This window comes from Arthrobacter sp. 10L424 (genome assembly GCF_056395325.1).
Genome location: NZ_JBFTJH010000002.1, coordinates 113,230 through 168,689, shown reverse-complemented (window position 1 = coordinate 168,689; position 55,460 = coordinate 113,230). Strand labels below are relative to the sequence as shown.

The window sequence follows — 55,460 nt, the reverse complement described above, 5'->3', positions numbered from 1 at the left end:
CGGCCGTCGCCGTGCTGGTCTTCTCCTCCTGCGAAGCGGCCGTTCCCCCAGGAGGCGCGCCGCTGTACGTGGCGTGCGGCATCGCGGACGTCGACCCCGTCAAAACCTTCGCCCGCCTCCTCACCCACTATGCCCTGCCGCTGCTGGGAATCGGCGTCCTGATCATCCTCGGCGTCCTCCCGATCTAAAGGAAACACCACATGCACAAGATCCGAAAGGCCGTCGAAATCGTCTTCGTCCTGACCCTCGCAGCCCTCCTCTTGGGAGGCGTGCTGTTCGTGGCCGGCCAGGCCATCGCCCTGATCGCCGGCCAAGGAGCATGGCTGGAATTTTTCAACGAATCCATCAAAACGCCGATGTGCATGGCGGCCTCCGTTTGCGCGATCGCCGGCTTTATCCTCAACTACAACCGCTACCAAAAGCAGGGACAGACCCCCCAGAAAGCCACAGCGCGATGACCGAAGCCACGGGCGGCAGTCCCTACCCGACCTTCGCCGAACTGCTGGAGCGGGAAGGCGGACTGGCTGGCACGTCGTGGGGCCTGTTCTCCGAAGCCGACCGAGGAACGCCGTCCTTCATCAGCCACGACACCATCCTGAAAGCCAAGAACTGCATCAGGACCGGCACAGTTTTCGGGTTGGACTACGCGGCCGACTCCTTCGCGCCCGGAATGTCCCTCAAACGCCGTGCACCCCGGCACACCATCTACTCCTCGCACCCGGCACACCGGGATGACTACCTCGACGGCTACTACCTCCAGGGATCCACCCAGATCGACGGGCTCAGGCACCGCCGCGCAGACGACGTCGGGTTCTACAACGGCACGCCCGATGACCGAATTACGGAAGGCACGCCGGATCTCGGCATTCAGGAGTGGGCAGAGAACCCCATTGCCGGCAGGGGAGTGCTCGTCGACCTCGACGGCTACCGCACCGGCCAGGGCGCCCCCATCGACCACGCAGCAGGAGAACCCCTCGGCCTCGACCTGATCCAGGCCTCCATCCAGGCCCAAGCCCTCACTATCCGGCCGGGAGACATTCTTATGCTCCACACCGGCTGGTGCGAATGGTTCCTGGACCTGAGCCCGGAGGGGAAACAACAAACCCGGGACAGCCGCAGGGCCACAGGAGTCGCCCAATCACAGGAGTTTGTCGCCTGGGCATGGGACCACCGGCTGGCGCTGATCGCGGCCGACAACTTCGCCCTCGAATGCCTGCCGGCGGTGCCCGGAAGCCCTTACCTGCAGTCGGCGCCGAACGACAACGGGATGATGCACCAGCAGCTCCTCGCCAAACTCGGCATGCCGCTGGGCGAACTGTGGCGGCTCGGACCCCTCAGCAGGCACATGAAACGCACAGGCAACTGGGACGCCTTCATCAGCATCAAGCCGCTCAACATCACCGGAGGCACCGGGTCACCCGCGAACGCTACCGCATTGACGTGAAAGATTGACATGAAAGCGGTGGCGCCGGCCGGCCGAATCACCGGAGTCGCCCGGAGACAGCCCCCCGCCGCCCGGAGCCTAGGCCGGTGGTCGACTTCGTACCCCAAGGGGTGATACGCAGGGGGGTATATTATGGATCGAACCCTGATGACCCCCGGAGGAACAAATGCAACTCGATCCCGCCGACATGAAGCCTGTTATCAACCGGCTTCGCCGCGCCCAGGGCCAGCTCGCCGCCGTCACCCGCATGATTGAAGAGGGCCGCGACTGCAAGAGTGTCGTCACCCAGCTGGCTGCTGTTTCAAGCGCCCTGGACCGGGCCGGATTCTCGATCATCGCCACGGGCCTGCAGCAGTGCATGCAGCAGGAGGACCCAAGCCTGGACCGGGCCGAGCTCGAGAAGCTCTTCCTCTCGCTCGCCTGAGCACCGGCTGAGCCCTGGCCCGGCGCGCCAGCGGCGCAGCCGGCCGGTGCTGCCCGGCGCCGGCCGGTCAGCCGGCCCAGTCGGTCCGCCAGTCAGGCCTGCCGGCCCAGCCGGACCGCCAGTCAGGCCTGCCGGTCCGCCAGGACGAAGGTCTTGAGGTCGTCCAGTGTCTGTTGCATGTGGGCGTCCATCGCATCCCGCGCCTGGTGCGGATCACGGGTCGCCAGCGCATCCACGATTTTCTGGTGATGGCCGATCGCGTGCGCCTGGATTTCGCGCACCTCTGACGTCTGGGTCCGCCGCTTCTCCAGCACACGGTGCAGCGGGGCGAACAGGACGGCCACAAAAACATTCTCCGCAGCGCGCAGGATGAGGTCGTGGAAAGCCAAGTCGGCGGCCACAAACGCTGCCACATCGTGCTTTTCATGCGCCGCGCGCATCGATTCCAGCTGCCCGGAAAGGGTCTTGAGGTCGGCATCGCTGATCCGGCCGGCGGCCAGCTCGCAGGCGCCCGACTCCAGCATCCGGCGCAGCTCGATCAGTTGAACGGCGGCCGCGGCGTCGTTCTTTCCCTCAGAGGCCGCCCGGAGTACCGCCTCCAGGGAGGCCCAGCGGCTCAGCGGGTTGACGAACGTTCCCCGGCCGCGCTCCACACTGAGGATCTGCTGTGCTTCGAGGGTCTTCATCGCCTCACGGACCGTCATGCGGCTCACCTCGTGGCGGGCGCTCAGCTCCAGCTCGCCGGGGACTGACGCGCCGGGCGGGAATTCGCCGGCAATAATGCGGTCCAGCAGTTCGTCAGCGACGACGCCGACCAGCGACTTCCTAGCCAATTTTCCCCATCCGCCGTCACCGAGTTGCCTGATGGACAAGTCTACTTGCGCGTCTTTGTGCCGTATGCCACACTAGCATTCAAATGTTAGATGTCAGACATCTTACAAATAATCCAAACGCAGCAGACTTTCCCACAATGGAGTGCAAGTGCCCTTTGAATCAGAGCTTTTCGAATCAGATGTGCTGGCCGCCTTCCCGGCAGAGGTGCAAATCCCTGCACGGACCGTGGCCGGTGCCCTCGAGGCCTCGTCCGAGTCGTCCCCCCGCATCCTGGTGGTGCTCGACGACGACCCGACCGGCACGCAGTCCGTCGCCGACCTGCCGGTCCTCACCCGCTGGGAGGTCGCGGACTTCACGTGGGCCTTCAACCACCGCATCGACGGCCGCCGCCAGGACGCCGTCTACGTCCTGACCAACACCCGGAGCCTGGACCCCGCCGAAGCGGCCGCCCGCAACGAGGAAGTGGTCCGGAACGCCCTCGCGGCGGCCGCCCTCGAATCCGACGGCGCCGGTTCCGAGAGTGCCGGTCTCCGCCTCGCGTTCGTCAGCCGCAGCGACTCCACCCTCCGCGGCCACTACCCGCTGGAACCGGACACCATCGCGGCGACCGTCGCCGCCGTCAGCGGCGAGGCGACGGACGGCGTCGTGATCGTCCCCGCCTTCCCCGACGCCGGACGCGTGACGATCGGCGGCGTGCACTACATGCGCGGCACCGGCGAGAATGCAGGAAAACTCACACCCGTGGCCGAAACCGAATTCGCCCGGGATGCCAGCTTCGGCTTCGCCAACTCCGAACTGGCGAAGTACGTGGAAGAGAAGTCCGGCGGCCGGTTCCCGGCGGATTCGGTGATCGTGCTGGACCTGAACATCATCCGCGCCGCCGGCTCGGACGGCGATCCCCAGATCTCGGCCAAGGCGATCGCCGACGCCATCGACTCCGCCGCCGACTCCACCCCGATCGTGGCAGACATCGTGACCGAAAACGATTTCCGCGCCCTCGCCCTGGGCCTCGAGGAAGCCGAACGCCGCGGCAAGAAGCTGCTCTACCGGGTGGGCCCGCCGTTCGTCCGGGGCCGCATCGGCCAGGAAATCCGACCCGCGCTCAGCGGCGAGGAGGCCTACGCGGGCAACACGCCCTCCGGCGCCGGCGGCCTGATCGTCGTCGGCTCGCACGTCGGTGTCACCACCCGCCAGCTCAAGGCCCTCGTGGAACAGCACAGCGCCGCGCGCATCGTGGAGATCGACGTCGAACAGCTACTCGGCGGCGACTCCGAGGGCTACCTGGCCGGGATCGTCGGGGAGGTGGTGGAGTCCCTCCACAGCGCCGACGTCATCCTCCACACCAGCCGGCTGCTCATCAAAACGGACGACGCCGCCGAAAGCCTGCGGATTGCCCGCACGGTGTCCGCCGCCGTCGTCGCCGTGGTGAACCGGACCTTGAAGACGTTCCCGCCGCGCTTTGTCATCGCCAAGGGAGGCATCACGTCCTCGGACGTGGCCGCCCACGGCCTGGAAATCCGCCACGCGATCGTTCGCGGCCCCATGCTGCCGGGCATCGTCAGCCTGTGGGAGCCGGTGGACGGACCCGCCAAGGGCATCCCGTACATCGTTTTCGCCGGCAACGTGGGCGACGACGAATCCCTGGCCCAGGTCACCCGCAAACTCAGCAACACTTTCTAGCCTGCCCCCGAAATCCAGATTTCAACGGAGAAAACCATGAATTACAAAGTCACCGTCCTCGGCCTGGGCGCCATGGGTCTGCCCATGGCTGCCCGGCTGGCAACCCAGCTGACCGTCCACGGCTTCGACATCGCCGAGCCGCGCCTGAAACTCGCCGAAGAAGCCGGCATTAAGACCTTCTCCTCCGCCCGTGAGGCGGCCGAGGGCGCCGACGCGCTGCTGCTGGCAGTGCGCAACGGGGAACAGCTGGACGACGTCCTCTTCGGCGAAAACGGCGTCGCCTCCGTGCTCAAGCCGGGCGCCGTCGTGATCCTCGGCAGCACGGTGGGCACCGACGCCATTCCGGCTACCGTCGCCCGTCTCGCGGAGTTCGGCGTCTCCCTGGTTGACGCCCCTCTCTCCGGCGGGCCGAAGCGTGCCGGCGAAGGGGACCTGCTGATCGTTGTCGGCGCCGAACCCCAGGCGCTGGAAACGGCCCGCCCGGTCCTGGAACTGCTTGCCTCCACCCTGACCGTCGTGGGCGACAAGCCCGGCGACGGCCAGGCCCTCAAAACCGTGAACCAGCTGCTCTGCGGCATCCACATCGCCGCCGCGGCCGAGGCGATGGCCCTCGCGGACGCCCTGGGCCTGGACCAGGCCAAGACCCTCGCGGCCCTGGAAGCCGGTGCCGCCGGTTCCTTTATGCTCTCCAACCGCGGCCCCCGCATCCTCGAGGCGTACACCGAAGACGGCGCCGAGGTCCTCAGCCGCCTGGACATCTTCGTCAAGGACATGGGCATCGTCGGCAAGGCCACCCGTGCCGCGGGCCTCGCCGCCCCGGTGGCCGCCGCCGCCGAGCAGCTCTACCTCCTGGGCCAGGCCCAGGGGCTCGCCGCGGCCGACGACTCAGCCGTCATCAAGGTCGTTGCCCCCACCAAGCGCACCGCCTGAGCCCGCACCACCCCAGATTCCCCAAACTCGACGACGGCGGATCCCCCTTTCCGCCGTCGTCGGCGAAACACCCGGTCACTGGCTACAGTGACGTCAAAGGAGACACCCCCTGATGAACCCCCTGATCAACTCCTTGATGGTGCGGGCGGCCGACGTCGCGCCCATCAAACCTGCCGTGCAGCTCGGCACTCCGCTGCTGCTGACCATCGCCGCCATCGGCATTGCGATCCTGCTGGTCATGATCATCCGCTTTAAGATCCAGGCGTTCGTGGCGCTGCTGACGGTCAGCATCCTGGTCGCCGTGGCATCGACGATCCCGCTGAAAGACGTCTTCACGGTGGTCGCCACCGGTGTCGGCGGCACCATGGGCAAGGTCGCCCTGCTGATCGCCCTCGGCGCGATCCTCGGCCGCATGATCGAGGTTTCCGGCGGCGTGCAATCGCTCGCTGACCACTTCACCGCAAAGCTCGGCGCCAAGCGCGTCGCCGTCGCCCTCACCGGCGTCGGGTTCCTCGTCGCCATCCCCGTGTTCTTCGAGGTCGGCGTCATCGTGCTGGTGCCGATCGTCTATGCCTTCGCGAAGATCGCCAACGTGCACCCCGTCAAGTTCGGCCTCCCGATGGCCGGCATCATGCTGGCCATCCACGTGGCCGTCCCGCCGCACCCGGGCATCGTGGCCGGAGCCGGCGTCTTCGGCGCGGACATCGGCCTCATCACGCTCATTTCGCTGATCATCTGCATCCCGCTGGGTTTCCTGTCCTACTGGGTGGCGTCCATCATGAACCGCAAGGACTACGAACTCCTGCCCGGAGTCAAGGCCCAGCTCGACGAATTCGGCTCCAAGGACATCATCCACGAGGGCCATGAGGGCAAGGACCACCACGTCGTCGCACCTCCCCGGCCCGGGCTGATCATCTTCCTTATTGCCGCCCCGATCATCCAGATCCTTCTCGGGACCGTCGGCACCCTGACGATCGACAAAGAGAGCTACTGGTACGGCGTGGCGGCGTTCGTCGGCAACCCCTTCTTCGCGCTGCTGGTCGCCGTCGGCCTCTCCTTCTTCCTGCTGGCCGTCCGCCGCCAGTGGTCGCTGCGCGAGACCGGCGAGATCTTCGAAGGCGCACTCCCGCCCATCGCCTCCATCCTCATGGTGGTCGCAGCCGGCGGCGTGTTCGGCGAAGTGCTGCGCACCTCCGGCATCGGAGCCGCGCTGTCGGAGACCCTGGACCAGCTGGGCCTGCCCTTGATCGTCCTCGGGTTCATCATCTCGCTGGCCCTCCGTGCCGCGCAGGGTTCCGCGACCGTGGCCATCGTGACGACGGCGGGGCTGCTCACGTCCGCTGTCACTGCCGGCGGCTACACGCCGGCGCAAACCGCCGTGATCGTCATCGCGATCGGGTTCGGCGCCCTCGGGCTCTCCCATGTGACCGACGCCGGTTTCTGGACCGTGGTTCGGTACTACGGCCTGACCGTCTCGGACGGTCTCAGGACCTGGACCGTGCTCACCACCATCCTTGGCCTTGCCGGCTTCGCCCTGACCTTTGTGGCCTGGATCCTGGTGGGAGGCCTGAGCGCCTGATGCGTGTACGTCTCGATCACCTGGTCGCTTCAGCCCTCCAGCAGGGATCAGCCGTTCCGGCCTTCACCTGCTACGACTTCACCACAGCGCTTGCCGTAGTGGCGGCTGCTGAAGAATCCGGCCGCGGCGCCATCCTGCTGGTCTCGCCCAGCACGGCGGCCACGCCGAACGGACTCCGGCTGATCGCGGCGCTGCGCGGGCTCGCGGACTCGGCATCTGTCCCGGTCGCCGTACAGCTTGACCACGCCTCCGATCTCGGGGTGATCGTCGGCGCCGTCGCCGCCGGGGCCGACTCCGTCCTGGTGGACGGATCGTCGCTGGAGTACGAGGACAACATCGCCCTGGTCCAGGCAGCGCGGGCTGCGCTTGACGGTGCCGGCGGTGCCCGCTCGGAGGACGTAGTGATCGAGGCGGAACTCGGCGGCCTGGCCGGCGACGAGGACAAGGCCTTCGGGGCCGACGCCGAGGGCAGCGCCCCGGCGGCCGGACTCACCGACTCCGCGCAGGTGGAGGACTTTGTGGCCCGCACCGGGGCCCAGTTGCTGGCCGTGGCCGTGGGCAACGTCCACGGCCGGTACCAGGGCGAACCGGAGCTGCGATGGGACGTGCTGCAGGACATCGCGGTGCGGACCCGCGTTCCCCTGGTGCTGCATGGCGCCTCGGGCATCCCCGCCGCCGAGCTGGTCAAGGCCGCCGCCATGAACGTCGGCAAGGTCAACTTCAACACCGAGCTGCGCACCGGCGTCCTGGAAACCCTTGAGGCACGCACCGGGGCGCACCGGAAGGACGGCGAAAACCTGCAGGGACTGCTGGCCGAATGGGACGCCGCGGCCGGGACATTCGCGGCCACGGCGCTGGCCACGCTTTCCCGCTAACTCAACACAACCGCTCCGGCACCGGGGGAGGCTAGGATCAGGAACATGATCCTGGCCTCCCTCGTTTTTGCGCTGCTTGCGGCCGTGCTGCACGTCTATATCTTCACGATGGAGTCCATCACCTGGACGCGGCCGGCCACGTGGAAGCGCTTCGGCGTGGCCTCGCAGGCGGACGCCGACACCACGCGGCCGCTGGCCTACAACCAGGGCTTCTACAACCTGTTCCTCGCCGCCGGCGCGCTGGCCGGCACCGGTGCGATCGCCCTCGGACACCCCGCAGTCGGGTGGACCCTGGTCTTCAGCAGTTGCGGATCCATGCTCCTGGCCGCGATCGTTCTCGCCCTGAGCGGACGCAAGTACCTCCGTGCGGCCGCCACGCAGGGTGCCACGCCGCTGCTCGCCGTCGTACTCGGCGTGCTGGGGCTGCTGACCGCCTGAACCCGCCGCAAAAGCAGGCCCGACGGCACTGGCCGCACGCCCGGACAAGGCCGACAATATAGGCAAATCAGAAGCGTTGACGCCCAACAGCCCATGCGGTGAGTTGGCAGGTTCCTTGGGGGCTCAATGGTTCCACGGCAGCCGGCGGGGATCGGGCAGGCACTGCGGCCCGACCGCGACCTGGTGATCGACCTCGCTCGGTTCTTCTGCCTTGCACTCGTGGTGGTGTCGCACACCATGATGGTGAGCCCCGTGCTGCACCCGGACGGCACCGTGACCTCCGACAACACCCTCGGCAACCAGCACTGGTTCGAACCCGTGGTCTGGGTCCTGCAGGTCATGCCGCTCTTCTTCGTTGCCGGCGGCATCACCGGCCTGCAGTCCTGGCGCCGCCTCCGCGCCCGGGGCGGCAACACCTTCGACTACATGCAGGCGCGGATGCTGCGGCTGATCCGGCCCGCCGCCGTCCTGCTCGCCATCATGTTCACCGCGCTCTGGGCGGCGCTGCTGGCCGGGGTGGACCCGCAGGTCATCCAGCTGCTGGTGTCCGGGGCAGGCATGCCGCTGTGGTTCCTCGCCGCCTACCTCGCGGCCCAGCTGAACCTTCCGCTACTGGCCCGACTGCACGCCCGCGCGCCCTGGCTGACCCTGGCGGGACTCACATCGCTGGTGATCGCCGTCGACTGCCTGCGGGGCGTGATGCCAATGCTGGCGTACCTCAACATGGTCTTCGTTTGGTGCGCCGTGCAGCAGCTTGGGTTCTTCCTCGCCGACGGGACGCTGGCCCGCGGGCGCATTGCGTTGGCGGGCATCGTCCTGGCCAGCAACCTGGTCCTGGGGCTGCTCGTGTGGCTGGGCCTGTACTCCGGGAACATGCTGGTGAACCTGAACCCGCCCAACCTGACCCTTTTGCTCCTCGGGATCTCGCAGGCCGCCACCCTGCAGCTCCTACGGCCAGCGCTCACAAGAGTCGCATCCCTGGCGCGGATGCGGCGGTTCATCGGGCTGGCCGGGCGGCGGTCCATGACGGTCTACCTCTGGCACCTGCCCCTGCTCGCGGCGTTGTCCGGACTGCTGGTGCTCACGGACTTTCCCCAGCCGGCGGGCGGAACCGCCGCCTGGTGGTGGGGGCGGCCGCTGGTGCTCCTGTCCCTGACCGGCCTGCTGCTGCCCGTAGTGGCGCTCTTCGGCCGGCTCGAGGAACGCCCGACGTCGCCCGGTACTGCCCGGTCCCGCCCGGCGGCCGCCGTGGTGACCGCCGCCGTCGTCGTCTTTGTCCCGGTGGCCGACGCGGCGCTCAACGGACTGACGCTGGGACTGCTCGGCGGGGGAGCGGCGTGCTTCGCGCTGGCCGTGCTGCTGCTGGGGCGGATCCCCGTCCGGCTCGTGGCCGGCCCTGGTCCCGCCGGATCGGGACCGCCATTGCCACGCCCGCCATTAAGTGCCAATGTCGAACCATGACGGAGAACTCGGCAGCCACTGAAGACACGTTCAGCCCGAACGTATCCACTACCCGGAATGATGAGCTGCACCGCTACGAGCTCCACGTCGGCGGGAAGCTGGCCGTCCAGATCCGCTTCATCGATGAACCGGGCCATGTGGACTTCATCCACACAGATACGGCCGAACAATTCCAGGGCCAGGGACTGGGCAAGGTCCTGGCGCACTTCGCGCTGGACGACGTAGTGGCGTCCGGCAAACGGATCATCCCCAACTGCCCCTTTATGTACCGGTACCTGCGCAAACACGACGCCTACAACCAGTACATCGACTGGCCGGAGCGGCCCCCGGCCGGAGCCTGACGCCGCACGGCCGTTCCGGCTGGCCGCCAGAACGGCCATGTATGGCTTGTGACCCGGGTGACAACCCCGTAAGGTTCGAGAAGAGTTATGCAGTTGGCTCTTGGATGTGTCCCTTTGGAGAACCCCATGAACCATAAACTGCGTGTGCTTGTCCGTGTGGATGTCGATCCCGGACACGTGACCCTCGAAGTCACAGGCTGCCTGACCCAATCTGACTTCCCCGCACTGCTGCACATCATGCGGCGCGCGGGCCGCCTCGGTGCAGGGACCGATGTCGTCATCGACGTTCACGGCGCGTCCCACCTGGACCCGGAGATCCTGCTGCAGCTGAGGTCCATTGCCGATGTCAGCGGGGCTGCCCAGGAGCCGGGCGCCGGGTCCCCGGACGGGGCCGCCGCCGGAAAACAGCCGTTCCGCGTCACCCTGGCGGAGCCTGCGGAGCTGCCGATCTGCCTGTTGCACGTCGGCTCCGACGGCGAAGTCCTCGCCGGACTCGAGGGGGAACTCGCGGCGGTCCCGCTGCTTGCCCCCGCCGAGTCCGTCGCCGAGTCCTTCGACGGCGGCCCCTGGGACGCCTCCGTCCCGGGGAAACTGAATCCTGGACTGGACGGGGCCTGCAGCCCGATCCCTGACGAGCTCAGCACCGTCAACGGGCTGGAGCTCGCCGATTACTTCGAGGGGACCCTTGACCCGGCCTCCACGGTCCGGGCGTTGTCCGACGTCGCCCTGGGCCAGCTGGCCGACGCCCTCTACCGGCACCTCGACACGGCCAGCCCGTCCTTCGGCGCGCACACCTGGTACGAGCTGGCCACCGAGGAGCTGCAGAACCGGCACCTGGGCGCTGCGGAGGACCCGGCGGAGGACGAGCTGGCCGCCGGGCAGGCTCTGGCGTAGCCCCGGGGGTTAGGCTTTCGCCATGACTTCACGTGCCGCGACACCTGCTGACACCACTGCCCTGATCACCGGAGCAACCGCCGGGATCGGGGCCGAATTCGCCCGCCAGCTCGCCGAAAAGGGGCACCACGTGGTGCTGGTGGCCCGCGACGCCACCCGGCTGCAGGCCACGGCGGAGGAGTTGGAGAAGCGGTACGGCATCCGCGCCGAAGTTCTCGCCGCGGATCTGACGGACGACGGCGGCGTGGCAGCCGTCGTGGCCCGGCTCGCTGACCCGGCGCGTCCGGTGGAAATCCTGGTCAACAACGCCGGGATGGGCCTGCTGCGTCCCTTCGCGGAGAACGACATCGCGGACGAGACCAAGCACCTCAAACTGCACGTCGAGACCGCCATGCAGCTGACGCATGCCGCGCTGCAGGGCATGCTCAGCCGGCACTCCGGAAGGATCATCAACGTCGCCAGTGTGGCGGCGTTCCTTCCCCGGGGAAGCTACTCGGCGGCCAAAGCGTGGCTTGTCAGCTTCAGCCGCGGTGCCAACCTGGCCTACTCCAAACAAGGTGTCACCGTGACAGCCGTCTGCCCGGGCTTCACCCACACCGAGTTCCACGACCGGATGGGCATGGACAAAACGGTAACGCCGCGCTGGATGTGGCTGCAGGCCGAACGGGTGGTCCGGGAAGGCCTCGCCGACAACGCGAAGGGCAAGGCCGTTTCCGTCCCGACCAAGCGTTACAAGGTGCTGACCGCGGCCACCAGGATCCTGCCCGACCGGCTAGTGGCCGGTCCGCCCCGGCGCGCCAAGTAGGCAGCAGCGCCGGGGGTGTGCGGCTTTGCCGGTCCGGGCCACGCAGCCGCGGCTGCCGGACACGCCAAAGGCCTGCCTCGTGTGATTCCCGCAATGGGTAATCACGCAAGGCAGGCCTCAAAGGGCGGGACTTGACTACAGGTCCTGGGTTAGCCGTCCGGGCTCAGGATGAACCCGGACGTGCTGCCAGAGGGGCAAGCTCAGGCTTTGGCCGGAACCTTGTCGGTGTCACGCGCCGACGTCGGACCGGCAGCTGAATCAGCTGCCGGGGTGGTGAACGGCATATCCATCTCCACGAGGTCGATCAGCGGGTTCTCGTCCTGGTTCGCGACGATTTCCTTGGCCTCGGCCTGGGTGTCCACGCTGGGCATGGAGCCCGGCAGGGGGCGCTGGGCCGATTCCTTGAGGAAGTAGATCGCAATTGCACCGATCGCGGAGGTAGCCATCAGGTAGTAGGCCGGCATCATGTCATCGCCGGTGGCGCCGATGAGGGCGGCGACGATGAACGGGGTGGTGCCGCCGAAGATGGCCACAGAGAAGTTGTACGCGATGCCCATGGCGCCGTAACGGCTCGCCGTCGGGAACTGCGCCGGAAGGGCCGAGGCCAGGTTGGCCACGTAGAACGTCACCGGGAAAGCGATCATGCCCAGACCCATAAGGGTGGACCAGATTTCTCCGATGCCGATCAGCATGAACGCCGGGGCGGCCAGGACCACGGTGCTGAGCGCACCGATCCACAGCACGGGGCGGCGGCCGATCCGGTCAGACAGCTTTCCGGTCAGCGGGATGCAGAAGCTCATGATGACCAGCACGGGGATGGTCAGCAGGGTGCCGTGCACGGGATCGTAGCCCTTGGACTCGGTGAGGTACGTCGGCATGTAGGACGTCAGGGCGTAGCCTGCGGTGTTCGCGGCTGCCACCACGATCATGGCAACGATGAGTGAACGCCAGTAGGCCTTCACAATGCCCACCGGGCCCTTGGAAGCCGCGGCGTCGGAGGCGGCGGCGTCCTTGGCGACGTTTTCCTGGGCGTCGAGGGTGGCCTGGAACTGCGGGGATTCCTCGATCTTGTTACGGAAGTAGATCGCGATCAGGCCCAGCGGGCCGGCAATGAGGAACGGGATCCGCCAGCCCCACTCCTCCATGGCGGCCTGGCCAAGGGTCAGCTGCAGGCCGGAGACGAGGGCGGCGCCAAGGGCGAAACCGAGGTAGCTGCCCATGTCCAGGAAGCTGGCGAAGAAGCCGCGGCGCTTGTCCGGGGAGTACTCGCTCACGAAGGTGGTGGCACCGGCGTACTCGCCGCCGGTGGAGAAACCCTGGACGAGCTTGAGCAGGACCAGCAGGGCAGCTGCCCACATGCCGATCTGCGCGTAGCCGGGCAGCAGGCCGACGGCGAAGGTGCTCGCAGCCATCAGCATCAGGGTCCAGGCGAGGACCTTCTGGCGGCCCACCTTGTCACCGAGCCAGCCGAAGATGACTCCGCCGAGGGGGCGGGCAATGAAGGTGGCGGCGAAGGTGCCCAGCAGGAACAGCGTCTGAACGCTCTTGTCCGCCTCGGGCAGGAACACCGGTCCCATGGTGGTGATCAGGTAGCCGAACACGCCGACGTCGTACCACTCCATGGTGTTACCCACGATGGTGCCGCCGAGTGCTTTCTTGAGCATCGGCTTGTTGACGACGTTGACGTCGGACTCTTTGAGTCGACGCCGCGTCCGCAGCCTTGGTTTCTTTACACCCGTGGGTGCAGCTTGGTAGGTTCCGCTGGCGTTCATCACGCCTGCTGAAGAGTCGGTCGTGCTTCGGTCTTTGGGCATTTGGGCCGCTCCTAAGGAGGTCATTTGCTTGCGACTTGTAGCTGCCCCGCTCTGGGCAGGCTTTCAATTTTACGTGATTTCTATGGTGTTTCCGAGTTTGGTGCCGTATGATCCGGTGTTTCGGCCCCGGGAAGGGGCTCATTGGCGGATTTCTTTTCCGCTGTTTCGCCGCGCCAATGCTGGGAAACCCCGGCCTGCACCGGGGCGGGCGCAAAGTTTTTCCCCAGAGGGCGGCCTGGAGCCGGTTTTTCGGCCCGAAACAGGCCTCGGGGATGCCCGCTGCACCGCGAAAAAGGGGTACCCGCGGGAGCCGGAATGCGCTTAGGGTTGGAGTCAGCGCAGCACTGATCAAGAAGCCGCACAAGGAGAACAGTCCATGACTGGCAAAGACACGAAGAACAGCAGCAACAGCGGAGCCGAAGGGGACGGCAAGCCCCAGGCCAAGGAGGGTCAGGGGAAGGGCATCAAGTCGCGCCTCACCGACGCCCAGAAGGAGATGCTCGCCAGCAAGTCCCGGGGCGGCGCCGGCTCACAAAGCGTCGGCCACAGCCACAAGCCCACGCACGTCAGCGGCAAGCAGGGTCCGACCGAAAAGAAAGTCCGCTGGTAGCCCTACAGACATCGCACGCGGGGCGACCTAGGATAGTTGGACACTTCATTTCACAGCTTAATTCGACGGCGTAATTCGACAGCCTGATTCGATAGCGGAAGGAAGAGCAATGGCGGAACACCAGTTCGGAGACGACATCAATCCCGAGGTAGCCAGTCATCTGGCGGAGTCCATGGATGAGGCGCCCGGCCCGGAAACGAAACGCCCCGCCCCGCCTTCCGCAGCCGAAGGGAAACAGTGGCCGGACGGCAACGGCAAGCACCGCCACCCCAAGGAGCACGACGTCAGGCATGGCCGCCTGGCGCAGGGGGCCGCGGTGAACGCGGTTCACCGGATCACCCCGCCGGACACCCCGCACTCCTCCTGACCACAGCCGCGGCTAAGGGCCGGCGGCGACAGCCCCGCACCAGCAGCCCGGGACGGTCCGCAAGGATCGTCCCGGGCTCTTCGCTGCCCTCAGCCGTCCTCCACCACCACGTCCGCCGGTGTCTTATCCAAGCGCCAGCCGCGCCAGACCGGGTGCCGGAGCTTTCCGCTCCCGGTCCATTCCCCGTAGGTGACCTCTCCAACGAGCCGGGGGCTCACCCAATGCGCGTCCGAGGCGTCGGCGGCCGGCACCTCCTCGAACGGCGAGGTCTTCCGCGGCAGGGAATCGAGCTGCTGGCGGAGTTCAGCCAGCTCGCGGGTGCTGAAGCCGCTGCCGACGCGGCCGACGTAGCGCAGCCTGGAGCCGTCCGGGATCCCCAGCAGCAGTGAGCCCACAGACTGTCCGCGCTCGCCCTTGCCCGGCCGCCAGCCGCCGACCACCACTTCCTGGGTGCGTTCGAACTTGAGCTTGAGCCAGGACCTGCTGCGCTGCCCGACGTAGCGGCCGTCCGTGCGCTTGGCCATCACGCCCTCGAGCCCCAGCTCCTCCGCGCTTTCAAGGATGTGCCGGACATCGCCGTCGATCACCCCGGAGAGCTCCACCGGACAGGCGGACGGAGTGAAGAACGCTTCCAGCCTGGCCCGGCGATCGCCGAGCGGAAGGCGGCGGAGGTCCTTGCCGTGCTCCGACAGGAGGTCGAACAGCATCAGCCGCACCGGCGTCGACGGCCGCGCCTTCGCGACGTCGGAGGCCCTGGTGAGCTTCATCCGCCCCTGCAGCAGCCCGAAGTCCGGCCGCCCCGAGGGGCCGACGGCGATGATCTCGCCGTCGGCGATGAACTCCTGCTCCGGCCAGCAGGAGCGGTCCGTCAGCTCCGGATACGAGGCCGTCATGTCGTTTCCGTTGCGGCTGATCAGGCGGATCTTCTGCGCGTCCCCGAGGACCAGGGCCCGCACGCCGTCCCACTTGAGTTCAAACTGCCAGTCCTTGTCCGGCAGGTCGGCGGTGGTTCCGGAGCTGGCCAGCATGGGACTGAACTCCTCCGGAGCCGGAGCCGGAGCCGGGGCCGGAGCCGAAGCGGCGGGCTGGCCGGGCGCCGTCGCCGTCGCTGTCGTCGGCTCCTCCGGCGGCGGGGCGGTGTGCCCCTTCGTCGCGCCGAGCGGGTCCATCAGGTGGATGAGCCACTGGTCATCGCCCCGGCCGGTGTGGATCAGCGCGTACCTGCGGGCGCCGCCCAGGCCGCCGTCGTCCTGTCCGGTGAGGGTGGCAATGACCTCCTTGCCCGCGATCCACTTCTCGACCTCGTAGTACCCGCTGTCCCAGATGCCCATGGTCCCGGCGCCGTACTGGCCCTTGGGGATGGTGCCTTCGAAGTCGAGGTAGTCCAGCGGATGGTCCTCGGTCTGGACCGCGAGGTGGTTCTTGGCCTTGTCGGTGGGGACGCCTTTGGGCAGCGCCCAGGACACCAGGACGCCGTCGCGCTCCAGCCGGAGGTCGAAGTGCAGCCGGCTGGCGTGGTGTTCCTGGATAACGAACTTCTCCCGGACGGTGCCGCCGTCGGCGCCGGTTTTGGACCGTTCCGCCGTAAACGGCTCAGGGGTCGAAGCCGCGTCCCGCTTGGCACGGTACGTCTCCAGCCGCGGGTCGGTGTCGCCGCCGTCGCCGGCCGCTTCCCCGGAGAGGTCGCCCGGATGGCCGGCCGGCGCGGCCGCCGGCCGGCCCCGGCCGGAGATGGCAGCGAACGGATCCTTGCCGGACTTCACCCGCTTCACCACCTCCTGGTAGTCGAGCTGGTGCAGGGTCGGCGAGCTGAGTTCTCGCCAGGTCCGGGGCGCCGCGACTGTCGGCCGGAGCCGCCCGCGCAGGGAATAGGGGACGATGGTGGTCTTCGCCGCGCTGTTCTGGCTCCAGTCCACCAGCACCTTACCGGCGCGAAGGGTCTTCTTCATGTCGCTGACGGCCAGCTCCGGGTGGTCCGCTTCCAGGGCGCGGGCCAGTTCGTGGGCGAACCCGGAGATCTGCTCGGAGTCCTGCGTGCCGTCCAGGGCGGCGTACAGGTGGATGCCCTTGCTGCCGCTGGTCACGGGCACGGGATCCAGGCCCACATCCTGCAGGATGGCGCGGGCGAGCTTCGCGACCTCGACACATTCGGCCAGCCCGGCACCTTCGCCCGGGTCCAGGTCCAGCACCAGCCGGTCCGGCGGCATCTGGTTACCGTGGGAATCCACGCGCCATTGCGGCACATGGATCTCGAGGGCAGCGATTTGGGCGAGCCAGGCCAGCGTGGCGGGGTCGTTGACCAGCGGGTACTGGATGGTCCGTTCCTTGTGGGAGATGGAGGCCCGCGGCACCCACCCCGGCGTCGAATGGTCCAGGTTCTTCTGGAAAAACATCTCGCCCGGTGCATCGGCCGTCCCCACGCCGTGTACCCAGCGTTTCCGGGTGGCCGGGCGGTTCGCGGCGGCCGGGATCAGCACGTGCGCCACCGCGGCGTAGTAGGCCAGCACGTCGGCCTTGGTGGTTCCGGTCTCCGGATAGAGGACCTTGTCCAGGTTGGTGATCACCAGTTCGCGGCCGCCGACCCGGACCCGCTCCCTGGTGCTGGCCGGCGTGGTTTCAGCCAAAGGGCTTCACCTCCCCGCAACTGTGATGTTCACTTGATCCATGAGAGCCATCTGGAAAGGCGCCATAGCGTTCGGGCTGGTCAACGTGCCCGTCAAGGTCTACAGCGCGACCGAGGACCACGACATCAGCCTCCACCAGGTCCACAACGCCGACGGCGGACGGATCCGCTACCAGCGCCGCTGCGAGGTCTGCAGCAAGATCGTGGACTACGAGGACATCGACAAGGCCTACGAGGACGACGGCCGCACGGTGGTCCTCAGCCGCGAGGAGCTCAAGTCCATTCCGGCCGAGAACAGCCACGAGATCGACGTCGTGCAGTTTGTGCCGGCCGACCAGCTCGACCCGATGTCGTTCGAGAAGAGCTACTACCTTGAGCCGGACTCCAAGTCGCCCAAGGCCTACGTCCTGCTGCGCCGGGCGCTGGAAGACACCGACCGGGTGGCGATCGTCCAGTTCGCCCTGCGGGACAAAACCCGGCTGGGGGCCCTGAGGATCCGCGGCGACGTGCTGGTGCTGCAGGCGCTGCTCTGGGCCGACGAGGTGCGGGAGGCCAGCTTTCCCTCCCTTGAGACGACCATCCGCATCTCCGCGCAGGAACGTGAAATGTCCGCCGCGCTGGTCGACTCGATGGCAGCGGACTTCGAACCGGACCAGTTCACTGACGACTACCAGCTCCAGCTGCGCCAGCTCATCGAGGCGAAGTTGGAGAAGGGGGAATCGCTGGACACCGAGGAGACCTTCGGCGTTCCGGCTGCCGAGGCCGGCAGCGGCGAGGTAATCGACCTGATGGAGGCACTCAAGCGCAGCCTGGAGAAGAAACGAGGGGGAGGGGCAGCGCCCGGGGACGGCTCCGCCAAGCCCGCCGCCAAGTCCTCCGCCCGGTCTTCCACAACCGCCGCGAAGCAGACGGCGGCCAAGGCTGCCCCGAAGACTGGCTCCCGGGCTGCGCCCAAGACCGCAGCCAAGGCCGAGGCGGCCACTGCCGCGAAGACCGCCGGCACGAAAGCCGCGGCCCCGAAGGCAGCCGCGAGGAGCGCGCGGAAAGAGGCCTGAGCCGTTGGGGGTCAGGCCGGCGGCCACCGGAATCAGGAGTCCCTGAGCGCGGAAATGAGCTCGCTTTTCTTCTTCGCCGAGTAGCCTTTGAGGCCGATCTCCTTGGCGCGTTCCTTCAGTTGCGCGACGGTCCAGTCGTCGTAGTCCCCGGCCTTCCCGCCCTTGCGGCCCACGGCTGACCGGCCCTTCGCGGACGCGGCGTTGGAGATGCGGGCGGCCTTCTGCTTCGACGCGCCGTCCTCCAGCAGCGCTTCGTAGACCTCCGGGTCCTTGATGCTGGGATTCTCGCTGCCCCGCGGGGCGTTCTTCTTCGCGGGCATGGCTACCTCGGCAGCCGGGTGTCGGGCCCGGCTGCGGACTCGTCCACTTCGCCCCGGGCAACCGAGGACCGCCATTCGCCGGTTTCGATGCCGCGGGATTCTATGAACTCCTTGAAACGGCCCAAGTCCGCCGTGACCTGGCGGCTGTCCGCGCCGACGGCCGAGCCGGCCTTTTCCACGAGCCCCTCGGGCTCCCATTCGAGTTCGACATTGACGCGGGCGCGCTCGGCCCCGAGGGATTCGAAGGTCACGGTTCCGGCGTTGCGGGGCTTGTCGGTGCTGACCCACGCGATTTTCCGGTCGGGGGTCTGCTCGGTGATCTGGGCCAGGTACTCGCGCCGGACACCGGCAATGTCGGTGCGGAACTGGAGGGAGGTCTCGTCGATCTGTTCGACGGCCTCCACGCCCTTCATGAACGCGGGGAAGGTCTCGAACTGCGTCCACTGGTTGTACGCGGTGGATACCGGAACGTCGACTTCAATGCTGTGCTGCACGGTTGCCACGGGTGTCTCCTTCGGCCGGGAACAGGTCCTGCGGCGGGCCACGGTAGTGGTGCCGCGGTTTCCAAACTATCGGCGCCGCAGGGCTGTGACAAGCATGTACTAAGTCTGCTTAGCACTGCGTGCGTGGGAGCCGGCTGCCGGCTCCCCTGTCCGTGTGCCGGCACCCGGAGTAGTCTCGGTGCCGGGCGGGCTGCCCGCTCGACCAACGAGGAAGGCAAGCCATGGCAGGCAACTATGTGGCGACGTCGACCGTCACCATCGATGCTCCACCCGCGCGGGTCTGGCAGGTGATCACCGATCCGGCGGCTGCGAAGGAATTCATGTTCGGTACGGAGCTTGTCACGGACTGGACGGTGGGCGGACCGATCGTGTGGCGCGGCGAGTGGGAGGGCAAAAACTACGAGGACAAAGGCGAAATCCTCGAGCTGGCACCCGGGCGGCGCCTGGTTCACACCCATTTCAGCCCCCTTGGCGGCAGCGAGGACGTTGCCGAGAACTACCACACTATGACTTGGACCCTCGAGGACCTGGGCGTGACGACGCGGCTCACGCTCTCGCAGGGCAACAACGCCACCGCCGGGGCCGCGCAGCACTCCCAGGGGATGTGGGACCGGCTCGTGGCTGACGTCAAGAAGATCGCGGAACGGGCGTAAGGGAGTCCTTAAACAGGTACGGCCGCCGTCCGGCCCGTCCCCGGCAGGGGCGGAACCGGCCGGCGGCCGCTGGCGGTGACGCTATTCGGCGTCGTGGTCCGTTTCGAGGATCTGGACCAGGCGCTCCAGGGCGGCGTCGGCGCCGTCGCCCTCGGCGCGCAGCACCACAACCTCGCCGTGGGACGCGCCCAGGCTCATGAGGGACAGGATGCTGGCGGCGTCCATGGCCTCGTCGATGGGTTCACCCAGCCGGGCGATGGTGATTTCGAGATCGAACTCGCCTGCAGCCTCGGCAAAGATGGCGGCCGGTCGGGCGTGCAGCCCTACGCGGCTAGCAATGGTGGCGTTACGTTCGGTCATTTCTGCTCCTTGATGTCAGCTTGGGGAATGTCAGCTAGGGAAGGTTTTTCTGGACGGCTCAGGCGGCTACGGGTACCTGCTCCACCGTATCAACCGGCTTCTTAACCGCGTAGCGCTTGAGCCCGATCACTGCGAAGGCACTCACGACGGTTCCGGCCGCGATGGCGACGACGAACATCAGGAAGTTGTCGATCGCGAAGAAGACGAAGATTCCGCCGTGCGGGGCCTTCGACCCCACGCCCGCCGCCATCGAGATGGCGCCGGTCACCGCGCCGCCGAGCATGCTGGCGGGGATGACCCGCAGCGGGTCGGCCGCGGCGAAGGGAATGGCGCCTTCGGAGATGAAGGAGGCTCCCAGCAGCCAGGCGGCTTTGCCGTTTTCCTGTTCCGCGAGGCTGAAGAGCTTCTTGTTCAGCACGGTAGCAGCCAGTGCCATGGCCAGCGGCGGAACCATGCCGGAAGCCATGACGGCTGCCATGATCTGCCACGGGGCCTGGTTTTCGATGGATGCTGCGCCGAGGCCGGCGACGGCGAAGGCGTAGGCAACCTTGTTGACCGGGCCGCCGAGGTCGAAGCACATCATCAGGCCGAGGATGATGCCAAGGGCGATGGCGCTGGCACCGGTGAGGCTGGACAGGAACTCGTTGAGCCCGACAGTGACCGCCGCGACGTACCTGCCCAGGAACACGAAGAGCAGGCCTGAGGCAGCGATGGACGCCACGAGCGGGATAATGACCACCGGCATCAGGCCGCGCAGCCAGCGGGGAACGGTGAGCTTGCCGATCGAATGTGCCACGTAGCCGGCGATCAGGCCACCCACGATGCCGCCGAGGAACCCTGCTCCCATAAAGACGGCCACGGCGCCGGAGACGAAGCCCGGGGCGATGCCCGGCCGGTCGGCGATGGCGTAGGCGATGTAGCCGGCCAGCGCGGGCACGAGGAAGCCGAGGGACAAGGCGCCGATCTTGAAGAACACGGCACCGAGGAAGGCGCCCAGCGGGCCCCAGGCGAGTTCCGGGTATTCGGTGGGCAGGTTGAAGAGGCTGTTGTCCGCAAGGATCTTGTCCGCGAAAGCCGTGATGTCGTAGCCGCCCAGCAGGAAGCCGAGGGCGATCAGCAGACCGCCGCCCGCGACGAACGGGATCATGTAGCTGACACCCGTCAGGAGCGCCTTCTTCAGCTTCGTGCCGATGTGCTCGCCCTTTTCCTCGGCGTTGTGTTCGGCCTGGTCCTCCGCGAAGTGCGGGACGCGGCGGGCGTGCGGGTTGTCCGCGGCGGCGAGAGCTTCCGCGACCATCTTGTCCGGCTCGTCGATGCCGCGCTTGACGGGAGCGTTGATGACCGGCTTGCCGGCGAAGCGCTCCTTGCCGCGCACGTCCACGTCCACGGCGAAGATCACTGCGTCGGCGGCGGCGATCACGGCGGGGTCCAGTGCCTTGGCACCGGAGGACCCCTGGGTTTCCACCTGCAAATCCACGCCGACTTCCTTGGCCGCGGCGACGAGCGAGTCGGCGGCCATGTACGTGTGGGCGATGCCGGTGGGGCAAGCGGTGACCGCAACGAGGCGCTTGGGGCGCGGCGCCCCGGCCGTTTCGGGCTCGGCGGATGCGGCTGCTGCGGTTGCGCCGGCCGCGGTTGCTGCGGCCGCTGCCGGGGCCTCCGCGGCGGGCTTGTCGGCGAGGGCGCCTTCGACGAGCTCAACGACCTCGGCCTCTGAGCCGGCGGCGCGGAGGGCTGCGGTGAAGTCCTTTTTGATCAGCGAGCGTGCGAGCTTGGAGAGCAGCTTGAGGTGCTCCTGGTCCGCGCCTTCGGGGGCCGCGATGAAGAAGATCAGGTCCGCGGGGCCGTCCTTGGCGCCGAAGTCCACCGGCTGGGACAGCCGTGCCATCGCCAGCGTGGGCTCGGTGACCGCCGTCGAGCGGCAGTGCGGGATCGCGATCCCGCCCGGGACGCCGGTGGCGGTCTTGGACTCCCGGGCGAAGGCGTCGGTGAAGAGGCCTTCGACTTCGGTGGCGCGTCCGTTGGCTGCAACTCTGCCTGCCAGGTGCCGGATCACGTCCTCGGGCGAGCTGCCCAGGTTCTGGTCGAGCTCGACCAGTTCGGTAGTAATGAGCTGAGTCACTGTCAATCCTTCCGGAGGGCCGTGATGGTTACGGCATCGGGGGTGGTTTGGTGGACTGCCGGGACTGTGGAGCCCGGCAGGGAGGCGGCGGCGGCACCGTGGGCCACCGCCTGACGGAGGCAATCGGCCGGGGCGGCGCCCTGGCTGGAGGCGAGCAGGTAGCCGGCCAGCGAGGAATCGCCGGCGCCTACCGTGCTCACCGCAGTGACCGGCGGGTGCGTGGCCAGCCACGCGCCGTCGGCCGTCACAAGCACCGCACCCTTGGAGCCGAGCGTTGCCAGCACGGCACCCACCCCGGAACGCACGACGGCGGCGGCGGCCACCGCGGCAGCCTCCGGATCCGCTTCGAGTTCCTCGGCGGACTTGTGCGTGGCGAATCCGGCTGCGGCAGCCAGTTCCACCAGTTCCTCGGCGTTGGGTTTGAGGAGATCCGGTTTCCCCAGCGCGTCGCCGGAGATCGCGGCGGCGAGCGGTTCGCCGGAGGAGTCGACGGCGATGAGGGGAGCCTCGTTGCCGTGATCCAGGGAACGCAGCCGCCGGGTGACGGTGGCGTAGAAGTCGGCCGGGACACCGGGTGGGAGCGATCCGGCCAGCACAACCCAGCTGGCGCCGCGGGAGCGGTCCAGCAGCAGCCCGATCAGGGCCTCCTGCTGGTCCGCGCTCAGCACCGGGCCGGGTTCGTTGATCTTGGTGGTGACGCCGCCTGGCTCGGTGAGTGCCACGTTGCTGCGCAGCGGCTCGCCGATCGGGAGGGCGGAGAACGGGACGTCGGTCTCACGCAGGCCGGCGAGGACGGGGTCCGCCTCGGCCCCGGGCAGCACGGCGACCGTTTTGAGTCCCGAGGCGACGAGCGCCCGGGAGACGTTGACTCCTTTGCCGCCGGATTCCTGCCGGACGGAGACGGCCCGCTGGACTTCGCCGCGGAGCAGTGGGCCCGGCAGCGCCACGGTGCGGTCCAGGCTCGGGTTGGCGGTCAGGGTGACAATCATGCGACCACCACCTCCACTCCGGCGTCCGCCAGTGCATCGGCCAGGTCCTGGCTGGGTTTCGTGTCAGTGATCAAGGTGTCCAGATCTTTCAACGAGGCGAACTGGACCAGGGTCTCGGCGTCCAGCTTGGAGGCATCAGCCAGCACCACGATGCGGCGCGCTGATTGGACGAAGGCAGCCTTGACAGCGGCTTCTTCAGGATCGGGAGTGCTCAGCCCGAAGGCTGCGTGGATGCCGTTGGTGCCGATGAAGGCGATGTCCGGGCGGATCCGGCGGGCGGCTTCGACGGTGGACTGGCCAACGGCGGCCTGGGTCAGCCCGCGGACCTTCCCGCCCAGCAGATGCAGGGCGATGCCGGGTTCGGCGGACAGCCTGGCCGCGATGGGCAGGGAGTGGGTGATGACCACGAGTTCCGCGGCCGGGCCTGAAATGGACGTGGCTGCTGCCGTCCGGGCGGCCAGGAGTTCCGCGAGGGACTCGGTGGTGGATCCGGCGTCGATCAGGATGCTGCCGGTGCCGTTCTGCGGGATGAGTGCCAGGGCGGCTTCGGCGATCCGGGTCTTTTCCGGCTGCCGCTGGTCGGTCCGTACGAGGATGCTTTCCTCATTCGTGCTGAAGCGGTCCGGGGACACCGCGCCGCCGTGGACCCGGCGCACACTGCCGGCGGCTTCGAGGGCGGCGAGGTCCCTGCGGACGGTCTCGGTGGTGATGCTGAAACGCTCGGCGAGGTCCGTGACGCTGGCACGGCCGCTGGCAGTAATGAGCCCAACAATCAGCTGTTGGCGTTCCTCGGCGAACACTGGCTCTCCCTTGCGTCAGTACTGCGGGCCTTCCTGCCACTTTCAGTGATAGCCATCACAGCTAGTGGAGTTGATTGACTTTATCTTTGAATCTGTGGCTTTGTCAATGGAAAACAACATGAACGCAGAATGCTCGCCGCTCTCCTGTGGGACATGTCCAGTCTTCGCGCCGGGGAGTGGGCATATGGGTGCCACGTCCATCGGCGGAGCCGCAGGCCGGGCATGCCCTCGGGCAAGGCGGGGAGCCCGGAAATGCCGCACGCCGGGCCGGACGTGAAGTCCGGCCCGGCGTGCGGGTCGTTCGGGCGGCGCGTGGTGTGTGGTGCGCCATTGGGCTAGATGCCGGCGTCGCGGCTCTCGTTGCGGGTGATGGTCTCGCCGGTGTTCGGGTCCACGACGGAGCGGGTTTCGCTGACCCGGCGGGTGCGGCTGCGGCCCGGGGACGCCAAGACCAGGGAGGCGATCAGGCCGATCACGCCCACCACCATCAGGATGTAGCCGACCATGGTCTGGTCCACGTTCGGAATCAGTCCGGGGGCGATGGCCCAGGCAAGGATGGCGCCGAGGGCAATAAGGAAGATGGAGGAACCGATTCTCATGACTTGCTCCTTGTGTCCGGTGGGACGGATAGGTATTGCTAAGCATGCTGTCCAGCGTCACGCTACATCCCGAGGCGGGTTGTTTCAACGATGTGGGCGGCGCCACTCCGGCCAGTTTTCGCACGTCAAAGTGTTGTCCGCGGCGGTTTCGGACAGCCGCGGCGCGGATCCGGCGTGCGCTTGTCTGATTCCGCAGCGGAACTCCGCCGGGCAACGCGGGCGGCTCGGTGCGGGGGATCGCACGTACTCTTAAAGGGTGCATAGGGCGGACGCCTTGCTCGCCGCCTGCACGCACGCCCGACGCCGCTCCTCGACACCGCACGCACCACGGCGCGCACGCACGCCCGACCCCGCCACCGCACACCGCACGCCCGGCCCCGCCATCCCGCGGGTCACCCGAAGTGCCTCACAGAGATACCGGTACCCATGCCTGAAGCCACCAGAGTCGTTGTCACCGGACTAGGCGCGGTGACCCCTGTCGGCGGGACCGCACCCGAGACCTGGGCCTCGCTGCTGGCCGGTCGCTCCGGAATCGTGGCGCTCGAGGAGGACTGGGCGCAGGGCCTCCCCGTCCGCATGGCAGGCCGGGTGGACATCGACGTCGCGTCCCGGCTCACCACCCCCGAATTCAAGAGGATGGACCGGTGCGGACACCTGGCGCTGATTGCAGCCCGGGAAGCGTGGGCGCAGGCCGGCCGTCCGGAAGCTGACCCGGAGCGCCTGGCCGTCGTGATCGGCTCCGGCTACGGCGGTCTGGACACCACCCTTGACCAGGCCCGGACGCTCGATGCCAGCGGCCCCCGCAGGGTATCCCCGCACACCCTCACCCGCATCATGACCAACGCCCCCGCGGCCTGGGTATCCATCGACGTCGGCGCCAAAGGCGGCGCAAGGACCCCGGTTAGCGCCTGCGCCTCCGGGGCCGAAGCCATCTCCCAGGCGGCCGACATGATCCGCGCCGGGGCGGCGGACGTGGTGATCGCCGGCGGCGTGGACTCCTGCATCAACGGCCTGATCCTCAGCGGGTTCGCGCAAATCCGCGCCCTCTCCACCCGCAACGGGGACCCGCAGGCCGCATCGCGGCCCTTCGACAAGGACCGGGACGGCTTTGTTCTCGCCGAGGGCGCCGCGATCCTGGTCCTGGAACGGGAAGACCACGCCCGCGCCCGCGGGGCGGACATCCTCGGCGTCGTGGCCGGAAGCGCGGTGACCTCCGACGCCGTCGACATCGTCGCCGCCGATCCAGCCATGCAGCGCCGGGTTATGGAAAGGGCGGTCACGGCCGCGGGACTGGGTCCGCAGGACATCGGCCTGGTCCACGCCCACGCAACGTCCACTCCCGTTGGCGACCGGCTGGAGGCGGAAGCCATCAAGGACGTGCTCGGAACCCAGGTCCCCGTCACCTCCACGAAATCCCTCACCGGGCACCTCCTCGGCGGCGCCGGTGCGCTCGGCGCCATCGTTATGGTCCAGGCCCTCAAGACGGGGGCGTTCCCCGGCACAAGCAACCTTGACGAGCCCGACGGCGGGATCGACCTCAACCTCATCCGGGGAACGCTCGAGGGCCAGCAGGCCAAGGCGGGCATCGCCAACGCTTTCGGATTCGGCGGGCACAGCACCGCGCTGGTGATCACCGAAAGCTAGGCTGTCCCGATGGAGACAGTCGTCTGGTCCAAGCCGGAACACGAACGCGAGGGCACGCCCCTGCTGGTGATGATGCACGGCTACGGCCGGGATGAATCGCGGATGACGCAGCTGTTCGGCTCTCTGCCGCCCGCTTTCACCTGCGCCGCGCTGCGCGGACCCAAAGTGATCGGGGACGGCTATGGCTGGTTCCTGCTGGACTACTTCCTGACCCATGACTTCGCCGACGTCATCGCCTCCAACAACGCCGTCTTCGGCTGGATCGAATCCGTCAAAGCCCAGCACAGCAGCGTCAGCCTGTTCGGCTACTCGCAGGGAATGGCCATGGCCAGCACCCTGCTGCGGCTGCGGCCGGAACAGTTCCGGGCCGTCGTCGGGCTGTCCGGTTTTGTCCTGGAAAACGAACTCCTGGCGATGAGCGAATCGTTCGAGTCCCGCCCGCCCTTCTTCTGGGGCCGGGACCGCGACGACGTGGTGATCAACGACGCCGCCACGGAACACACCGAAGAGTGGCTCCACGAGCACACACAGCTCACGGCGCGGACCTACCCCGGAATGGGGCACTCCATCTCGGCCCCCGAACTGGTGGACGTCAGCGCGTTCCTCCGCCACTACGTGCTGCGGCCGGACAGCGGACCGGCCTAGCCTCCGCTGGGCCGTCGCGGCAGGGCCAAAAGTCCCCAAACTTTGTTTTTCCACTTGCGCGCTAATTTTGTAAGCGTTTACACTCGACGTGGCCATGTTCACGGCCCATTACTTCAGGGGGAAGAAAGGGCTGAGCCCGTGCTGCAGGCCATAGCGCCACGCGCCACCATCCAGGACGTCGCCGCACTCTCCGGACTCTCCATCTGCACCGTCTCCCGGGCACTCCGGAACCTCCCGAACGTCTCCGCCGGCGCCCAGACCAAAGTCAGCGACGCCGCAGCCAAACTCGGGTACAAAGCCTCCCCGGCCGCTGCCCGGCTGGCCGGCGGCACCACCGGTTCCGTCGCCATCATCGCCCCCACGGCCACCGCATGGTTCTTCGCGCAGGCCGTGGAAGCTGCGGAGGAAGTGTTTGCCGGCGCCGGTTACGACACCGTTCTGATCAGCCTCCGGAACCGGCCCAGCGTGCACAGCAAGCTCTTCGGCGACCTCGCCGGTCTGTCCCAACGCGTGGACGGCATCCTGCTCCTCAATATCGCCCTCAGCGAAGCCGAACTGGCCGCCGTCGCCGCCTCCGGGCTGGCCGTGGCCAGCGTGGGCATGCACGACGTGCCCTGGGACAACGTCGGGATCGACGACGCCGAAGCGGCCCGCGCCGCCACCGAACACCTGCTGGACCTGGGCCACTGGGACGTGGCCATGCTCTCCGGCCGCGAGACCGGCGAGCCCTCCCTGATCACCGCCAGCGAGCGGCTGCGCGGCTTCGAACAGGCGCTGAGTGCGCACCATGTGACGGTCGATCCGGACCTGGTGCTGGAAGCCGGGTCCAGCATCGAAGGCGGCCGGCTGGCCACGATCGAGCTGATCGAAAACCGCCGGATGCCCTCCGCAATCCTCGCCGGCTGCGATGAAACCGCCTTCGGCGCCCTCATGGCCCTGAGGGATCACGGTTTGTCTGCGCCCAAAAACATGTCCATCATAGGAATAGACGATCATCAGATGAGCTGGTTCCTGGGGTTGAGCACCATCTCCCAGCCGGTAGCCGACCAGGGCGCATTCGCTGCCAACCTGCTGATTGACAGACTCCACCGCTCGGGACTTCCCAATCCCCCGTCCAGCCACGTGCTGGAGACCAAGCTGATAGCGCGCAAGAGCACCCGCCGCCGTCGTTGATCAGTGCCGCACGAGCGCGCCCTGCACGGCATGGACCGGTAGTCCCGCTGCCGGCAATCCGGCCGCCCACCGATTTAGAAACCGACTTAGATACCGCCGCCTGAAAGGACAATCCATGACTGAGATTTCCAACAGCACCCCGTCGAGCTGGACCAGCGCCTCCGCCATCCTCTTTGACCTCGACGGCGTCCTGACGCCCACCGCGATCGTGCACGAGCGTGCCTGGCAGGAACTCTTCGACGGTTTCCTCGCGACCGTTCCCGAGGCGCCCGGCTACCGCGAAAGCGACTACTTCGACCATATCGACGGCAAGCCGCGCTTCGACGGCGTCCGCGACTTCCTGGCCTCCCGCAGCATCGTGCTGCCGGAGGGCCCGCTGGATGACGACCCGGCGCACGACACCGTCCACGGCCTGGGCAACCGCAAGAACAAGGTCTTCAACGACATCGTCGACGCCGGCGGCGTCAAGCCCTACGAAGGCTCCGTGCGGTTCATCGACGCCGTGCTGGCCCGCGGACTTAAGGTCGCCGTCGTCTCCTCCTCCCGTAACGCCCCGGCCGTGCTCAAGGCCGCCGGACTCTCGGACTACTTCCCGGTGGTGGTCGACGGCGTCGTCGCCGTCGCCGAAGGACTGCCCGGCAAGCCCAGCCCGGCAACCTACGAGTACGCCGCCCGGCTGCTGGGCCTGCCCAGCGAGGACTGCGTCGTCGTCGAGGACGCCGTCTCCGGGGTCCAGGCCGGAGAAGCGGGAAGCTTCCACTCGGTGGTCGGCGTGGACCGCGGCGCCGGCCGGCAGACCCTGCTGGCCGCGGGAGCCACCCTCGTGGTCAACGACCTCGACGAGCTCCTCTAGCACTCCGCTTCCGCCCGGCAGGGCCCGCAGACACGTTCACGGCAGCAACGTTCACCGCGCAGTACCTTTCACCGCCCTAAGGAAATCCCCACCATGGCACTCATCACCTCGGACCGCGCACGGTTCCCCAACGACCCCTGGCAGCTCGTTGAAACCGTCCACCTGTCCGGCAACGCCGGCACGCTGGAGACTCTCTTCAGCCTGGGCAACGGCCACCTCGGCATCCGCGGCGCCCACTGGGCAGCCGCCGACGCCGACCTGCCGGGCAGCTTCATCAACGGTTTCCACGAAACCTGGGACATCAAGCACGCGGAGAACGCCTACGGCTTCGCGCGCACCGGCCAGCGGATCCTCTACATCCCGGACGCCAACAACTTCACGGTGATCATCGACGGCGAAACCCTGAGCCTGGACGAATCCACCGTGCTGGACTACCGGCGGAGTGTCGACTTCGCCACCGGCGTCTACGAATGCCGGATCACCTGGCAGTGCCGCTCCGGTGCCACCGTGACCACCACCGAACGCCGCGCCGTCGGCTACGAGTCCCGCGGTGCGCTCGGCATCTCGCTGGAACTCGCCGCGGACCGGGACGTCTCCGCCGACGTGACCTCCTCGGTGATCAACCGCCAGGACCAGCCGGTCGAGGACCACTCGGCCCACGACCCGCGCCGCGCCGGCCGCCACGCCGGGCGCGTGCTGCTGCCGGTGCGGCTCGACGGCGGCGACGGCTCGCTTCGCCTGTCCTGGGAGACCGCCGAATCCAAGCAGCGCATCGGCCTGGCCGTGGACCACTGGACGAACGCCGGCGTGCAGCCCTTCGACACCCAGGTGCACGAGGACGACAGCAGCGTCCGCTACGTCCTGGCCGTCGGCGCCGACGAGCCGTTCGTCCTGGAGAAGAGCGTCAGCTACGCCGTCGGGCAGGCCTCCGCGGACCTGGCCGACGACGCCGAAGCCGGCCTCAAGCCGCTCGCGGACATCTTCGCCGAAAGCGCAGCGCACTACCGCGGCTACTGGGCCACGAGCGACATCGTCCTCGCCGGCCAGACAGAACTCCAGCAGGCCGTCCGCTGGAACCTCTTCCAGCTGGCCCAGGCCACGGCCTGCGCCAACGTCGCCGGCATCCCGGCTAAGGGCGTGTCCGGCTCGGGCTACGACGGGCACTACTTCTGGGACCAGGAGGTGTACCTGATGCCGTACCTGACGTACACGAGCCCGGGCAGCGCCCGCCAGGTCCTCGAGTTCCGCCACGAGATGCTGCCCGACGCCAAGATCCGCGCCAAGGAGCTGAGCGTGGACGGCGCCCTGTTCCCTTGGCGCACCATCAACGGGCTGGAGGCCAGCGCCTACTACGCCGCCGGCACCGCCCAGTTCCACATCGCCGCCGCGATCGCCTTCGCAACCAACCGCTACATCTGGGCCAGCGGCGACACGGCGTTCCAGGAAACCCTCGGCTCCGAACTGCTGATCGAGACCGCCCGGATGTGGGCCTCGCTGGGCTTCTTCGGCAAGGACGGGCTCTTCCACATCCACGGCGTCACCGGCCCGGACGAGTACACCGCCGTCGTCAATGACAACCTGTACACCAACGTGATGGCCCGGTTTAACCTGCGCGCCGCCGCCGAGCTGGACCACCCGGAGATCGACGACGCCGAACGCGAGTTCTGGGCGCAGGCCGCCAACCGGATGCAGCTGCCCTACGACGAGGACCTCCAGGTGCACTCGCAGGACAACGACTTTATGACCCTGGAACCCTGGGACTGGAGCACGCCGCGGTCCAAGTACCCGCTGCTGCTGCACTTCCACCCGCTGGTGATCTACCGGCACCAGGTCCTCAAGCAGGCAGACAGTGTGCTGGCCATGTTCCTGCAGTGGCAGGACTTCACCGCCGAGGAGAAGCGCCGCGCCTTTGACTTCTACGACCCCATCACCACCGGCGACTCCACCCTGTCCGCCTGCGTGCAGGGCATCATGGCGGCCGAGGTCGGCTACGGCCGGGCGGCGCTGGACCACTTCACCCACGCCTTGTTCATCGACCTTGACGACACGCACGGCAACACGATCGACGGCGTCCACATCGCCTCCACCGGCGGGGTCTGGAGCTCGCTGGTCAGCGGCTTCGCGGGCCTGCGGGACCAGGGCGCGGTGCCGTACTTCGACCCGCGGCTGCCCGCCGAATGGGACGGGCTGTCCTTCCACCTGAAGATCCAGGGCCGGCTGCTGCAGCTCGAGCTGGAACAGGGTGCCATCATCCTGACCGTCCGCGACGGCGCACCGCTCGAGGTCGATGTGCGCGGCGAACTGCTGACGGTCGACGGCGACCCGGTCCGGGTTCCGCTGGCCCCGGTCGCGGCGCCCGAGCCCACGATCTTCCCGAGCGGACTTCCGACGTCGTCAATCCCAATCGTGCGCGCGGCGGTCTGACTCACCGCCAAAGCAACGCGGGGTCAGCTACGGCCCGTCACCACCGCCGGCATGGGCGCCAGGTGACCCCGCGTTGCTTCGGAGCGGGCAGATCAGGGCGGCCGGGCGGCGTCGGGCCGCCCTCAACCGCCCGCGCGGCGGTCGATCGACTGTTCCGCGGAACCGGTTCCGGCGCCTGTGCTTTCTGATCTCTTGGTGCTTTCGCCCGCATCGGTGCCCTCGCGGCCGTCGTCCAGAGGGTGGGCGTGTTCATCGGCACGCATCCGGGCGGCGATCATCGCGACGACGGCCATGACCGGGCACACGGTCCCGGCGGCCAGGAAGATCAGGCCGACCGGAACGACCTCGGCGGCGGGGCCGGCGAGGGCCATGGAGACCGGCATGAGGGCCAGTGACACGAAGAAATCCAGGCTTGAAACACGGCCCAGCAGGTGCGGGGGCACACGGCGCTGCAGCAGGGTTCCCCAGATGACCATGCCTATTCCGCCGGTGGCGCCGAAGATGAACAGGGCTGCCGCCAGCGCCCAGAAGCTGTCCATGATGCCGACGGCGGCGAGCGGCAGGGTGCCGGCGCCCCAGCTCACCATCATCACGGTGAGGTAGCGGCGCGGAAGCGGGAACGAGGCCGTGGCCAGCGACGCCGCGGCGCCGCCGACGCCCATGACCGCGAGCAGGAAGCCGAACATGCGTGAGTCGCCGCCGAGCTGGTCGCGGACCACGAACGGCAGGAGCACCTCGATGGGGCCGATCAGGAACAGCACCGAGATGCAGGCCCACAGCAGGGTCCACAGCAGCCAGGGCGTGCGGACTGTGTAGCTGACACCCTCGCGGAGGTCGTGGAGCACGGACGTCCTGGCGCGCGGGACCGCGTCCGCGCCGGCCTCCGCAGCCTGCGCCCCATCCGCGTGCGGCAGGGGCTGGCGCCGGAGCAGGTTGAGCACGCAGAACGCCAGCAAGTGGCAGGCCGCCACCCCCGTCACGGCGTGCGCGGGAGACAGGGCGGCAACCAGGATGCCGGCGACGGCCGGTCCGGCGGCCTGTTGCAGGATGGGCCGCATGGTCCCTTCCATGCCGTTGGCGGCGAGCAGGTCCTCCGCCGGCAGGATCCGGGGGAGGATGGCGGAGTAGGCCGGGAAGAAGAACGCGGCCCCGACGCCCAGCACAAACGCGCCGAGCGCCAGGTGCCAGAGCTGCAGCCAGCCCAGCATGGCCAGCCCGCTGATGCCGGCGATGACGGCGAGGTTGACACCCTCCACCGCGATGATCAGGGGCCGCTGGGCGAACCGGTCCGCGGCGATGCCGCCCGCCAGCAGGAATGCGACGAGGCCCACGCTGCCCGCCGCCGCCACGAGGGAGAGCTCCAGCGGGCCCCCGCCCAGATGGATCACCTCGTAGACCATCGCCACGGCCCACATGCCGGAGCCGAAAATGGAGATGGCCAAAGCCGCAATCAGCACACGGTATTCCCGGTGCAGGAACGGCCGGAAGGCCCGCAGTGAACGCATGGATTCAGTCTAAACGCGGCACCCCGCCCGCGGACCGGCGGGGCGCTTCCGCCGGGGCGGCCGCCCCCGGATAGGCTCCTGTCATGAACACATCGGCCGCATCCGTCACCGCGACGTCGCGGCGAAGCCTGGCCTTCATCGGCACCAACGCGGGACTCGCCCTCCACCCCGTGAATTCCCGCGGAATGCTGTTGCCGGGCGAACCGGCGAGCTGCTTCGCGTCCTTCTGGATGGCCGACTGGTCACGCTGGGGCGCCGGCCACGCCCTGCTGGTCGCCACCCTCCAGGGATGGCGGAGCTACGGCTCCAACGAGTCCCTTGCCGCCTCCCTGGCCGCCGAACTGACGCGCCACTTCCCGGAAGCCGCCCGGTTCCCGCTTGGCGGCATCAGCCACACCCACGACGAGTTCGACGTCGAGCTCGACGCCGGGCACGGTCTCCGCGCGACCGGACGGAAGGCCTCGCTGGAGGTCGGCGGTGTCCTGGACCGCCGGCAGTTCGCCGCCCCCAACTTCCAGCTCGGCGACTCCAGCGCCGCGCTCAGCAACGTGTACCTGCCGTGCAGTGCCGGCCGGCTCGTGGAATTCGGGGTCGAATGGCCCGGCGCCGCCACCGTGTACCCGGGGCCGGTAGGCCCGGCGTCGTCCGCCTTCGTGGCGGTGGCTGAATCGTGGGCTCTCTAGCTGGCTAGCCCGACGGCGGCTGAGGCGCTGAGGCGCGGACGGAAGGGCCGGTGGCCTAGTGTTAACACCGGACGAAAACTCAGCACCCTTACGGTTCACGGAGAGGCGATGATGGCCAAGCGCAGCAACCCGGCAGTAAAGATTGCCCAGAAGTCAGCACACAACGCGATGTTCGACGCCGACGGCAAGCCCAAGCCGGGCATCCACAACGTGCTCCTGCGGGCCGTTGAAGTCCAGCGCCCGCTGGTGCTGGCGAACCTCCGCCGGCTCCAGCGCAGGCACCCGCACGCCTCCGCGGCGCAGCTCGCCGCGACGCTGGAACGCGACTACCTCCTGGCCGTCACCGGCGGCGGCGCGCTGGTGGGCGGCGCCGCCGTCATTCCCGGCGTCGGGACCGCCGCAGCACTGGGCCTCTCGGCCGCCGCGACCGTCGGTTTCCTCGAAGCCACCGCGCTTTTCTCCACCTCCCTCGCCGAGCTCCACGGTGTGCGGCTGGTGGACCCCGAGAAGGCCAGCACCCTGGTCATGGCGATCATGCTGGGCGAGGAGGGCACCGCGCTGCTGAGCTCCCTGAGTGGGCAGGCCGCGGGGCAGGGCAAGGGCCCCACCGCGGCCTGGGGCTCCCTCTTCGCCCGCCGGGTTCCGCTGGCCGGCTTCGGCACGGTACGGGAACGCATCCAGACGATGTTCCTCCGCACCCTCCTGAAACAGCAGGGCACGGCCTGGCTGGGCCGCGCGCTGCCGTTCGGGATCGGAGCCGTCGTGGGCGGTGTGGGCAACCGGGTGATGGGCCGCGCCGTCGTCGCGAACGCCAAGGAAGCGTTCGGCCCGATGCCGCTAGTCATTCCCGGCGAGCTGGGCGGCCCGCCGCAGGCCGGCGGCCCGGAATCGAAGCTGGGCAGGGACACGCTGGACCAGGAAAAGAAGGACAATGACACAAAGAACAACCCGGCCCAGGAAGGCGGCACGTTTTGGATCTGAACGCTGATCTGGGGGAGTCCTTCGGGACCTGGAACATGGGCGACGACGCCGCGATGCTCCCGCTGGTCACCAGCGCCAGCGTGGCCTGCGGGCTGCACGCCGGGGACCCCGTGACGATGCTGGACACCTGCCGGGCAGCCTACGAGCTGGACGTCCGGGTGGGCGCACACCTCGGCTACCCGGACCTGGCCGGCTTCGGCCTCCGGGCCATGGACATCACCTTCGATGACCTCTTCGGCGCGGTGCTGTACCAGCTCGGCGCCCTGGACGGGGTGGCGCACGCCGTCGGCGCGTCGGTGGACTACGTCAAGCTGCATGGCGCGCTCTACGACCGGACCATGCGCGACGCCGAGCAGGCCTCCGCCGTCGTCGCCGCCATCCAGGCCTACGATCCGGGACTTCCCATCCTGGGCCTGGAGGGTTCAGCCCTGCTTGGGATCGCCCGGGACGCGGGCAACCCGGTGTTCCATGAAGCCTTCGCCGACCGTGCCTACCTGCCTGACGGCACGCTGGTGCCGCGCCTGGAGCAGGAATCCGTGATTGAAGACCCTGAGGAGATCGTCGAACGGGCGCTTCGCCTGGCCCTCAAGGGCGAAGTCCTGGCGGTCGATGGCACAGTCATCACGCTCACGCCGCATTCCCTGTGCCTGCACGGCGACACCCCGGGCTCGGTGGCAGTGGCCGCCGCAGTCCGCGCCGCGCTGGAGAAGGCAGGCGTCGAACTGGAGTCCTTCGCCTAGAGGCGGCCCAGCGGCTCCCGCCGTCCAGCTCCGCCCAGTGTCGTAAGGCCCTATCCGGGGCAGGACGTGGACCCTAGCTTGAAGGCATGACTGCCGGAGGCGCCGCGGGGCTGGACGGACCCGCCTCGGATGCAATGTTGAAGCTGGGCCGATTCTTCACGAAATGGGACCAGACCGAGGACGGCAGGGCGGTGTTCCGGGAGGGCGGCCGCAAGGGCGACATCTTCTACCGGGACCGCTGGAGCCACGACAAGGTGGTCCGCTCCACGCACGGGGTGAACTGCACCGGCTCCTGCTCCTGGAAGGTGTACGTCAAGGACGGCATCATCACCTGGGAATCCCAGCAGACCGACTACCCCTCGGTGGGACCGGACAGCCCGGAATACGAGCCGAGGGGCTGCCCGCGCGGGGCGGCCTTCTCCTGGTACACCTACTCGCCCACCCGGGTCCGGTTCCCCTACGCCCGCGGCGTCCTCGTGGAGTTGTACCGCGAGGCCAAGGCCCGGCTGGGGGACCCGGTGCTGGCCTTCGCCGACGTCGTGGGGGACCCGGAGCGGCGCCGCCGCTACCAGCAGGCCCGCGGCAAGGGCGGCCTGGTGCGCGTCTCCTGGCAGGAGGCGATCGAAATCGCCGCCGCCGCGCACGTCAATACCATCAAGGACTACGGGCCGGACCGCTGCGCCGGGTTCTCGCCCATCCCGGCGATGTCCATGGTCTCGCACGCCGTCGGGACCCGCTTCATCCAGCTGATCGGCGGGGTGATGACGTCCTTCTACGACTGGTACGCGGACCTGCCCGTGGCCAGCCCTCAGGTCTTCGGCGACCAGACCGACGTCCCGGAGTCCGGGGACTGGTGGGACGCGGGCTACCTCATGATGTGGGGCTCCAACGTCCCCGTCACCCGCACCCCCGACGCGCACTGGATGGCCGAGGTGCGGTACCGCGGCACCAAGGTGGTCACGGTCAGCCCGGACTATGCGGACAACACCAAGTTCGCCGACGAATGGCTCCCCGCCCAGGCCGGAACCGACGCCGCGCTGGCCATGGCGATGGGACACGTCATGCTCAAGGAATTCTTCGTCGACCGCGAGGTCCCGTTCTTCGCCGACTACGTCCGCCAGTACACCGACCTGCCGTTCCTGGTCCGGCTGGAACGGCGCGACGACGGCTCCCTCACCCCGGCCAAGTTCCTCACGGCCAAGGACCTCCCGGCCGAGGCCGAGGCCGAGGACGCGGCGTTCCGCACCGTGCTGTTCGACAAGAAGACCGGGCTGCCCGCCGTTCCCAACGGGTCGATGGGATTCCGCTATTCCGGCAGCGGCGAGGGCAAATGGAACCTCGACCTTGAGGGAATTGATCCCGCCCTGTCGCTGCGCGAGGTCTCCGGGGAAAGTGCCGAGATCCTGCTGCCGTGCTTCGAGGACGCCGGCGGGGACGGCAGCGTGCTCCGGCGCGGGGTGCCGGTCCTGGAAGTGGAAGGCCAGCTGGTCACCACCGTGTTCGACCTCATGCTGGCCCAGTACGGCGTGGGCCGCGACGGGCTCCCGGGGGACTGGGCCGCCGGCTACGACGACGCCGCGACGCCTTACACCCCGGCCTGGCAGGAGGAGATCACCTCCGTCCCGGCGCAGGCCTGCATCCGGGTGGCCCGCGAGTTCGCCCGGAACGCCGAAGAGTCCAAGGGACGCTCCATGATCATCATGGGCGCCGGGATCTGCCAGTGGTTCCACGGCGACACCACCTACCGGGCGGTGCTGGCGCTGGTGATGCTGACCGGCTGCATGGGCCGCAACGGCGGCGGCTGGGCCCACTACGTGGGGCAGGAAAAGACCCGCCCCGCCACCGGCTGGGTGTCCCTCGCGAATGCGCTGGACTGGTCCCGCCCCCCGCGGACCATGATCGGCACCGGCTACTGGTACATGCACACGGACCAGTGGCGGCAGGACGGCTACTCCGCGGACGCGCTGAAGTCCCCGCTCTCCACCGGTGCCCTGGACGGCATGCACACTGCCGACGCGCTGGCCCAGTCCGCGCGGCTCGGCTGGATGCCCTTCTACCCGCAGTTCGACCGCAACCCGCTGGACCTCGCGGACGAGGCGGAGGCCGCCGTCGCCGCCGGCACCGCCAAGGACACCCCCGGCTACATCGCGGACGCGCTCAAGAACCGCACCCTGAACCCGGCGATCGAGGACGTGGACGCCCCGGAGAACTGGCCGCGGACCCTGGTGCTGTGGCGCTCCAACCTCTTCGGCTCCTCGGCCAAAGGCAACGAATACTTCCTCCGGAACCTCCTCGGTACCCACAACAACGTCCTGGGCAAGGACCACGCCGAAGGCCTCAAGCCCAAGGACGTGAAATGGCATGAGCAGGCACCCGAAGGAAAACTGGACCTGCTGGTCTCCGCGGACTTCCGGATGACCTCCACCACGCTGCTGTCCGACGTCGTGTTCCCGGCCGCCACCTGGTACGAGAAGCACGACCTGTCCTCCACCGACATGCACCCCTTTGTGCATGCCTTCACCCCGGCGATCGACCCGCCGTGGGAGACCAAAACGGATTTCGACATGTTCCACCTGCTGGCGCAGGAATTCTCCCGGCAGGCGAAAACGCACCTCGGCGTGCGCCGGGACCTGGTCAGCGTGCCGCTGCAGCACGACACCCCCGGCCAGCTCGCCCAGCCCGGCGGGATCGTCCGGGACTGGCGGGACACGTCCATTCCCGCGGTGCCGGGGCAGAACATGCCCATTTTTTCGGTGGTGGAACGGGACTACACCGCCATCGCGGACAAGCTGGCCGCCGTCGGGACGCTCGCCGACAAACTGGGCTTCACAGTCAAGAACGTCACCTACAAACTCGCCGGGCCGCTGGAGAGGCTCAGCCGCTCCAACGGCGTGATGCTCGGCGGCGCCGCGGACGGCCGGCCCGCGATCGACACCGACGCGAAGATGGCCGAGGCCATCCTGGCGTTCTCCGGCACCACCAACGGCGCACTCTCCGTGCAGGGCTTCAAGGACCTGGAAGTCCGCACCGGCCGGAAACTGGCGGACCTGTCCGAGGGCTCCGAGGAAAAATTCATCACCTTCGCGCAGACGCAGGCCGGCCCGGTCCCCGTGATCACGTCGCCCGAGTGGTCCGGGTCCGAGACCGGCGGCCGGCGCTACGCCCCCTTCACCATCAACGTGGAGCGGCTCAAACCGTGGCACACCCTGACCGGGCGGATGCACTTCTTCCTGGACCACGACTGGATGATCGACATCGGCGAGGCCCTGCCGATCTACCGGCCGCCGCTGGACATGCACCGGCTGTTCGGCGAACCCAAGCTCGGCCAGGACGGGTCCATGGAGGTGGTGGTCCGCTACCTGACCCCGCACTCAAAGTGGTCCATCCACTCCGAATACCAGGACAACCTGCTGATGCTCTCGCTCTCCCGCGGCGGGCCGACGGTCTGGATGAGCCCCGCCGACGCCGAGTCCATTCAGGTGAAGGACAACGACTGGGTGGAGTGCCTGAACATCAACGGCGTCCTCGTGGCCCGGGCAATCGTCAGCCACCGGATGCCCGCCGGTGTGGTCTACGTCCACCACGCGCAGGAACGCACCATCGACGTGCCGAAGTCCGAGGCCACGGGGCGGCGCGGCGGCATCCACAACTCCGTGACCCGGCTGCTGGTCAAACCCTCGCACCTGATCGGCGGCTACGCCCAGCTGGCCTACGCGTTCAACTACCTTGGCCCCACCGGAAACCAGCGCGACATGGTTGCCACCGTCCGGCGCCGTTCCCAGGAGGTGCAGTACTGATGCGTGTTATGGCTCAAATGGGCATGGTCATGAATCTGGACAAATGCATCGGCTGCCACACCTGTTCCGTGACCTGCAAGCAGGCCTGGACCAACCGGGCGGGCACCGAATACGTCTGGTTCAATAACGTCGAGACCCGCCCCGGGCAGGGGTATCCGCGCCGCTACGAGGACCAGGAGAAGTGGCAGGGCGGCTGGGTGCTGAACAAGCGCGGCAAGCTGGTCCTCAAGGCCGGGGGCCGGGTGAAGAAGATGTTCGGGATCTTCGCCAGCCCGGTGCAGCCCGAGCTCAAGGACTACTACGAGCCGTGGACCTACGACTACAAGACCCTCGTGGACGCGCCGCTGGGCGACGACTTCCCGGTGGCCCGGCCCAAGTCCCTGATCACCGGGGAGGACACCAAGGTCACCTGGTCCGCGAACTGGGACGATGACCTGGGCGGCTCCGCGGAGTACGGCCACCTGGACCCGATCGTGGAAAAGGTCCGGCGGGAATCCGAAGACAAGATCAAGTTCGCCTACGAACAGACTTTTATGTTCTACCTGCCGCGGATCTGCGAGCACTGCCTGAACCCCTCCTGCATGGCGTCCTGCCCCTCCGGCGCGATCTACAAGCGGGTGGAGGACGGGATTGTGCTGGTGGACCAGGACAAATGCCGCGGCTGGCGGCAGTGCGTCACCGGCTGCCCGTACAAGAAGATCTACTTCAACCACAAGACCGGCAAGGCCGAGAAGTGCACGTTCTGCTACCCGCGGGTGGAAGTGGGGCTCCCGACGGTCTGCTCCGAGACCTGCGTGGGCCGGCTGCGGTACCTGGGGCTGTTCCTGTACGACGCCGACGCCGTCACCGAAGCCGCCTCCGTCACGGACCCCCGGGAACTCTACGACGCCCAGATGGACGTGCTGCTGGACCCGAACGACCCCGCCGTCCAGGCCGAAGCCCGGGCCCAGGGCATCCCGGAGGACTGGATCGACGCCGCCCGCCGCTCGCCCGTCTACGCCCTGGCCAAGGTCTACAAGGTGGCGCTGCCGCTGCACCCGGAATACCGGACCATGCCGATGGTCTGGTACGTTCCGCCGCTGTCCCCGGTGGTGGACCTGCTGCGGGACCAGGGGCACGACGGCGAGGACGCCGGCAACCTGTTCGGCGCCATCGACGCGCTGCGCATCCCGGTGGAATACCTCGCGGAACTGTTCACCGCCGGCGACGCCGACCGGGTCACCGCGGTGCTGAAGAAACTCGCTGCCATGCGCTCCTTCATTCGCGGCATCAGCATGGGTAATGACCCCGACGACTCCATCCCCGAGGCCGTGGGGATGGACAGCCAGACCATGTACGAGATGTACCGGCTGATGGCGATCGCGAAGTACGAGGAGCGCTACGTCATCCCCAAGGCCCATGTGGAGCAGGCCCACGACCTCGAGGAAATGGGCTGCTCGCTGGACTTCGAGGGAGGGCCCGGCATGCAGGATTCCGCCCCGTTCGGCGAAGCCAGCGGCAGGCCCGTCCCGGTGGCCGTGGAAACCTTCAACGCCCTGCGGGACCGGCAGACCTCCGGCTCAGCGCCCGGCGAAACCACCCTCCGCGGCCGGGTGAACCTGCTCAACTGGGACGGCACGGGGGCACCCTCCGGGTTGTTCCCGGAAAAGGCGCCGATCCCGGACAAACCCAACCCGACGGCGGGGGACCAGCCATGACCCGGCGCCAGCAGGTCGTCTACCTCTCGGCGGCCTGGTGCCTGTCCTACCCGGATGAGGACCTCATCGGCCGGGTGCCGCTCATGCGCGCCGCGCTGGGCGAGTTCCCCGGCGCCGTCGCGGATTTCCAGGAGGTCCTGGATTCGCTGGAGTCCATGCCGCCCATGGAAATCCAGGCCCGGTACGTGCGCGAGTTCGACCTTGGAAAACGCCACGCCCTTCACCTGTCCTACTGGACGGACGGGGACACCCGGCGCCGCGGCGAGGTCCTGGGGAACTTCAAAAAAACGTACCGGCAGAGCGACATCCTGGTGGACACCCACGGCGAACTGCCCGACTACCTCCCGATGGTCCTCGAGTACGCCGCACTGGTGGACCTCGCGGCCGGCCGCGGGCTGCTGACCCGCTTCCGGGCGAGCCTGGAGATGCTCCGCTTCGGGCTGCTCCGGGACGAACTTCCGCACGCCCGGATCCTGCAGGCCATTTGCGCCACGCTGCCGGGGAAATCCCCGGCCGACGAGCAGGCCGTCATGCGGATGGCAGGCTACGGACCGCCCACCGAAGCGGTGGGCCTGGACCCCTACGATCCGCGACTGCTGCCCGTGAAGGGGGCCTGACCATGCCGGCATCCGAAGCCGAACCCGGGGCCACCGCAGGGCTCACCGCACTGGACATCGTGCTCTGGGGCGTCCTGCCCTACGTCATGGTCGTTGTGCTGGTGGGCGGGCTGGTCTGGCGCTACAAATACGACCAGTTCGGCTGGACCACACGGTCCTCCCAGCTCTACGAATCCCGGCTGCTGCGGATCGCCTCACCGCTGTTCCACTTCGGCCTGCTCGCCGTGATCGCCGGCCACTTCTTCGGCCTCGTCATTCCGATGGCGTGGACCCAGGCCGTGGGGATGAGCCAGGAGTTCTACCACTTCAATGCCCTGGCCGTCGGCGGCGTCGCCGGGGTGGGGACCTTGGGCGGGATCCTCCTGCTGATCTACCGCCGCCGCACCACGGGCCCGGTCTTTATGGCCACCACGAAGAACGACAAGACCATGTACGTCGTGCTCACCGCGGCCATTGTGTTCGGCCTGTGGACCACCCTGGCCAGCGTCTTCGAGGGCGAGCACGGGCACAACTACCGTGAAACCGTGGCCCCGTGGTTCCGCTCACTGTTCATCTTCCAGCCGGACCTCGCGGCTATGGCCGCCGCGCCGTTCTCCTTCCACCTGCACACCCTGGTGGGCATGGCGCTCTTCGTGATCTGGCCCTTCACCCGCCTGGTCCATGCCTTCACCGCCCCGTTCCACTATCTGTTCCGCCCCTACATCGTCTACCGCTCGCGTGACCGGGACCGGGATGGCAGCAAAGCCGGCGCCGCAGCTGCGCGGAGTTCAACGGCCGCCGCCCGCCGCGGCTGGTCCGCCGTCGGAACCCGCGACCGCGACACCCGGAACCGCTGAGCCGCGCTGAAGCCGCCCTGTTGACCTGACGTCGAACTGAGAGGAAGACCAGTGGCCGGATCCGTGCCCGTTTCTTCGAACGCCCCCGCCGGGCGGACGCTCAACCTGGTGCTCGCCACCTCGGCGTCGGTCGCCGGCTTCTGGGCCTGGAACTCGGTGGCCACCCTCGGCGCCTTCTACACCGTGAACCTTCAGCTGACCCCGGCCACCACCGGCGTGCTGGTTGCCATGCCGGTGTTCGTCGGCTCGCTGGGCCGGATCGTCGTCGGCGCCCTGACGGACAAGTACGGCGGCCGGGCGATGTTCACCTTCGTGCTGCTGGCCTCCATCCTGCCGATCCTGCTCGTGGCGGTCGGCGGGCTGCTGAGCTCCTTTGCCCTGGTGCTGGGGGCCGCACTGCTGCTGGGCGTCGCCGGAACGGTCTTCGCCGTCGGGATCCCCTTTGTCAGCGCCTGGTACGAGCCTTCCCGGCGCGGCTTCGCCACCGGCGTCTTCGGCGCGGGCATGGGCGGCACGGCGCTGGCGGCGTTCCTGAACCCCCGGCTGGTCGCCGGGATCGGCTACCTCCCCACGCACCTGCTGATCGCGGCGGTCCTCGCGGTCATGGCGGCTCTGGTCTGGTTCCTGATGAAGGAAGCCCCGGGCTGGACCCGCAACAACCTCCCCGTCATGCCCAAGTTGCTGGACGCCGCGAAGACCCCGGTCACGTGGAAGATGTGCTTCCTCTACGCCGTGGTCTTCGGCGGCTTCGTCTCCTTCGCCACCTACCTGCCCACCTACCTCCGGGACGTCTACAGTTTCGACCCGAGCGGTGCCGGGGCGCGCACCGCCGGGTTCGCGCTGGCAGCCGTGCTGGCACGGCCGCTGGGCGGCGTGCTCGCGGACAGGTTCGGGCCCAAGCCGATCGTGATCACCTCGCTGACCGGCGTCGCGGTCCTTGCCTGGGTGGTGAACCTCCAGCCCGACGGCGAAGTCCCCGCCGGCCTCACGTTCGTCGCCATGGCCGCGGCGCTGGGCCTCGGGACGGGCGGAGTGTTCGCCTGGGTGGGGGTGCTCGCCCCGCCGGGCAAAGTCGGTAGCATCAGCGGCGTGGTCAGCGCGGCCGGGGGACTGGGCGGCTACTTCCCGCCGCTGATCATGGGAGCAACCTACGACGCCGCGACCCACAGCTACTCGATCGGGCTGACACTCCTGGTGGTTACGGCGCTGGCCGCGCTGGCATTCACGATCTTTGCCGTGCCCGGCCGGGCGAAGACCGTGAAGGCCAGCGCGGCCGCCTAGCCAGGGCGCCGGATTGTCAGCCGAACGCCAGATGCGCCACCGTGAAGATCGCGAGCCCGGCGAGGGCTCCCACCACGGTGCCGTTGATTCTGATGAACTGCAGGTCCTTGCCGATCTGGAGCTCAATCTTCTGCGAGGTCTCCTCGGCATCCCAGCGGGCCACGGTATCGGTGATCACGCCGGCGATGTCCGAGCGGTACGTCCTCACGAGGTACCCGGCGGCGTCGCCGATCCACTTGTTCACCTTGCCGGCCAGCTCTGAGTCAACCACCAGACGGGAGCCGAAGTCACGCACGGCGGCCTTGAACCGGACAGTGAGTTCGCTGTCCGGGTCGTCGACGGCGGAGAGCAGGGCGGCCTTGATGGTGCCCCAAGTGCGGGAGGCGAGTTCCCGGATCTCGGGATCGCCCAGGACCTGGGCCTTGATGCCCTCGGCCCGGGCGATCATCACCGGATCATGCTGCAGGTCCTGCGCGAGGTCCTTGAGGTACTTGTCGATCGACAGGCGGACCTGGTGCTGCGGGTCGGACTGCACGGCCCGGGTGAACTTCAGGATTTCCACGTAGACCTTGTCGCCCACGAGCCCGTCCACGAACGACGGCACCCAAGTCGGGGAACGGTCGGTGACCAGACGGTTGACCGTCTCCTGGTTGTCCCGCACCCAGTCCACCGTCCGGTCCACGAGGACGTCCACCAGTGCGTGGTGGTGCCCGTCCTCGAAGATCCGCTGGGCCACCCGGCCCACCGGGGGACCCCACGGCGGGGTGAGCAGGTGCTTGCGGACCATGCCCTCGATCACGGCCTGGACGTCGTCGTCGTTGAGGACCGTGAACGCGCCGCGGATGACGGCGGCGCCCTCCTTGGCGACCCGCTCGGCGCCGCCGGGACCGGAGAGCCACGCCCCGGCCTTGCGCGCGATGTCGACGGAGGCCAGCTTTTCGTGGACCACCTGCTCGGAGAGGAAATTCGTTTCCACGAATTCACCCAGCGAGGCGCCGATCTGGTCCTTGCGCTGCGGAATGATGGCGGTGTGCGGGATCTTGAGGCCCATCGGGTACTTGAACAGGGCCGTCACGGCGAACCAGTCGGCGAGGGCGCCCACCATGCCGCCCTCGGCCGCGGCCCGGACGTACTCGAGCCAGGGGTACTGCTTCTGCAAGGCGAAGGCGACCACAAAGATGATGGCCATCAGGATCAGCAGCGAGAGCGCCAGCAGCTTCATTTTCCGCAGCGCGGACGCCTTCTCGGCGTCCATGGCGGCCAGGGTCTGGCGGCGGGCGGTGCCGCCGGCCACGGCATCTCCGGTGCCGGCGGGGCCTTCCGGGCGGGTACTTGGCTCAGTGTTCACCTGCATGTGCCCAGCCTAGCCCCGCTTTGGCCGGGGCCGTCCGCTAACGTGTCAGCATGACGACTGACGAGTCCACCGCAGCCCGTCCGCTGGTCTACGCCCACCGCGGTGCGAGCGAAGCCTTCGCCGAGCACACCCGGGCCGCGTATCTGCAGGCAATCGCCGACGGCGCCGACGGCGTGGAGTGCGACATCCACCTCACCCGCGACCAGCATGCGGTGCTGCTGCACGATGCCAACCTTGACCGCACCTCGGACGGTACCGGCCCCGTGGCGGACCGGACCCTCCACGAGCTCCGGCAGCTGGACTTCTCCTCCTGGAAAGGCGCCAGGATTCCGGACGACTACGGCGCCAGGTCCAACCAGTTCCTGACGCTCCCGGAATTGCTGGAGCTGCTGCGGAACGCGGGCCGGGAGATCGGCCTGGCGATTGAGTTCAAACACCCCAGCCCCTTCCAGCTCAAGCTGGAGGACCGGGTCCTGGACGTCCTCTTGTCCGCGGGCTGGGACCCGGCCACGTCCCGGCTGGACAACATCAACGTGTCCTTCATGAGCTTCAGCCCGGATTCGGTCAAGCACCTGCTGAAGTCGGTCCCGGCGTCCGCCGTATGCCAGCTCGTGGACGACATCAACGTCGAGGAAATCCGGGAGGAGCTCGGCCTGGGGGCGATCACCGGCGGGGCACTGGCGAACGTGATGAAGGCCGCGCAAACCGAGGCCGAGCGGATCCTCGACGACTGCGAAACCGGGCTCGCCGGGCCGGGCATCAACTACGTCCGCGAGCATTCCCGGACCATCCGGCGCTGGCTCGGCTCCGGCCGCCGTTTCCGCGTGTGGACCGTGGACTCGGAAAACGACGTCGCACTGTGCCGGGCGCTCGGGATCCACGAGATCACCACGAACCGGCCCGCGCAGGTCCTCGCCCAGCTGTCGGCCGGGGCCCGGAGCCTCTAAGCGGGCGGCGTCACGGCCGGCCGGAACCGTTCCTTCCAGTTTTTCCAAGGGATGCTCCGGGAGTATGCGACGTACTCGGACGGCGTCCGGAGCGGCGACAAACTTGTGGGGGAGCTATGCATCGAACCGGTATTACCCTGATCTGCGCGCTGTTGGCGGGCCCGCTCCTGGTCTCGTGCAACCAGCCGCTGGATCCTCCCGCGGCCGCGGGTTCGTCTGGATCGCCGGAGACTGCACTGCATCTTGAGGCGCCGGTACCGTCGGCGGCTGACGTCGATCCCGCGGTGCAACAACGCGTGAAGAATATTTGCGTTGAACAACTCCAGGCGCAGGCCTCCGGTGCGGTCTCCGGGCCCAAACAGTTGCGCCCGCAGAAAATCAGGCTGGTCAACGTCGCCTTCCTGGGCGAGATCAAAGAGATCTCACTTCCGGGAAGCGCAACCGGTTATGAGCTGGGCATCGAATTCGCGTTCAAGATGGGCAACGATGATGCACGGTCTCTGCGGAAATACTGCAGGGCCAACTTGAGTGACTCCACCGTGGAGTGGCAGGGGATGACGAGCCCCTAGCTCCGGGCCCAGCCCCCGGCTCCGGGCCCGACTGCACCTAAGCCGCGAGGTCGCGGCGCCGCCAGCCGGCGTAGCCCAGTGCCGCGAGAGCTGCCGCCGCGACGACGAGCGCCGCAAGCGCCGGCACACCCCCGGAGTCCACCGGCAGCAACGGGGAATGCCGGAACGGGGAGAGCTCCATGAGCCATTCGGGGGCTTTCCAGAGCACCCCGAATTCGCCCAGGGCGACCAGCGCCAGCAGCACGCCCCAGACCGCCCCGGCCAGCCGGGGTGCCCAGCCAAACACCGCCAGCGCCACACTGGTCACCACCCACGCGGCAGGGACCTGGGCCAGTGCGGCCACGGTGCTGCGGCCCACCAGCGCGGCATCGTCGACGGCGGCAGCAGCGCCGACGCCGATCGACACCCCCGCCAGCAGGAGCAGCACAGTGACCCCGGCCAGGGCAAAGCCGAAGTGGCTGCTCGCCCAGCGGATGCGGGTGGTGGCCGTGCCCAGCAGGGCTTCGGTGTGGCCCGCGGACTCCTCGCTGCGCAGGTGGTTCGCCGCGGACAAACCGAAGGCGGCCGCCAGCACCCCCATGATGCTGATCTCCGCGGCCAGGAAGGCGTCCGTCAGGGCCTCGCGGCCGCCCAGCAGTTTGATCAGATCCTGGGCGTTCGGTGAATTCAGCAGTTCCCCCACGTTGCTGACGAGGGAACCGATCACGACGCCGAACAGGAGGAACGCCACGGCCCAGGCCAGCAGCACGCGGTACTGCAGCCGCACCGCCAGGTCCCAGACGCCGGAGAGCGACCCGGCGGACGGCCCGGGACGCTCCGCCCGGAGGCCGGCGCCGAGGTCGCGCCTGGCGCGGAACGCAAAAGCCGCCGGGACAAGCACCAGGGACAGGGCAACGGGGAGCGCCAGCACCCACCAGTGGTCCCCGGCGAAGGCCCGGATCTGCTGGTTCCACCCGATGGGAGACAGCCAGGACAACACCGAGGGCCCCGGCTCCGCCAAGTCCCCGACCGCGCGCAGCGCATAGGTGACGGCGACGAATCCGATACTGAGCCCGGTGGCGGCCCGGGCGCTGGCGGTCAGCTGGGCAGCCAGCCCGGCCGCGGAACTGAACGCCATCCCCGTCGCGGCCCAGCCCAGACCGAACGCGAGGGACCCTGCCGCCGGTAACCCGCCGGCAGCCAGCGCGGCCGCCGAAAGCATCCCGAGTGCCACGTTGGCGCCAAGGCAAATGGTGAGCGCGGACGCCAGCGGGGCGTCGCGGCCCAGCCTTCCGCCGCCGAGCAGCTCCAGGCGTCCGCTCTCCTCGTCGGCGCGGGTGTGCCGGATGGCGAGGATCACCATGAGGACGGCGAGGATGGCGGTCATGAATGCGGTGTATTTGATCAGCGAGAGGGCGCCGATGGACGTGGGATCGTAGATCCGTCCGAACAGGGCCACCATCGAGGCAGTCGCGTTCAACGCGGTGGCGGCTTCCACCCGGCTCGCCATGTCCGGGTACAACTCGGCGCCGGCCAGCGCCGTCGAGTACGCGATCAGGGCAAAGCCGATGATCCATAACGGCAGCAGCCAGCGGTCCCGGCGCAGTCCGAGCCGGATCAGGACGCCCGTGCCCGCCAGGGTCTCAGGCATCGCCGGACCGCCGCGGGACTGAGGCGACGCCGGCCCCCGGGCCAGGGCCCGTGCCGGCGTCGACGCTGTTCGCGGAGCCGTAGTGGCGCAGGAACAGGTCTTCCAGCGTCGGCGGCTGGCTAATCAGGGCGTGCAGGCCGGCGGAGGTCAGTGCGTGCAGGAACGGTCCCAGACCGGCGGGCTCAACCTGGGCGCTGACCCGGTGGTTCGTCACCAGGACGTCATGGACGCCGGGCAGGAGCTCCAGTCCGGGCGGCACCGCGGCGACGTCGGCCGTGACCGCCGTGCGGGTCAGATGCCGCAGCTGCTCCAGCGGGCCGGTCTCCACGACCTTTCCGGCGCGGATGATGCTGACCCGGTCGGAGAGCGCCTCGGCCTCGCTGAGGATATGGCTGCTCAGCACCACGGTGCGTCCCTCTGCGCGCAGTTCGCGGACACAGCCGCGGAACGCGTCCTCCATCAGCGGGTCCAACCCGCTGGTCGGTTCGTCCAGCAGGAACAGCTCGGCATCGGTGGCCAGGGCGGCGACGAGGGCCACCTTCTGCCGGTTTCCCTTGGAGTACGTGCGGGCCTTCTTGCTGGGGTCCAGCTCAAACAGTTCCAGGAACCGTTCACGCCGGGCGCGGTCCTGGCCACCCTGCAGGCGGCCCAGCAGGTCGATCACCTCCCCGCCTGTCAGGTTGGGCCACAGGGCCACATCGCCGGGAACGTAGGCCAGCCGGCGGTGCAGCGTCGCCACATCGCGCCAGGGGTCCAACCCCAGCACCCGGATCGAGCCGGCGTTGGAACGCAAGAGGCCCAGCAGGAGCCGCAAGGTGGTGGACTTGCCGGCACCGTTGGGGCCCAGGAAGCCGTGCACCTCGCCGGCGGCCACTTCGAAATCCAGTCCGTCCAGGGCCGTCACGGCCCCGAAACGCTTCACGACACCGGTCATTTCCACGACACTGCTCATAGTCAACAAGCTACGCCGGATTAACGGGCAGGGACCCCTGCGGAAAGTCCCGTTTTTGGCGCGAGCGGACGCGGTTCGCGGGGGGTCCCTGGCTGTGATTGAGTTGTTCTATGCCATCTCGCTGGTCCGGCCGGGACACCCAGACGCTTTCCGCCGTGGCGATGAGTGCCCTGCTGCTGGCCAGCGCCGGGAAGCACTTCGAGGACCCCGGTTTCTTCGGCCCCGTGGTGCCGGACTTCCTCTGCCGTGACGACACCGCCGGGCAGGCCAACAGCCCGGCTGCGGTGTTGTCCCGGGAGGAATGGGTGGCGGTCAGCGGCCTGCTCGAGGCGGCCGCCGCCGTCGGGCTCCTGCTCCCGGTGACCCGGCGCACCGCCGCCGGCTGCGTCTCGGCGATGTTCACCCTCTTCCTGGCCGGACATATTGACGCGCTGCGCAGGGCCTACGGCCCGGACGGGACACCCCGGCAGCGCCGGATACACTCCCTGCGGCTGCCGCTGCAGGCTCCGCTCATTGCCTGGGCCTGGAGCCTGACTAAGCCTGCGCTGCGGAATCCGGTCCGAGCGTGAAACTCCTGCAGTCCCCGGCGGTGCGGGTCGGGCTGTCCATCAGCATCGCCACCGGGCTCTATGGGGTGTCCTTCGGTGCCCTGTCCGTCACCTCCGGACTCGACTTCTGGCAGACCATGGCCCTGAGCCTGCTGCTGTTCAGCGGCGGCTCGCAGTTCGCCTTCATCGGCGTGGTGGCCGGGGACGGCTCCGGCGTCGCGGCGATGGGGGCGGCCACTCTGCTGGGTATGCGCAACGGAATCTACGGCATGCAGATCAACGCCCTGCTGCAGCCGCGCGGCTGGCTGCGGTTCGCCGCGGCGCACGTCACCATCGACGAATCCACCGCCACAAGCACCGGACAGACGGACCAGCTCGAGCAGAAGCGCGGCTTCTGGACTGCCGGCCTCGGCATCTTCGTGCTGTGGAACCTGTTTACCGCCGTGGGCGCGCTGGCCGGAGCGGCCCTCGGGGACCCCAAACAGTGGGGCCTCGATGGCGCCGCCGTGGCCGCGTTCCTGGGCCTGCTGTGGCCCCGGCTCAAGGGCCGCGAGCCGGTGGCGATCGCCGTGGTCTGCGCGCTGGCCACCGTCCTGGCCGTACCGTTCGTGCCCGCGGGGGTGCCCATCCTGGTCGCGGCCGTGGTCGCGGCGGCAATCGGCTGGTTCAGCCATGGCCGCAGTGACGAGGGCCTGGAACCGGACGTCGACCCCTACGCCGAACACCCGCACCCGCGTCCATCGGGGGAAACGGCATGACCTTATGGATGTGGCTGCTGCTGTCCTGCGTGCTGGCATATGCCTGGAAACTGCTGGGCTATCTGGTCCCGGCCAGTGTGCTCCGCGACCCCCGGATGTCGAGGATCGCCGGGACCATGACCATTGGCCTGCTCGCGTCCCTGACGATCGTGAACACGGTGGCCTCGGGCCAGACACTGGCGCTGGATGCGCGTCTGGGGGCGCTGGCCGCTGCCGGCATCGCCCTCTTGTTCCGGGCGCCGTTCCTCGTGGTCGTGATCGCCGGAGCCGGCGCGGCCGCAGGACTCCGGCTGCTGGGCTGGAGCTAGCCGGTCCACAACGGTCTTTAGTCCCTACTTGCAACCGGGGCCCCGTGAAAGCATTCGAACATGAGCGACAACGACGACCCGGAGGCTGCTGAGCCCGGCAAAGACCAGCATCCCAAGCCGCACGAGCCGTTCGTTACGCCCGGAGCCGAGTCCACCAGGGAACTGCGCGATGTGTCACGCCGGCGCCGGGAAGCCGAGGAAAAGCTGCAGCACCACCTGCAGGAGGCCAAAGAGAAGCCGGCGGAGGATTAATGCCTAAAACGCGGCTCGCGGAGCGTCTGCAGGATCTGTTGCTCGAAAATGACGTGCTGGAGGATTTTCTCCGCCAACTCTCCGTGCTCGCCGCCGGGTTCGCCGCGGCCGAAACCGGACGGACGGTGCTGTGCTCGGTGCGGGTGGTCCGGCTTCGCCGGCCGCTGGTCCTGGCTGCCAACAACCCCGAGGCCATGATGCTGGACGGATTGCAGGACGGCATCGCGGAGGGCCCAGGGCTGGAGACCCGGAAGACCAGGCAGGCCGTGCTGGTGCCGGACACAACGATGGATCCGAGATGGAGGCGCTACCAGCGGGCAGCTGCCCAGCGCGGATACCGCAGCGTTCTCGCCATGCCCCTGCTGGAGGACCGGGACGCGGCGGCCACCCTGACCTTCTTTTCGACGTCACCCGAGGCGTTTGATGACGGCGCTGTGGCAGCTTGTGAGGCGCTCGCCGTCCGCGCCTCCAAGGTGGTCCGGCTGGCTCTCCGGTTCGAGTCCGCCCAGGGTGTGAACCGTGACCTGCTGCAGGCCATGCGGTCGCGGACGGTGATCAACGTGGCTACCGGCATCCTGATGGCCCAGAGCCGGTGCTCGCAGTCGGAAGCCTTTGAGCTGCTGGCCAAGGTCTCCAACACCCGGAACGTCAAGCTCCGGGTTGTGGCCGAGGAAATCCTCCGGAGGTTCGACGGCGCCCCGGCCGGGACGGCCTTCAGCGCCTGAGCTCCTTACGCCCGATCGTCAGAATATTTCCGGGGTCGGATGCGTTCCAGAGGTTACCGACTGGAAGAAGGACGCCCAATGCCTGCCCCCAAACATGCTGCACTCGCTGATGCCCGTGACCGTGCCCTTGAGGTACGCGCGCTCTATGAGATTCTCGAGCAGCGCCTGAACGGAAAGGTCTGGTCGGACCACGAGCTCATGATCGGGTTCTCGAACGACGTCGGGTACATCGGCCGGCTCCTGCTGGCCCGCGAAGGAACCTGGGACATTGACGGTGACCCCACCGCGGAGTTAGAGCACAAGCTGTCGGAATCGCTCTGGTGGATTTTCGTTCTTGCCGATCGTCTGGACATCGACATGACCGACGCCTTCAACACGACGATGGACAAGATCCGCGGGGGCCTCGACAGCGCCGTGAAAGGCTAAGTTCCACTCTGCCGATCTTCAGGCGCCGCCACGGCTACCCCTGAGACGGGTCCTAGCCGAGGACAAAGTCGAACGCGGTGCCCGGCAGCGGCGCCTGCGGCGGAAGCGGCCGGTCCGGGCGTTCCGTGCGGATGGCGTCCTCGACGAGGGCGACGGGGCGGCGCCAGGCGTCCGAACCCGCCTCCATGGTGTCCACGACGCCGATCAGCATGGCCAGCAGGCGGATCAGGTCCGTCATCGAAATGTCGCTGCGCAGGGTGCCCTGGCCCTGTCCGCGGCCCAGGAGCACGGCCACGGATTCGATCAGGTCGCCCGTGATGCCGGTGAGCAGTCCGCGCCGGCCTGCGACGGCTCCCAGCAGGTTGGCTTCCTCGCTGGCCACGCCCATCAGCGCGTCGATGACCCGGAAGAGACCGTCGGCGGCATCCGGCCCTGCGAGGGCCTCCTCGATGACGGGGTCGACCAGCAGTCCGAGCTGCCGGTGGAGTGCCGCGAGGACCAGATCTTCCTTGTCGGCGAAGTTCCTGAACAGCGTGGCAGGGCCTACACCGGCGGTCGCGGCGATGGTCTGCAGCGGGACCTCCGGGCCGTGCTCGCGGAAGCACTGGCGGGCGGCGGTGATGATCTTGTCCACGTTCCGCGCGGCATCGGCGCGAAGAGGCCTGCGGTCTGCTACCCGGTTCATTTGCTTAGGTTAGCAACGCGGGGCCGGGCCCGGGAGATTACTCCCGGGTAGTGACTAATGTGACGGTTTCCGCGGCCGGAGCACGTGACAGACTGGTGCCATGTTGCTTGCATTTTCTGTCGCACCCTCCGGCCGTCCGGCGCATTCGGGCGTTGACTCACCCGCCGGCTCCGCTGCCGGTTCCGCTGCCGTTCCGGCGGACGAGGCTTCGGTCCACGATGCCGTCGCCGAAGCGGTGAGGATCGTCCGGGAATCCGGCCTGCCGAACCGCACCGACTCGATGTTCACCACGATCGAGGGGGAGTGGGATGAGGTGTTCGACGTCGTCAAGCGCGCCACCGAGGCCGTGGGCCGCTACGGCAGCAGGGTCTCGCTCGTCATCAAGGCGGACATTCGGCCCGGCTACACGGGCGAACTCACCGGCAAGCTGGACCGGCTGGAACAGGCCCTCGGGGACTAGCCGCGCAGTGCCCCCCGGCCGGCCGCCGCCCATGATTCCGGGCGGCCCGACGCCCAGAATTCCGGCCCGTCCGGCGCGCCCTATCGCGGGGACCGGTCAGCTGGAAGACTGAGGGGCATGTTCGAGCATCAGCCCACCGCCCGCTGGATCGCCGTCGAGGACTTTCTCTCCGAGGCCGTGGTCCGGCCTGACGACTCCCTGAAGCGTGCTGTAACCACCGCCCTCGAGGCGGGCATGCCTCCCATCGAAGTCGCCCCGAATGCCGGCAAACTGCTGAAGCTTCTTGTACAGCTCTCCGGCGCCCGCCGCGTGCTGGAGATCGGGACGCTCGCCGGATTCAGCACCATCTGGATGGCGCAGGGACTGCCCGACGGCGGCCGGCTGCTCACGTGCGAATACCTCCCCAAGCATGCCGACGTGGCCCGCGCCAACGTGGACTCCGCCGGTCTGGGCCACCTCGTGGAGATCCGGGTCGGGGCCGCGCTGGACACGCTGCAGGCGCTCGCCGACGAGGGGTCCGAGCCGTTCGATTTCGTGTTCATCGATGCGGACAAGGAAAACAACCCGCACTACCTGGACTGGGCCGTCCGCCTTGGCCGGCCCGGCACCGCCATCGTGATGGACAACGTGGTCTGGGAGGGCGCCGTGCTGGAGCCCTCCCTGGACCCGGTCAACGCCCCGGGCATAATCAGCGCCCTGAAAATGCTGGGCGAGGACCCGCGGCTGGACGGCACCGTCATCCAGACCGTGGGCTCCAAAGGCTGGGACGGCTTCGCCCTGGCGAGGGTGCTGTAGCCGCGGGAGCGTCCCGCCGGCCCGGGGTTTGGCACCGGAAATGCCCAAGTGCTAAGTGTGCTTATATTTAAGGTGCGGGCTGTAGTTACTGAGCGGTAGCCCGGCTGGCTGGCGTCGACGCCGCCGGCACCCGACGCACTTCAAAGGAGAACAGGCCCGAATGAACCGGACCCCCGATTCCCGGCGGCCCCGCGCTGTAAGGATCAGTTCCGCGCCGGAGGACCTGGCCGGGCTCAGCCCCTTGCTGGACGACGCCCGGTCGGCCGTCGGCGACGTCCCTGCCCTGCTGGAGCTGGCCAAAGCCGCAGCGGAAGCCGCCCCGAACCCCGGTGAAGGCCGGACGGCCTTCCTGTGGGAGATCCTGGCCTCCGTCACCGCCGTCGACGTCGCAGCCGGCCGGGCCATCGAACCGCATCTGGACGCCTCCGCGATTCTCGCCCAGGCCGCTGGCCAAGCGGCGGTGGAGGGCTGGGAATGCCCGGACTTCGACGGCGTCCACTTCGACGGCGCCTGGGGTGTCTTCGCCGCCGAAGCCGCGGGCCTGCGGCTCGAGGCCAAACCGGCGGACGGCTGTTTCCTGCTGCAGGGCTCCAAACCATGGTGCTCCCTCGCCGCCCAGCTGGACCACGCCGTCGTGACCGCCCACCTGGACGACGGCGGCCGGGCCGCCTTCGCGGTCGACCTCCATGCCCCCGGCGTGAGTTTCGCGGACCCGGAATGGACCAGCCGGGGACTCCGGGAAATCCCCAGCGGCACCGTGCACTTCGACGCCGTTCCGGCCGTGCCGCTGGGCGACGCCGGCTGGTACTACCGCCGGCCCGGCTTCGCGTGGGGCGGCATGGGCGTGGCCGCCTGCTGGCTGGGCGGCGCCGTCGCGGTGGCCCGCGGCTTCAAGGAATCCCTGGCCGATGCGGCCGACGGCGGCCGCGAACCGGACCAGCTCGCGCTGGCCCATCTCGGCGAGATCGACCGTACCCTCACCGCCCTGGCCGGGTACCTCGCCCGGACCGCCGCAGAAATCGACGCCGGGGGACTCTCGGGCGCCGGCGCGTGGAGCGAGGCCCTGCGCGTCCGCGGCAACGTCGCCACCGCCGTCGAACGCATCCAGACGCTGGTCAGCCAGAACCTCGGCCCCGGCCCGCTCGCCTTCGACCCGGTCTACGGAAAACGCATGGCCGACCTCGCCCTGTACATCCGCCAGCACCACGGCATGCGCGACGACGCTCAGCTCGGTGCCCTCACACTCAAGGGCGACCACCCATGGTGAGCTTCACGCACCAGGACGCCGGAACCAGCGAGGACGCCTGGGCTGCCAGCGGACTGGCCGCACTCCCGGAGCTGCCGCTCGACGCCGGGGAGCTCGCCGGCCAGGCGTTCATCGTTTTGGCTGCGCACCCGGACGACGAATCCCTCGGCGCCGGCGGGCTGATGGCCCGGATTCGGGGGCTCGGCGGCCGGGTGATGGTGCTGCTGTGCACGGCGGGGGAGGCCTCCCACCCGGACTCACCCACCACGACGCCGGAACAGCTCGCCGCCGTCCGGCTCCGGGAATTCGGCGGCGCGCTCACACATTTGCTGCCGGACCCGGACTGGCGCTTCCTGGCCCTGCCGGACGGCCAGCTCGCGGGACACCGGGCAGAGCTGATGTCCGCGCT

At 68.5% G+C, this 55,460-nt stretch carries 57 protein-coding genes (2 of these 57 only partly in view); 42 read left to right on the top strand and 15 right to left on the bottom strand.

Annotated features, from left to right (window positions below; translation table 11 throughout):
- The 4 genes from AC1DC5_RS03940 to AC1DC5_RS03925 form a co-directional block, all read left to right on the top strand.
- Nucleotides 1-188 carry the final stretch of a TRAP transporter large permease subunit gene (locus AC1DC5_RS03940; RefSeq protein ID WP_476864275.1) on the top strand. Its footprint begins 1,150 nt before the window's first position, so 188 of the gene's 1,338 nt are visible here — the last part of the coding sequence; its start codon lies beyond the left edge, outside the window; its stop codon occupies nt 186-188.
- 12 nt (nt 189-200) lie between these two features.
- Nucleotides 201-458, top strand: a complete 258-nt coding sequence (locus AC1DC5_RS03935) for a hypothetical protein (protein WP_476864274.1) — start codon at nt 201-203, stop codon at nt 456-458.
- A complete protein-coding gene (locus tag AC1DC5_RS03930) occupies nt 455-1,444 on the top strand; it encodes a cyclase family protein (protein ID WP_476864273.1) in 990 nt (329 codons plus the stop codon). Before AC1DC5_RS03935 ends, AC1DC5_RS03930 begins: the two co-directional genes overlap by 4 nt.
- 166 nt (nt 1,445-1,610) lie before the next feature.
- The gene (locus AC1DC5_RS03925) at nt 1,611-1,868 is read left to right on the top strand and encodes a metal-sensitive transcriptional regulator (protein ID WP_441406015.1); all 258 of its coding nucleotides are present in this window, start codon (nt 1,611-1,613) and stop codon (nt 1,866-1,868) included.
- A gap of 122 nt (nt 1,869-1,990) precedes the next feature.
- On the opposite strand, the gene AC1DC5_RS03920 is transcribed toward AC1DC5_RS03925, so the two are convergent.
- Complete coding sequence (locus tag AC1DC5_RS03920; RefSeq protein WP_476864272.1) at nt 1,991-2,701, bottom strand: FadR/GntR family transcriptional regulator; 711 nt, start codon at nt 2,699-2,701, stop codon at nt 1,991-1,993.
- A gap of 148 nt (nt 2,702-2,849) precedes the next feature.
- On the opposite strand from AC1DC5_RS03920, the gene AC1DC5_RS03915 reads away from it, so the two are divergent.
- The 9 genes from AC1DC5_RS03915 (at nt 2,850) to AC1DC5_RS03875 (ending at nt 11,705) form a co-directional block, all read left to right on the top strand.
- Nucleotides 2,850-4,382, top strand: a complete 1,533-nt coding sequence (locus tag AC1DC5_RS03915) for a four-carbon acid sugar kinase family protein (protein ID WP_476864271.1) — start codon at nt 2,850-2,852, stop codon at nt 4,380-4,382.
- A 36-nt stretch (nt 4,383-4,418) separates the two neighbouring features.
- Complete coding sequence (locus AC1DC5_RS03910) at nt 4,419-5,312, top strand: NAD(P)-dependent oxidoreductase (protein ID WP_441406013.1); 894 nt, start codon at nt 4,419-4,421, stop codon at nt 5,310-5,312.
- Between the two features lie 112 nt (nt 5,313-5,424).
- Nucleotides 5,425-6,891 carry a GntP family transporter gene (locus tag AC1DC5_RS03905; RefSeq protein WP_441406012.1) on the top strand — a complete coding sequence of 489 codons (1,467 nt, stop codon included), beginning with the start codon at nt 5,425-5,427 and terminating at the stop codon, nt 6,889-6,891.
- Nucleotides 6,891-7,766: a class II fructose-bisphosphate aldolase gene (locus tag AC1DC5_RS03900; RefSeq protein ID WP_476864270.1), complete on the top strand. Its 876-nt coding sequence runs from the start codon at nt 6,891-6,893 to the stop codon at nt 7,764-7,766. Before AC1DC5_RS03905 ends, AC1DC5_RS03900 begins: the two co-directional genes overlap by 1 nt.
- A 45-nt stretch (nt 7,767-7,811) precedes the next feature.
- On the top strand, nt 7,812-8,204 hold the full coding sequence (locus tag AC1DC5_RS03895) for a DUF1304 domain-containing protein (protein ID WP_476864269.1): 393 nt from the start codon (nt 7,812-7,814) through the stop codon (nt 8,202-8,204).
- 126 nt (nt 8,205-8,330) lie between these two features.
- Nucleotides 8,331-9,665: an acyltransferase family protein gene (locus tag AC1DC5_RS03890; protein ID WP_476864268.1), complete on the top strand. Its 1,335-nt coding sequence runs from the start codon at nt 8,331-8,333 to the stop codon at nt 9,663-9,665.
- Nucleotides 9,662-10,006, top strand: coding sequence for a GNAT family N-acetyltransferase (locus AC1DC5_RS03885; protein ID WP_476864267.1), 345 nt, complete (start codon nt 9,662-9,664; stop codon nt 10,004-10,006). Before AC1DC5_RS03890 ends, AC1DC5_RS03885 begins: the two co-directional genes overlap by 4 nt.
- Nucleotides 10,007-10,132: 126 nt before the next feature.
- Nucleotides 10,133-10,900 (top strand): hypothetical protein, encoded by a 768-nt coding sequence (locus AC1DC5_RS03880; RefSeq protein WP_476864266.1) that lies wholly within the window; start codon nt 10,133-10,135, stop codon nt 10,898-10,900.
- A gap of 22 nt (nt 10,901-10,922) precedes the next feature.
- Nucleotides 10,923-11,705 (top strand): SDR family NAD(P)-dependent oxidoreductase, encoded by a 783-nt coding sequence (locus tag AC1DC5_RS03875; protein WP_476864265.1) that lies wholly within the window; start codon nt 10,923-10,925, stop codon nt 11,703-11,705.
- Nucleotides 11,706-11,905: 200 nt separating this feature from the next.
- Here the strand turns inward: AC1DC5_RS03875 and AC1DC5_RS03870 are convergent, their stop codons facing one another.
- Complete coding sequence (locus AC1DC5_RS03870) at nt 11,906-13,519, bottom strand: MFS transporter (protein WP_476864264.1); 1,614 nt, start codon at nt 13,517-13,519, stop codon at nt 11,906-11,908.
- Nucleotides 13,520-13,895: 376 nt separating this feature from the next.
- Between AC1DC5_RS03870 and AC1DC5_RS03865 the strand changes: the two genes are divergently transcribed.
- On the top strand, nt 13,896-14,129 hold the full coding sequence (locus AC1DC5_RS03865) for a hypothetical protein (RefSeq protein WP_441406004.1): 234 nt from the start codon (nt 13,896-13,898) through the stop codon (nt 14,127-14,129).
- A gap of 109 nt (nt 14,130-14,238) precedes the next feature.
- Complete coding sequence (locus AC1DC5_RS03860; protein WP_441406003.1) at nt 14,239-14,496, top strand: hypothetical protein; 258 nt, start codon at nt 14,239-14,241, stop codon at nt 14,494-14,496.
- An 89-nt stretch (nt 14,497-14,585) separates the two neighbouring features.
- Here AC1DC5_RS03860 and AC1DC5_RS03855 read toward each other — a convergent pair whose 3' ends face one another.
- The gene (locus tag AC1DC5_RS03855; protein ID WP_476864263.1) at nt 14,586-17,120 is read right to left on the bottom strand and encodes an ATP-dependent DNA ligase; all 2,535 of its coding nucleotides are present in this window, start codon (nt 17,118-17,120) and stop codon (nt 14,586-14,588) included.
- Nucleotides 17,121-17,160: 40 nt separating this feature from the next.
- Between AC1DC5_RS03855 and ku the strand changes: the two genes are divergently transcribed.
- A complete protein-coding gene (gene ku / locus AC1DC5_RS03850) occupies nt 17,161-18,174 on the top strand; it encodes a non-homologous end joining protein Ku (protein WP_476864262.1) in 1,014 nt (337 codons plus the stop codon).
- Nucleotides 18,175-18,206: 32 nt separating this feature from the next.
- Here ku and AC1DC5_RS03845 read toward each other — a convergent pair whose 3' ends face one another.
- Nucleotides 18,207-18,494, bottom strand: coding sequence for a DUF7218 family protein (locus tag AC1DC5_RS03845; protein WP_476864261.1), 288 nt, complete (start codon nt 18,492-18,494; stop codon nt 18,207-18,209).
- Nucleotides 18,495-18,496: 2 nt separating this feature from the next.
- Nucleotides 18,497-18,997: an SRPBCC family protein gene (locus AC1DC5_RS03840; protein ID WP_476864260.1), complete on the bottom strand. Its 501-nt coding sequence runs from the start codon at nt 18,995-18,997 to the stop codon at nt 18,497-18,499.
- A gap of 221 nt (nt 18,998-19,218) precedes the next feature.
- On the opposite strand from AC1DC5_RS03840, the gene AC1DC5_RS03835 reads away from it, so the two are divergent.
- On the top strand, nt 19,219-19,650 hold the full coding sequence (locus AC1DC5_RS03835; RefSeq protein WP_476864259.1) for an SRPBCC domain-containing protein: 432 nt from the start codon (nt 19,219-19,221) through the stop codon (nt 19,648-19,650).
- Between the two features lie 81 nt (nt 19,651-19,731).
- On the opposite strand, the gene AC1DC5_RS03830 is transcribed toward AC1DC5_RS03835, so the two are convergent.
- The 5 genes from AC1DC5_RS03830 to AC1DC5_RS03810 all read right to left on the bottom strand — a co-directional run bounded on the left by AC1DC5_RS03830 (nt 19,732) and on the right by AC1DC5_RS03810 (nt 24,520).
- A complete protein-coding gene (locus AC1DC5_RS03830; protein ID WP_441407307.1) occupies nt 19,732-20,010 on the bottom strand; it encodes an HPr family phosphocarrier protein in 279 nt (92 codons plus the stop codon).
- A gap of 58 nt (nt 20,011-20,068) precedes the next feature.
- The gene (locus AC1DC5_RS03825; RefSeq protein WP_476864258.1) at nt 20,069-22,132 is read right to left on the bottom strand and encodes a PTS fructose transporter subunit IIABC; all 2,064 of its coding nucleotides are present in this window, start codon (nt 22,130-22,132) and stop codon (nt 20,069-20,071) included.
- A gap of 2 nt (nt 22,133-22,134) precedes the next feature.
- The gene (locus tag AC1DC5_RS03820; RefSeq protein WP_476864257.1) at nt 22,135-23,121 is read right to left on the bottom strand and encodes a 1-phosphofructokinase family hexose kinase; all 987 of its coding nucleotides are present in this window, start codon (nt 23,119-23,121) and stop codon (nt 22,135-22,137) included.
- A complete protein-coding gene (locus tag AC1DC5_RS03815; protein WP_476864256.1) occupies nt 23,118-23,921 on the bottom strand; it encodes a DeoR/GlpR family DNA-binding transcription regulator in 804 nt (267 codons plus the stop codon). The genes AC1DC5_RS03820 and AC1DC5_RS03815 overlap by 4 nt, the downstream gene beginning before the upstream one ends.
- A 335-nt stretch (nt 23,922-24,256) precedes the next feature.
- Nucleotides 24,257-24,520 (bottom strand): DUF6458 family protein, encoded by a 264-nt coding sequence (locus tag AC1DC5_RS03810; RefSeq protein ID WP_066433102.1) that lies wholly within the window; start codon nt 24,518-24,520, stop codon nt 24,257-24,259.
- Between the two features lie 426 nt (nt 24,521-24,946).
- On the opposite strand from AC1DC5_RS03810, the gene AC1DC5_RS03805 reads away from it, so the two are divergent.
- The 5 genes from AC1DC5_RS03805 (at nt 24,947) to AC1DC5_RS03785 (ending at nt 31,259) form a co-directional block, all read left to right on the top strand.
- Nucleotides 24,947-26,164 carry a beta-ketoacyl-[acyl-carrier-protein] synthase family protein gene (locus AC1DC5_RS03805; protein ID WP_476864255.1) on the top strand — a complete coding sequence of 406 codons (1,218 nt, stop codon included), beginning with the start codon at nt 24,947-24,949 and terminating at the stop codon, nt 26,162-26,164.
- A gap of 9 nt (nt 26,165-26,173) precedes the next feature.
- Nucleotides 26,174-26,809, top strand: a complete 636-nt coding sequence (locus AC1DC5_RS03800; protein WP_476864254.1) for an alpha/beta hydrolase — start codon at nt 26,174-26,176, stop codon at nt 26,807-26,809.
- Between the two features lie 138 nt (nt 26,810-26,947).
- Entirely contained in the window at nt 26,948-27,982 is a 1,035-nt protein-coding gene (locus AC1DC5_RS03795) for a LacI family DNA-binding transcriptional regulator (RefSeq protein WP_476864253.1), read from the top strand.
- Between the two features lie 115 nt (nt 27,983-28,097).
- Entirely contained in the window at nt 28,098-28,835 is a 738-nt protein-coding gene (locus AC1DC5_RS03790) for an HAD family hydrolase (protein WP_476864252.1), read from the top strand.
- A gap of 93 nt (nt 28,836-28,928) precedes the next feature.
- Nucleotides 28,929-31,259, top strand: a complete 2,331-nt coding sequence (locus AC1DC5_RS03785) for a glycoside hydrolase family 65 protein (RefSeq protein WP_476864251.1) — start codon at nt 28,929-28,931, stop codon at nt 31,257-31,259.
- Nucleotides 31,260-31,381: 122 nt separating this feature from the next.
- Here AC1DC5_RS03785 and AC1DC5_RS03780 read toward each other — a convergent pair whose 3' ends face one another.
- Nucleotides 31,382-32,764, bottom strand: coding sequence for an MFS transporter (locus tag AC1DC5_RS03780; protein WP_476864250.1), 1,383 nt, complete (start codon nt 32,762-32,764; stop codon nt 31,382-31,384).
- 83 nt (nt 32,765-32,847) lie between these two features.
- Here AC1DC5_RS03780 and AC1DC5_RS03775 point away from each other — a divergent pair, with 83 nt between their 5' ends.
- The 8 genes from AC1DC5_RS03775 to AC1DC5_RS03740 all read left to right on the top strand — a co-directional run bounded on the left by AC1DC5_RS03775 (nt 32,848) and on the right by AC1DC5_RS03740 (nt 43,396).
- Nucleotides 32,848-33,447 (top strand): hypothetical protein, encoded by a 600-nt coding sequence (locus AC1DC5_RS03775; protein WP_476864249.1) that lies wholly within the window; start codon nt 32,848-32,850, stop codon nt 33,445-33,447.
- 111 nt (nt 33,448-33,558) lie between these two features.
- Nucleotides 33,559-34,428, top strand: coding sequence for a hypothetical protein (locus AC1DC5_RS03770; RefSeq protein WP_476864470.1), 870 nt, complete (start codon nt 33,559-33,561; stop codon nt 34,426-34,428).
- A complete protein-coding gene (locus tag AC1DC5_RS03765) occupies nt 34,419-35,168 on the top strand; it encodes a LamB/YcsF family protein (RefSeq protein ID WP_441405136.1) in 750 nt (249 codons plus the stop codon). Before AC1DC5_RS03770 ends, AC1DC5_RS03765 begins: the two co-directional genes overlap by 10 nt.
- A gap of 86 nt (nt 35,169-35,254) precedes the next feature.
- On the top strand, nt 35,255-38,965 hold the full coding sequence (locus AC1DC5_RS03760; protein ID WP_476864248.1) for a nitrate reductase subunit alpha: 3,711 nt from the start codon (nt 35,255-35,257) through the stop codon (nt 38,963-38,965).
- Nucleotides 38,965-40,662, top strand: a complete 1,698-nt coding sequence (narH, locus tag AC1DC5_RS03755; RefSeq protein ID WP_476864247.1) for a nitrate reductase subunit beta — start codon at nt 38,965-38,967, stop codon at nt 40,660-40,662. Before AC1DC5_RS03760 ends, narH begins: the two co-directional genes overlap by 1 nt.
- Nucleotides 40,659-41,279, top strand: a complete 621-nt coding sequence (narJ, locus tag AC1DC5_RS03750; RefSeq protein ID WP_476864246.1) for a nitrate reductase molybdenum cofactor assembly chaperone — start codon at nt 40,659-40,661, stop codon at nt 41,277-41,279. The genes narH and narJ overlap by 4 nt, the downstream gene beginning before the upstream one ends.
- Nucleotides 41,280-41,281: 2 nt before the next feature.
- A complete protein-coding gene (narI, locus tag AC1DC5_RS03745; protein ID WP_441405132.1) occupies nt 41,282-42,115 on the top strand; it encodes a respiratory nitrate reductase subunit gamma in 834 nt (277 codons plus the stop codon).
- A 51-nt stretch (nt 42,116-42,166) separates the two neighbouring features.
- On the top strand, nt 42,167-43,396 hold the full coding sequence (locus AC1DC5_RS03740) for an MFS transporter (RefSeq protein WP_476864245.1): 1,230 nt from the start codon (nt 42,167-42,169) through the stop codon (nt 43,394-43,396).
- 16 nt (nt 43,397-43,412) lie between these two features.
- Here AC1DC5_RS03740 and AC1DC5_RS03735 read toward each other — a convergent pair whose 3' ends face one another.
- Nucleotides 43,413-44,750, bottom strand: a complete 1,338-nt coding sequence (locus AC1DC5_RS03735) for a DUF445 domain-containing protein (protein ID WP_476864244.1) — start codon at nt 44,748-44,750, stop codon at nt 43,413-43,415.
- Nucleotides 44,751-44,800: 50 nt separating this feature from the next.
- Here AC1DC5_RS03735 and AC1DC5_RS03730 point away from each other — a divergent pair, with 50 nt between their 5' ends.
- Nucleotides 44,801-45,697, top strand: a complete 897-nt coding sequence (locus tag AC1DC5_RS03730) for a glycerophosphodiester phosphodiesterase (RefSeq protein WP_476864243.1) — start codon at nt 44,801-44,803, stop codon at nt 45,695-45,697.
- Between the two features lie 116 nt (nt 45,698-45,813).
- Nucleotides 45,814-46,266 (top strand): hypothetical protein, encoded by a 453-nt coding sequence (locus AC1DC5_RS03725; RefSeq protein WP_476864242.1) that lies wholly within the window; start codon nt 45,814-45,816, stop codon nt 46,264-46,266.
- Nucleotides 46,267-46,303: 37 nt separating this feature from the next.
- Here AC1DC5_RS03725 and AC1DC5_RS03720 read toward each other — a convergent pair whose 3' ends face one another.
- Nucleotides 46,304-47,896: an ABC transporter permease gene (locus AC1DC5_RS03720; protein ID WP_476864241.1), complete on the bottom strand. Its 1,593-nt coding sequence runs from the start codon at nt 47,894-47,896 to the stop codon at nt 46,304-46,306.
- The gene (locus AC1DC5_RS03715; RefSeq protein ID WP_476864240.1) at nt 47,889-48,848 is read right to left on the bottom strand and encodes an ABC transporter ATP-binding protein; all 960 of its coding nucleotides are present in this window, start codon (nt 48,846-48,848) and stop codon (nt 47,889-47,891) included. Before AC1DC5_RS03715 ends, AC1DC5_RS03720 begins: the two co-directional genes overlap by 8 nt.
- A gap of 110 nt (nt 48,849-48,958) precedes the next feature.
- Between AC1DC5_RS03715 and AC1DC5_RS03710 the strand changes: the two genes are divergently transcribed.
- The 6 genes from AC1DC5_RS03710 to AC1DC5_RS03685 all read left to right on the top strand — a co-directional run bounded on the left by AC1DC5_RS03710 (nt 48,959) and on the right by AC1DC5_RS03685 (nt 51,865).
- Entirely contained in the window at nt 48,959-49,417 is a 459-nt protein-coding gene (locus tag AC1DC5_RS03710; protein ID WP_476864239.1) for a DoxX family protein, read from the top strand.
- Entirely contained in the window at nt 49,414-50,154 is a 741-nt protein-coding gene (locus AC1DC5_RS03705) for an AzlC family ABC transporter permease (protein WP_476864238.1), read from the top strand. The genes AC1DC5_RS03710 and AC1DC5_RS03705 overlap by 4 nt, the downstream gene beginning before the upstream one ends.
- Nucleotides 50,151-50,462, top strand: a complete 312-nt coding sequence (locus tag AC1DC5_RS03700; protein WP_476864237.1) for an AzlD domain-containing protein — start codon at nt 50,151-50,153, stop codon at nt 50,460-50,462. Before AC1DC5_RS03705 ends, AC1DC5_RS03700 begins: the two co-directional genes overlap by 4 nt.
- Before the next feature lie 60 nt (nt 50,463-50,522).
- The gene (locus AC1DC5_RS03695; RefSeq protein WP_476864236.1) at nt 50,523-50,714 is read left to right on the top strand and encodes a hypothetical protein; all 192 of its coding nucleotides are present in this window, start codon (nt 50,523-50,525) and stop codon (nt 50,712-50,714) included.
- Nucleotides 50,714-51,439, top strand: a complete 726-nt coding sequence (locus AC1DC5_RS03690; RefSeq protein WP_476864235.1) for a GAF and ANTAR domain-containing protein — start codon at nt 50,714-50,716, stop codon at nt 51,437-51,439. Before AC1DC5_RS03695 ends, AC1DC5_RS03690 begins: the two co-directional genes overlap by 1 nt.
- Before the next feature lie 78 nt (nt 51,440-51,517).
- A complete protein-coding gene (locus AC1DC5_RS03685) occupies nt 51,518-51,865 on the top strand; it encodes a nucleoside triphosphate pyrophosphohydrolase family protein (protein WP_476864234.1) in 348 nt (115 codons plus the stop codon).
- A 52-nt stretch (nt 51,866-51,917) separates the two neighbouring features.
- On the opposite strand, the gene AC1DC5_RS03680 is transcribed toward AC1DC5_RS03685, so the two are convergent.
- On the bottom strand, nt 51,918-52,550 hold the full coding sequence (locus AC1DC5_RS03680; RefSeq protein WP_441405119.1) for a TetR/AcrR family transcriptional regulator: 633 nt from the start codon (nt 52,548-52,550) through the stop codon (nt 51,918-51,920).
- A 100-nt stretch (nt 52,551-52,650) separates the two neighbouring features.
- On the opposite strand from AC1DC5_RS03680, the gene AC1DC5_RS03675 reads away from it, so the two are divergent.
- The 4 genes from AC1DC5_RS03675 to AC1DC5_RS03660 form a co-directional block, all read left to right on the top strand.
- Nucleotides 52,651-53,010 carry a thiamine-binding protein gene (locus AC1DC5_RS03675; RefSeq protein WP_441405118.1) on the top strand — a complete coding sequence of 120 codons (360 nt, stop codon included), beginning with the start codon at nt 52,651-52,653 and terminating at the stop codon, nt 53,008-53,010.
- A gap of 117 nt (nt 53,011-53,127) precedes the next feature.
- Nucleotides 53,128-53,805, top strand: coding sequence for an O-methyltransferase (locus tag AC1DC5_RS03670; RefSeq protein WP_476864233.1), 678 nt, complete (start codon nt 53,128-53,130; stop codon nt 53,803-53,805).
- Nucleotides 53,806-53,965: 160 nt separating this feature from the next.
- Nucleotides 53,966-55,072, top strand: coding sequence for an acyl-CoA dehydrogenase family protein (locus AC1DC5_RS03665; RefSeq protein ID WP_476864232.1), 1,107 nt, complete (start codon nt 53,966-53,968; stop codon nt 55,070-55,072).
- On the top strand, nt 55,066-55,460 hold the start of the coding sequence (locus AC1DC5_RS03660; protein ID WP_476864231.1) for a PIG-L family deacetylase. Its footprint extends 1,033 nt past the window's final position; 395 of the gene's 1,428 nt are visible here — the first part of the coding sequence; the start codon lies at nt 55,066-55,068; its stop codon lies beyond the right edge, outside the window. Before AC1DC5_RS03665 ends, AC1DC5_RS03660 begins: the two co-directional genes overlap by 7 nt.

Bases quoted from the DNA above. Each gene is read 5' to 3' on its own strand.
- AC1DC5_RS03690 (WP_476864235.1), top strand. From the start codon at position 50,714: ATGCCTAAAACGCGGCTCGCGGAGCGTCTGCAGGATCTGTTGCTCGAA.
- narH (WP_476864247.1), top strand. From the start codon at position 38,965: ATGCGTGTTATGGCTCAAATGGGCATGGTCATGAATCTGGACAAATGC.
- AC1DC5_RS03935 (WP_476864274.1), top strand. From the start codon at position 201: ATGCACAAGATCCGAAAGGCCGTCGAAATCGTCTTCGTCCTGACCCTC.
- AC1DC5_RS03835 (WP_476864259.1), top strand. From the start codon at position 19,219: ATGGCAGGCAACTATGTGGCGACGTCGACCGTCACCATCGATGCTCCA.
- AC1DC5_RS03885 (WP_476864267.1), top strand. From the start codon at position 9,662: ATGACGGAGAACTCGGCAGCCACTGAAGACACGTTCAGCCCGAACGTA.
- AC1DC5_RS03905 (WP_441406012.1), top strand. From the start codon at position 5,425: ATGAACCCCCTGATCAACTCCTTGATGGTGCGGGCGGCCGACGTCGCG.
- AC1DC5_RS03785 (WP_476864251.1), top strand. From the start codon at position 28,929: ATGGCACTCATCACCTCGGACCGCGCACGGTTCCCCAACGACCCCTGG.
- AC1DC5_RS03845 (WP_476864261.1), bottom strand. From the start codon at position 18,494: ATGCCCGCGAAGAAGAACGCCCCGCGGGGCAGCGAGAATCCCAGCATC.
- AC1DC5_RS03870 (WP_476864264.1), bottom strand. From the start codon at position 13,519: ATGCCCAAAGACCGAAGCACGACCGACTCTTCAGCAGGCGTGATGAAC.
- AC1DC5_RS03895 (WP_476864269.1), top strand. From the start codon at position 7,812: ATGATCCTGGCCTCCCTCGTTTTTGCGCTGCTTGCGGCCGTGCTGCAC.
- ku (WP_476864262.1), top strand. From the start codon at position 17,161: ATGAGAGCCATCTGGAAAGGCGCCATAGCGTTCGGGCTGGTCAACGTG.
- narI (WP_441405132.1), top strand. From the start codon at position 41,282: ATGCCGGCATCCGAAGCCGAACCCGGGGCCACCGCAGGGCTCACCGCA.
- narJ (WP_476864246.1), top strand. From the start codon at position 40,659: ATGACCCGGCGCCAGCAGGTCGTCTACCTCTCGGCGGCCTGGTGCCTG.
- AC1DC5_RS03735 (WP_476864244.1), bottom strand. From the start codon at position 44,750: ATGCAGGTGAACACTGAGCCAAGTACCCGCCCGGAAGGCCCCGCCGGC.
- AC1DC5_RS03900 (WP_476864270.1), top strand. From the start codon at position 6,891: ATGCGTGTACGTCTCGATCACCTGGTCGCTTCAGCCCTCCAGCAGGGA.
- AC1DC5_RS03780 (WP_476864250.1), bottom strand. From the start codon at position 32,764: ATGCGTTCACTGCGGGCCTTCCGGCCGTTCCTGCACCGGGAATACCGT.
- AC1DC5_RS03695 (WP_476864236.1), top strand. From the start codon at position 50,523: ATGAGCGACAACGACGACCCGGAGGCTGCTGAGCCCGGCAAAGACCAG.
- AC1DC5_RS03890 (WP_476864268.1), top strand. From the start codon at position 8,331: ATGGTTCCACGGCAGCCGGCGGGGATCGGGCAGGCACTGCGGCCCGAC.
- AC1DC5_RS03685 (WP_476864234.1), top strand. From the start codon at position 51,518: ATGCCTGCCCCCAAACATGCTGCACTCGCTGATGCCCGTGACCGTGCC.
- AC1DC5_RS03710 (WP_476864239.1), top strand. From the start codon at position 48,959: ATGCCATCTCGCTGGTCCGGCCGGGACACCCAGACGCTTTCCGCCGTG.
- AC1DC5_RS03930 (WP_476864273.1), top strand. From the start codon at position 455: ATGACCGAAGCCACGGGCGGCAGTCCCTACCCGACCTTCGCCGAACTG.
- AC1DC5_RS03805 (WP_476864255.1), top strand. From the start codon at position 24,947: ATGCCTGAAGCCACCAGAGTCGTTGTCACCGGACTAGGCGCGGTGACC.
- AC1DC5_RS03725 (WP_476864242.1), top strand. From the start codon at position 45,814: ATGCATCGAACCGGTATTACCCTGATCTGCGCGCTGTTGGCGGGCCCG.
- AC1DC5_RS03880 (WP_476864266.1), top strand. From the start codon at position 10,133: ATGAACCATAAACTGCGTGTGCTTGTCCGTGTGGATGTCGATCCCGGA.
- AC1DC5_RS03810 (WP_066433102.1), bottom strand. From the start codon at position 24,520: ATGAGAATCGGTTCCTCCATCTTCCTTATTGCCCTCGGCGCCATCCTT.
- AC1DC5_RS03715 (WP_476864240.1), bottom strand. From the start codon at position 48,848: ATGAGCAGTGTCGTGGAAATGACCGGTGTCGTGAAGCGTTTCGGGGCC.
- AC1DC5_RS03865 (WP_441406004.1), top strand. From the start codon at position 13,896: ATGACTGGCAAAGACACGAAGAACAGCAGCAACAGCGGAGCCGAAGGG.
- AC1DC5_RS03820 (WP_476864257.1), bottom strand. From the start codon at position 23,121: ATGATTGTCACCCTGACCGCCAACCCGAGCCTGGACCGCACCGTGGCG.
- AC1DC5_RS03860 (WP_441406003.1), top strand. From the start codon at position 14,239: ATGGCGGAACACCAGTTCGGAGACGACATCAATCCCGAGGTAGCCAGT.
- AC1DC5_RS03800 (WP_476864254.1), top strand. From the start codon at position 26,174: ATGGAGACAGTCGTCTGGTCCAAGCCGGAACACGAACGCGAGGGCACG.
- AC1DC5_RS03925 (WP_441406015.1), top strand. From the start codon at position 1,611: ATGCAACTCGATCCCGCCGACATGAAGCCTGTTATCAACCGGCTTCGC.
- AC1DC5_RS03700 (WP_476864237.1), top strand. From the start codon at position 50,151: ATGACCTTATGGATGTGGCTGCTGCTGTCCTGCGTGCTGGCATATGCC.
- AC1DC5_RS03720 (WP_476864241.1), bottom strand. From the start codon at position 47,896: ATGCCTGAGACCCTGGCGGGCACGGGCGTCCTGATCCGGCTCGGACTG.
- AC1DC5_RS03830 (WP_441407307.1), bottom strand. From the start codon at position 20,010: ATGACCGAACGTAACGCCACCATTGCTAGCCGCGTAGGGCTGCACGCC.
- AC1DC5_RS03670 (WP_476864233.1), top strand. From the start codon at position 53,128: ATGTTCGAGCATCAGCCCACCGCCCGCTGGATCGCCGTCGAGGACTTT.
- AC1DC5_RS03790 (WP_476864252.1), top strand. From the start codon at position 28,098: ATGACTGAGATTTCCAACAGCACCCCGTCGAGCTGGACCAGCGCCTCC.
- AC1DC5_RS03770 (WP_476864470.1), top strand. From the start codon at position 33,559: ATGGCCAAGCGCAGCAACCCGGCAGTAAAGATTGCCCAGAAGTCAGCA.
- AC1DC5_RS03910 (WP_441406013.1), top strand. From the start codon at position 4,419: ATGAATTACAAAGTCACCGTCCTCGGCCTGGGCGCCATGGGTCTGCCC.
- AC1DC5_RS03730 (WP_476864243.1), top strand. From the start codon at position 44,801: ATGACGACTGACGAGTCCACCGCAGCCCGTCCGCTGGTCTACGCCCAC.
- AC1DC5_RS03775 (WP_476864249.1), top strand. From the start codon at position 32,848: ATGAACACATCGGCCGCATCCGTCACCGCGACGTCGCGGCGAAGCCTG.
- AC1DC5_RS03665 (WP_476864232.1), top strand. From the start codon at position 53,966: ATGAACCGGACCCCCGATTCCCGGCGGCCCCGCGCTGTAAGGATCAGT.
- AC1DC5_RS03875 (WP_476864265.1), top strand. From the start codon at position 10,923: ATGACTTCACGTGCCGCGACACCTGCTGACACCACTGCCCTGATCACC.
- AC1DC5_RS03675 (WP_441405118.1), top strand. From the start codon at position 52,651: ATGTTGCTTGCATTTTCTGTCGCACCCTCCGGCCGTCCGGCGCATTCG.
- AC1DC5_RS03680 (WP_441405119.1), bottom strand. From the start codon at position 52,550: ATGAACCGGGTAGCAGACCGCAGGCCTCTTCGCGCCGATGCCGCGCGG.
- AC1DC5_RS03760 (WP_476864248.1), top strand. From the start codon at position 35,255: ATGACTGCCGGAGGCGCCGCGGGGCTGGACGGACCCGCCTCGGATGCA.